This is a genomic window from Leptospira hartskeerlii (assembly GCF_002811475.1).
Classification (GTDB): Bacteria; Spirochaetota; Leptospiria; order Leptospirales; family Leptospiraceae; genus Leptospira_B; species Leptospira_B hartskeerlii.
Genome location: NZ_NPDL01000009.1, coordinates 21,171 through 78,841, shown reverse-complemented (window position 1 = coordinate 78,841; position 57,671 = coordinate 21,171). Strand labels below are relative to the sequence as shown.

The following is a 57,671-nucleotide window of genomic DNA, read 5'->3' as shown; positions in this document are numbered from 1 at the left end:
TTTCCTTTCCAAATGAAGAATTTGCAGTTTTTGATTCCGATCTCAAGTGTGTTTACTTTCGTTTATCCTCATTCAACCGGAATTTGGAGAAAGATTATTTCTTAGGAAAGAGGTATTCCGAATTCGGACCTGATTTTTTGCCCATTGAAGACGATAAGTTTTTGCGAGTTCTGGACGGAGCCTCTTTAGAAATAGAAAGCAATTTTGCGAATAGGGCCCTGCAGGTCCGGATCTCGTTTCTTAAGTTTTCGCAGGAAGATCCTGAACTTATTTTCTTGGCGTTTAACGATCTTACTAGAAGAAATCTCAATGTAAAAGAAATTTCGAATATTACGGAAAAAGAAATCTCTTTTCTTCAACAGGAACAATCCTTATATAGGGAAATTATTTCTATTTTCAATTGGCGACAAGAGATTGAGGGAAAGGGAGGGAATCAGGTATGGATGCAGCAAGCTCTTCCGAATCTGAATACTTCCTTGATGCAGGGTGCTGGAATAGGGGCATTGATCACTTCTTTAGGAGGTGTGCTTGAAACTGCCCAAAAAGAGGGAAACAATGCGATTGTCCCTATTGCTTTTATGGATCTATTGGAAGAAAATTTCAAAGTTACTAAAAGACTCATCAAAACCATGGCTGATGCTCAGATCGTTTTCGAAGAAAACCGTCTGAACACTGAAGAATTGTCTCTATCGGAAACTATGAAGATCATAGATGAGCAAGTCGACTATATGCAAGACATGCTTGAGATCAAAAAACAGCATGTAGTGATGTCTATCTTAAAAAATTTGGACTCTCAGAAAGTCCTAATTTGTAAAGAAGCTTTAAAAACGGTAGTCCGCGAGATACTTATCAACGCTATGAAATATTCTCCTGATAAAGCTGAGATTATCATTCTTTATCTTAGGGCAGATAATAATTTTATAATAAAGTTTATCAATCCTCCGAATTATAAGGAAATAGAGGGCTTAGATTGTAAAAATTCCGAAGAAATGGCGTTATTTCAGCCTTTCTATAGAATGAAGAAGGCGGTGGATGAAAGATACCATAAAGAGGAATTCGGGATCGGTTTAGGTTTGCCTATCGTCAGAAAGTTGTCGGAAGATATGAATGCAAAAGTTTATTTTACGGTCACTAAGTCCAATATCTACGAGAAGGAAGAAAGGGAAGTTTGCACTTCTTTGCAATTCCCTATGATTTAAATTTAGAATCTGCTTCCGGAATGTCCTGCTTTTGAGAGAATTTCAGAGGCAATTCTTCTTAAAGGTAATACTATTTCAGTTGCTCCTAACTGGATCGCTTCTTTAGGCATTCCGAAAACTATAGAGCTGGCTTCATCTTGAGCCACAGTATATGCTCCTGCTTTCTTCATTTCCAGCAGACCTCTTGCCCCGTCATCTCCCATTCCGGTCATTATTATGCCTACGGAGTTTCTACCGATCTGTTGTGAAACCGAACGAAAAAGAACGTCAACAGATGGCCTATGGCGATTGATCGGAGGGCCGTCCTTTAGGTCCACGTAAAATCGCGCTCCACTCATTCGGATCGTCATATGCCTGTTTCCCGGAGCGATCACTGCTCTACCTGGTGGAATTTCATCTCCTTGTTCAGCTTCCTTTACCTCTACTTGGCAGATAGAGTTCAAACGTTTTGCAAATTGTGCAGTGAATTTTTCTGGCATATGTTGCACTATCGCGATCGGAGGAGAAAGGGGAGGTAATTCGGTTAGAATAGTTTCTAATGCGTTTGTTCCTCCGGTCGAAGTTCCAATGGCGACTAACTTCCATGTCATGTCTGTAGATAATCTATGCTCTGTAGGTCCTTTGGGAATTTTTATTCTTTCCGGATTCATATTATTATGAATAACTAATTTGGAGATCTTGGATTGAGAAGCCGCTTGTACGATCCTTATGAAGTTTTCCGCGGATTCTTCAAGAAAATCGCCTACGTTCAGTTTTGGTTTTGAGATAATGTCTACTGCTCCTGAACTAAATGCCTCCATGGTGACCGAGGCTCCTTCCGTAGTGAGGGAAGAACAGATCACTATCGGGGTAGGCCTTTCTGCCATGATCTTTTTTAAAAAGGATATTCCGTCCATCCTAGGCATTTCTATATCCAGGATAATTACATCGGGCCAGATATTTTGCATTTTCTGAAGTGCGAATATCGGATCCGGTGCGGTTAAAATTTCAGAAACGTTTGGATCCTTCGTTAATATTGTGCTTATGTTTTGGCGAACGACTGCGGAGTCGTCCACTATCATGACCGAATAACGGTTACTCATATTTTTTGGTAAACGGAAGTTCGCATTAATTTAAAATTACTACGAATGCCAGATAATGATTCAGAATGTCCTATAATAAGGATTGCTCCCGATGGAAGAATAGATTCGATTTTATCTATAATCATTTGTTTTTCCTTCGATTCAAAATATATCATTACGTTTCTAAGGAAAACTATATTCGGTTTGAAATTCCCCGGTAATTTTTCCAACGTTGTAAGATTTGCAACTTCAAAACGTATCCTCGATCTGATTTCCTTTGCAAAGGTAAAATAGCCGGTAAATTCTTCTTTTCCCTTCAAGCAGTATTGTTTTAGATAATGGCTCGGTATTTGTTCAGATCCTTGCAACGGATAAAAGCCGTATCGGGCTTTTTCTATACTTTCATTACAGATATCCGTTCCTAAGATAGACCAATTATCGGATCCTAATTTGTCCTGCATGATAAGTCCTGCAGTAAATGCTTCCTCTCCAGTGGACGCAGCTGCACTCCATATCTTTACAGGAAGATTATTCTTATTTTCTAATATTTTTTCAAGAAAAGAGTAATGTTCCGGTTCTCGAAAAAATTGAGTAACATGTGTAGTGATCAAGCTGATGAAAATATTTTTCTCTTCTTGATCGTCTTCGTTCTTGATTATATCTAAATACTCGCTATACGAGTTACAATTCCTCGCTCTCAGCCGTTTGGAAAGACGGCTGATAATCAGGTTTTTTTTCCGTTCTCCCATGCGGATCCCGGTATATCTGAATATCAGGTCCGCAAATGATCGGAATTCGGGTTCGCTTAGAATTAAACTTTCAGTCATCGATCAAGATCCCGCCGGAGTCAGATCTTCGATCCCTTCTTCGGTTTTCTCGTAGAGAGAAATTACTTCGTTAAAGTCGAGCATCATTGCAGGATTCAGTAGAATAACCACTCTATCCTCAAGTTTACCTATTCCTCGGATGAAATCTGTCTTGATACTTGCTCCGAAAGCTGGAACAGGATCCACACATTCCGGAGGGATGGTTGCTACTTCGTTGACCGAGTCGACTAATATTCCCGCGATTACCTTATTTTCATCATTAGGAATTTCTAAAATGATGATGCAGGTCCGTTTTGTCGCCTCTATCTCCCTATTCTGGAATAGTTTTGCAAGATCCATGACCGAGACTACGTTGCCTCTAAGATTGATCACTCCGCTGATGAACTTAGAAGTTCTTGGAACTCTTGTAGGCTCCCGAAATTCCAAGATCTCCCTTACTTTAAGTATCTCCACTCCGAACTCGTCCTGGCCTAAACGAAAAGTAAGGTATTGGTTTGCGTTAATTTCCATTACTCTCATCTGTAAGCCTCCTTAGAATCTACCGAACTTTGACTCGTCGAAATTGTAGTTTCCATTTCTATGTTCTTTGGAGTTTCCCGAAGATTTTCCGGAATATGCCGGTTCCATTGCGGAAGAATATACTTCTTCCATTCCTTTTATCCTGAAGTGTTGAACAACTTTCTGCAGTCCTTGTGCTTGAGCAGATAATTCTTCCGCCATACTAGATAACTCTTCGGAAGCGGCAGCGTTCTGTTGAGTAACTTTGTCTAATTGGCTCATAGCAGTGTTAATCTGTCCTACACCCTGTTTTTGCTCACGGCTAGCTGCGGAAACTTCTCGGAGTAGATCGGAAATTTTTGTGATATTAGGAATGATCTCTTCAATCAAACTTCCTGCTTTTTCCGCTATATTCACGGAATTTTTCGCAAAGTGACTGATCTCTCCCGCATAACTTTGGCTTCGCTCTGCTAATTTTCGTACTTCGTTGGCTACCACTGCAAAGCCCATTCCGTGTTCACCAGCACGAGCTGCCTCGATAGCGGCGTTCAATGCAAGAAGGTTGGTTTGATATGCTATATCCTCGACGGAAGTAATCTTCTCCGCAATATCTTTCATTGCCTGAACTGCAAGACGGACCGCTTCTCCTCCTTCGTTTGCGTGGTTGACCATGCTTGATGCCATTACTTCTGTTTGTCTAGAGTTGTCCGCGTTCTGTTCTATAGTCGCAGTCATTTCCTCTAAAGAAGCACTGGTTTCTTCTACGTTAGCCGATTGTTCAGTAGCGCCTTGGCTCATACTTTGCGAGGTAGCGCTCACTTCTTCCGCTGCACTCGCAAAGGAAGAAGCTGCTTTTCCTACTTCGGAGAGACTTCTGGAAAGTTTTTCGATAGTACTGTTTACGGAATCTCTTAATTCTCCAAGTTTTCCTTTATAGTTTCCTTTTACGGATTGAGTTAGATCTCCTTGTTCCAGAGATGACTGGATATCCATAACCTCATTGATCGGGCCGACGATCGCTTCCAGAGTTGCGTTTACTCCTTCTATGATCCGTTTGAAATCGCCTTTATGTTTGCTAGCATCAGCCCTAGTATCTAATTTTCCTAATACTGCTGCTTCGGCCAATTCGTTAGCGTCCTCTATGAGCCCTTTGATATTAGCTCTTACTTGATCGATGGCTTCGTTAATGAATCTTTTTTTACCTGGAAGTTTTTCAATATCGGCATCCATATTTCCTTCGCCGAATTGTTTGAAACATTCCATTGCTTTCTTTTTAACCGCGATATGAGAGAATACCATATCGTTGATACCTTCGGACATATCTTTGAAAGCCCCCTTGAACCTAGAGCTATCTATCTTGACATCGATATCTCCAGCCTCATGTTCCTTGGACATCTTGCTCATTTCTTCGATCAGCCCTTTGATATTAGCTCTTACCTGATCGATTGTCTCGTTGATGAATTGTTTTTTACCCGGAAGTCTTTCAATATCGGCATCCATATTTCCTTCGCCGAATTGTTTGAAACATTCCATTGCTTTCTTTTTGACCGCGATATGAGCGAACACCATATCATTAATGCCTTCCGACATATCTCTGAAGGCGCCCTTGAACTTAGAACTATCTATCTTAACGTCGATATCTCCAGCCTCATGCTCCTTTGACATCTTAGTCATTTCTTCGACTAGTCGTTTAAAATTTGCCCTTACTTGATCGATAGTCTCATTGATGAATTGTTTTTTGCCCGGAAGTCTTTCGATATCGGCATCCATATTTCCTTCACCGAATTGTCTGAAACATTCCATTGCTTTCTTTTTGACTGAGATATGGGAGAATACCATATCGTTGATACCTTCAGACATGGTTTTAAAGGCACCCTTGAACTTAGAACTATCTATCTTAACGTCGATATCTCCGGCTTCATGTTCCTTGGACATCTTAGTCATTTCTTCGATCAACCCTTTGATATTAGCTCTTACTTGGTCAATAGTCTCATTGATGAATTGTTTTTTACCCGGAAGTTTTTCGATATCGGCATCCATATTTCCTTCGCCGAATTGTTTGAAACATTCCATTGCTTTCTTTTTGACCGCGATATGGGAGAATACCATATCGTTAATGCCGTTTGACATATCTTTGAAAGCTCCCTTGAACTTAGAGCTATCTATTCTAACGTCGATATCTCCGGCTTCGTGTTGCTTGGACATCGTTGTCATTTCGATCAGAAGTTCTCTTAAAGAAGATTGAAGCGTAGACAACTGCAAGAGAAGACCGTTTTGATCCAAATGGTCCATATCGATCTCACTGGATAGATCTCCCGAAGCGATTCTTTTGGTAATCTTTGAAATTAGGGAATAATCTCCTCCGAGCTCTTGACGGATCTGCTTTCCAATTCGCAAACTTAAAAGAGTAAATAACGCTAAAATCCCTGCTGAAAGAGAGATCAACACTATCGATATATTGGAGATGGTGGATCCGGTTTCCGCACTTTTCTTCTTAACGGATTCAGCTACGTATTCCGATCTATTTTTACTTGCGGAGAAGAATTTATTTGCCGCAATTTCTTCCTTTGCTTTGAACTCTCTTTCTTCCAGAGTGCTCGCATTTTCCAGCAGAATCCCGTTTGCAAAGATCTCTAAATATTCTTCCGCAGCGGATTTAGTAGAGGAGGCTAGGTCTTCTTCCTTTTTATCAGAAATTTGCTCGGAAGTTTGTTTCAATAAAGATGAAATTTCTCCCTGAGCCTTTTTGATTTTAGAAATAATTTCTGACTTTCGGATTGGATCAGTATTAGAATGATTTTCAAGAACCAGAGATCGTAGATTCGAAAAGGATGCTGACGTATTTTCCGCATTCAAAGAAGAGGCGGACCCGCTTCCATCCCTATAGATCTGATTCATCTGATAGATGGAAAGTCCATCTATGATTCCAAGTCCGACTAACCCTACGATAATGATTGCAAGTAACTTCTGTGCAATGCTCATTTTTTCCTCCAACTCCTTTCGGGAGCCAATATTAGTTCGAAGCCCTTGAGAGGGTCGATATTTGCTGATTCAATTTTGTATGTAGTATCTCTTCGCTGTTCGATCGAACGCTTAAGAGCAATGTTGTTGTATCTATGATCATTGCGACTGATCCGTCGCCTAATAGAGCAAAGCCGCTTACTCCTTGTGTCTCTGCAAAGAAGCCGCCTAACGGTTTAATAACGGAATGTATCCTTCCAAGTAGGTCGTTGACTATTAAGCCTGCTTGTAGATTTCCGGAATTTATGATCACTAAGTTTCTACGTCCCTCAATCCCTTTCGGTTCTCCAAACCAATCGTTCATGTCAACGTAAGGTATTACCTTATCGCGAACTTTGATGTAATTTTGTTCGCCTACAAGGAATTCCTGCGGATGGAATTCCATACATTCCTTCACCATATCTAAGGGGATCGCGTATTGGTTTTTGCCTATCCGTAAGAGAAATCCGTCTATGTTAGCAAGAGTTAACGGAAGAAAGATCCTAAACGTAGTACCTTTTCCTTTTTCGGAATTGATCTCTATTCTTCCTCTTAAGGATTCTACGTTCTTCTTAACAACGTCAAGTCCCACTCCTCTTCCGGAGAGTTCGGTTACACTTTCGGCTGTGGAGAAGCCGGGCTCGAATAGAAGAGAATAGATCTGTTCTTCTTTGATTGCGTCTCCTTCCTTATATAAACCTTTTTCTTTCGCTCTTTTTAAGATTGTTTCGGGATCTATTCCTTTTCCATCATCCGAGATCTCTATTAGGATCTCGCCGGACTTATGAGAGGCAGCCAAAACAATCAATGCTTCGGGAGGTTTGCCTAATCGGATCCTTTCTTCTTCCGAAGACTCTATTCCGTGATCGATTGAATTGCGAACCATATGAGTTAAAGGATCTATCAAGTTATCTATTAAGTTTTTATCAAGTTCCGTTTCTCCGCCTCTGATCTCCAATCGTATTGATTTACCAGTTTGTTTTCCTAATTCGAAAACGACTCTGGAATATCTACTGAATAAGGTTTGCACAGGCACCATTCTTAGTTTTAAACTGTTGGAACGTATTTGCTCCAAAAGCCGAGACATTCTATGAGTAAGTTCTTCTAAGAATTCATCCTTGAGGCCTATTGCGATCTGTTGGAGAGCGGAAGAGATTACCACAACTTCTCCTACCTGATCGACCACTAAATCTAATTTGTCCGCATCGACTCGGATTGTTCGTGAAGTGGAGGTCTTATTTTGGGAACCTCCATTTGAGCTTTCTTTAAAACCTTTTTCAGGCATTGGATCTTTTCGATCAGAGTTAGTAGTAGAAAGAACCGAAATAGGTTCGATTTCTACAGTCATATCCAAGCCCGCAAATTCGAAAGATTCTAAGATTTCTTCTTTAGTAAGTTCCGAAACATAAACAGTTTCAATATCTAGAAAACAGGCTGCCGGTTCCAGATCCGAAAACTTAGGGATCCTAGTTTCATCTAACTTGGTTTCCTTTAATTCTCCTTTTTCCGCAAGATATCTTAGAAACGGATAAGGATCTAAACCATTTACGAATAAGTTCTCACTGCAGGAAATACGAAGTAGCCATGCGTTGGATTCTTTCGTGGATGAAGTTTCGTGGGAAAATTTAGGTTCTGTAGACAATGAATCCGGATTATATTTAGAAAGATTGAAAATGAGATTTTCGCCTTCCTTTAATATGTCCTCACTTTCAAATTCACCTGATTCGAAAGTTTCTAAGCGTAGAAGCAAATGGTCCTTGCATTGAAGAACGATTTGTACTAGATCGCTGGAAGGTTCTATGATGCCCGAGCGAACCTTGTCTAAGGTCTCTTCCAAAAAATGCACGAAGTCTGCAATTTTTGAAAAATCGTACATCCCGGCGGTCCCTTTGATCGTATGAACCGATCGGAAGAGAGAATTTAATACTTCCTTCTCTCTATTTCCTTCCCCTATCTTAACCAAGTCACTTTCCAAGGAATCAAGCATATCCTTGGTTTCGGAGAGGAAATCTGTAAAACCCGGTTTATCTCTAGGGTCCATTTTTTATTCCTCAGTCCTGGTTTGAGAATAAGATCCCAATAGAAATTCTTTATTATAAAATCTTACTATTCTTTCTACCGGTTCGGAAGGGGATATTACGATCATGTTATTTCCCTTGGATTCCAAATCTTTTTGGATTGAAAGTAAAAACTGTAACGAAGATGTATCGAATTCTGTAATCTCAGAGAGATCCAATGTTAGATCGGAGTCTGTGTAAGGAAGAAGACGAGAACGTATTGCTGCAAGCTTACGAGCTCGTAACTCTCCCTTAATTTTGATTTTGTTCTTACGATTTGTTTCCATCGACAAAAATGAAAATCCGTTTTTACACTACTAACTTAGAAACGGAAGAGAGTAATTGATCCATACTGAACGGTTTCGTGATCCAGGCTCGAATTCCTTGTGCAACTAACTTCTCTTTCATTGCGATTTGGGATTCTGTAGTAAGCATAACGATTGGGAGAAATTGATAATTACCGGAAGATTTTACCTTTTCAACAAACTCTACTCCGTCCATTACCGGCATGTTCACGTCGCAAACGACCAGTTTTAGATCTGAGCTTAATAGTTCTAAACCTTGAGCGCCGTTCTCCGCTTCCAATACTTCATAGCCTTTGGACTCTAAGGTAACTTTAACTAATTTCCTCTGCGCAGGAGAATCATCTACGATCAATATTTTCTTGGACATGTAATATACACCTCTTTGGAAGTAGTGTTTTGATAAGCGACATTTACGATCGCTTTAAATATTCTTAATATATTTGTTTCTAACTCAGAATTTATTTTGAATAGGAATTATGAGTTAACTTCCAGAGAAATAGGACGAGAGTCATAGAGAAATCATTCAATAAATTTCATTCGATGAAGATATTTGTTTAGAAAAAATTTCCTACTAATTTGAGTTCTGTTGTAAGAACGGGTTCTACCTAAGAAGTTAGATGCGTGTCAAATAAGGCAAAATTTAATTTAAGTATTAATGATTTGTTACACGAAGTCATCTTTTATCCTGCTTGAGGTATCTTTGCATAACGGCTAATATTTTTCCTGGAGAGAACGTTAGCTAATTTAAGCTTTGTAATATATTTCCAAATATGTAACCAGATTTTATATCTGGCCTTCGTTTTTGCCCGTGTTTAACGAACATATGGTCGGGGTTGAAAACAGTTTTCGTATTTTTGTTTTTTGAAAAGAATACTGTTTTTGATGGATTCATCTTTACAAAATATCTTCCCTTGGTAACTTTCCCAAGCTGTAAAGAACGGAAGATAGGAGAAAAAGGAATGATATTAGCAGCAAGAATTTTAGCAGCTATCGTCGGCTTTTTGCATGTTTGGATCTTTATTATGGAAAGCGTGTTATGGATGCGTCCTCGTATTCACAGAAGATTCGGAGTGACGGACACAAAATTAGCGGAAGCTATGAAGGGCGTCTTTTTGAACCAGGGGTATTATAATTTATTTCTTGCGATCGGTGCATTGTATGGGGCGATTTTTTTCGAGATACATCCGGGTTATGCTCCTGCTATCTTAGCATTCTCATGTCTTTCCGTTTTCGGAGCTGGGCTTGTATTATTAGTTTCTAGACCTGCTATGGCAAGAGCTGCAATTATCCAAGGACTTCCTCCTTTGATCGCAGTTGTTCTTTATTTTATTTCCTGTAACGGATAAAATTTTAATAACAATTCGCCCGAAAATTCTCAGATAGTTCTTGGGATTCTTTCGGGCGAGGCTATTTTTATTTGGGTCACTTACTTGAGGTAGGGTTTTTCGAAATCTAACCAGGCGCTAAGACACAAAGTTGTAATCTATCTTACAAAAATGTACTTGTGAAAATTGTTTAAAATTGGACTCTTAAACTAACGCTCGCAAGTCGAAAAACAAAAAGCTCGCATCCGAAAATCCCGAACATCGTTCTTTAAATTGCTCCGAATTTAGATCTAAACTACGCTTAGGTCCGGATAGATTGAAGAACATGCAGATTCGAAATCCAATTTTCAATCCAAGGAATACCCGATGCAGATTCGTTCCGCAATCGTCCTCATATCTATTCTGCTTTTTCCAAATTTACTTTTTTCACAAGAGATCCAAAAAATAGGGTCCTTTGATTCAATCACCAGCCTAAATTCCACAGGCACTCATTCTTGGGAAATTACGGAGGAGGTATTGGATCCGGAACAATTTTCACTTTCTTATTTAAACGGAGAAGGGACCGGGATCAAAACAAATCCTTACAATGCACCTGGAGTGTACAGGGTTTCCGATGAATCAATACATAAGGTTTATATAATTAAGAAATTTATCGCGCCTGAAGCCTGGAAGGCTGCAGGGATCTCTATTCGTTTAGGAACCTTGACGGATAAGGATAGAACTTACCTGAACGGAAAAATGATCGGAGAAACCGGCGATATGAATTCTTCCGAGCCTCAGGCGTATGATAAGATCAGAATATACTCGATTCCTCCAGGGCTTATACGAAGCGGGAAGGAGAATATATTGGTTCTGGAAGTGAAAAAGTATTTTCATCCGGAAGCCGGGATAGAGCAGGACCGGACCGAGATAGGCGATACTCGATTGATCCAAGGAAATTATTATCGGGCAGAATATACCAAAATCGCGCTGTTGATGATTTATCTCACAGTAGGAGGATACTTTCTATTTCTATTTATGAGAAGAAGGACTGATACCGAAAACCTATATTTCGGACTATTTACTATCTTCTTAGTAATCTATCAATTTCTCAGAAACCAAATCAAATACGATCTTGGAATCCCATTCTTGTATATGAAAAAAACAGAATATATTATTCTGACTGCCCTTATTCCTATATTTACAAATTTTATCCGATCTTATTTCAAGTTTCAAAGAGGGAAGTTTATTAATATACTAGATGGAATTTACGGAGTTTTTATAATATTCTATCTGGTTTCAAACAATATAATTTTATATAATAAATTGAATAGCTCAGCAGTCCAATTGGGATGGGCAGCTTATATTGTTCTCATCTTTTATTATTTAATCCATAAAATCAGAACAAAAGACAGGGACGCATTGCTCATCTTGATTGGAGTTTCCGTCGTCGCTTTGTCCGCAGTTTTGGATACAATGTCCAATCGGAACCTATTTGTTTTTCCAAGAACTGTCGGTTACGCATTCTTCTTCTTTATTATCAGTATTGCCACTATTCTTGCTAATAAATTCGTACGTTTGAACGAGCAAGTGGAAGAACTAAATGAACATTTGGAGCTTAAGGTAGAAGAAAGGACTCAAGAGTTAAATGAATCTCTTGCGAATGTAAGCAAACTGAAGACCCAGCAAGATGGAGATTATTTTTTAACTTCTTTACTGATCCGTCCTTTATTTACGAATAATACTGCCAGCCCTTCTTTGAAGATAGATTTCTTTTCAAAACAGAAAAAAGGCATTTTATTCAAAGAGAAATATTACGAGATAGGCGGGGATATTAGTATTTCTGGAAATATTTCAATCCAAGGAGAGAAATACACAGTCTTTGTAAACGGGGACGCAATGGGAAAATCCATCCAAGGAGCGGGAGGAGCGCTTGTGATGGGAACCGTTTTCCAATCATTATTAACTAGGACTAATCGTAATGCAGGATATTCGAAAGCTCCCGAATCATGGTTGAAAGAATCCTTTTTAGAACTTCAGGGTATTTTTGAATCATTCGACGGATCTATGTATATTTCAGTAGTGATCGGTTTGTTGAATGAAAAAAAGGGAGCTCTTTATTATATCAATGCAGAACATCCTTGGCCTATCTTATATAGAGATGGATCCGCAGGATTTTTGGAGAATGAACTTACGCTTCGTAAAATAGGTATACCAGGAAATGAGGAGAACTTCTTTGTTAAGTTTTTCCAATTAAAGAAGTATGATGTTCTGATACTAGGATCAGACGGTAAAGATGATGTTTTGATCGGAAATGATGAAAGAGGGAGGATCGTAAACGAGGACGAAACAAAGTTTTTAAGAACGGTAGAAGAATCCGAGGGAGATCTAAAACGGATATACGAAAAAACTCTGGAATTCGGGGAATTAACTGACGATTTCACTCTTTTGAAATTAGAATATTTAGTAGAACCTGAGTTGAAGAATGAAATATCTTTGAATGATGTATTAGAAGAGGCTAAGGCTCTTTACAAGAAAAAGTCCTATTCTTCCCTTATCGATTATTTGAATGAATACAAAACCATTTTTTCCGATAAGGAAGAATTCTTTATCATACTTGGAAAATCCTATTTGAAACTAAAAGATTTTTCTTCCGCAGCTAGATCTTTTGAAAGAGCTGCAAATTTGAATCCAAGCAGATTGGAGTCCCAGTATTATGCATCTTATTCGAGTAAATTGAATAAGGATTTTCAAAAGGCAGAATATTTTGGAAAGATCGCCTACTCATTGGACAAAAATTATCTAAATAATCTGATCAACTTAGCGGATATTTATAAAAACTTAAATCAATCAAAGGAAGCTAAGAAGTTTGCAGAAAAAGCGCAAGTCATAGATCCGAACCATCCAATCCTTCTAAAACTCACGGATGTTTTTTAGAAAAATTTACGATATACCAATTAATCCACTCGTTCTTAGAAGCGAACTTCAATCCGGTAACGGATCTTAATGCGGAAATAATCAACTTTCTATTCCGAGATCTTGAATCCTCTTGCAGCAATCGAATTAAGACCGGAACACTTGCAGGATCTTTTTTGGCCCCTAGTTGAGAAACGGCAACTTGGTGAAGATTTATATTTTCACTTTCTGCGTATTTTTCTAAAATTTTACGGGATTCTTCCCCTGGAATAGAAGTGATTGCTGCTAGCGTGATTGGCGCCAAATCCGGAAAATCTTCCGTTTTTTTATCTAAAAGTGACAATGATCTAGGGGAAGCGATCATTCCTAAACTTTCAGAAGCGATCTTTGCCAATTTTTGGTCTTTAGACTTACAAGCCTCTTCCACGTATGGAAGTGCTTCTTCAGAACCTATTGCACCTAACGCCCAAACTGCTCCGTATCTTGCCTCGGTTTGGTCTTCTTTTAAGATTTTAATAAGTACCGGTATACTTTTTTTATCACCCAAATATCCTAAGGATTGAGCAATGATCTCTCTATCCGGAATATTCGGATCTACTAATGTATTCTCTATCTCTTCTCTTGCTTTTGAAAATTTGATACGACCTAAAACATGCGCTGCAGGGGCCTTTGCTATAGCTTTACCTTTCACCAAAACTTCTAAAATGTGAGTGGAAAATCCGGTGTTAGTAACTCCAATTAGAACATCCGCCGCTCTGTATCGGATCTCCCTATCTTGGTTTTCTAGAATAGGAAGGACCAAAGGCAAAATTTTCGGATCTTTGATCTCTATAAGAGAAATAGAAGAATTTTCTCTTCCCTTGTCAAAATCCGATTGTAACGCTTTTACCAGAAGTGGAACGGACTTTTTACTTCGGATCTTTCCAAGTGCCAAATAAGAAGCCGCCAAAGTGGGGCCAGGCTCGGAATGAGAAGCAAGATCTATAAGATAATCTTCCGCTTCAATAACATTCAGTTTTCCTAATGCCATTGCAAAAGTTTTAGCCTTCTCCGGATCTTTGTTTGATTTGGCGGAGATTAAGATATTTTTTCCGGATTGTTTTGCATTGATCCGAACCAAAGTGTCAACAGCCAATAGTCGAATATTTGCATCTTCTTGGTTTAAAAGATCAGCAACACGGTTTCCTGCCCGAGGATCTTCCATTCTTGCAATGGATTCTAGCACAGTTCCTATATCGATCCCTGATTTAGGATCTAAAAAAACCATTATTTCAGGAAGAGAAGATTTATCTTTCCAGATCCCTAATGCTAAGATAGCGGGGCCTCTTGTGATCTCTTCCGAAGATCTCATCCATTCTCGAGCGATAGGGATGAACTTTTTTTCGTTTCTGGATGCTAATTCTAAAATAGCTTGAGACCTCATTCTTGGGTTTTGGCTTTTGAGATCCGATATTACTTGTTCTAAGCTTGGTAATTCTTCTTCTTGAACTTCGGGCAAAAGATCCGGTCGAGGAGGGCCAAAACATCCTAAAGTCAAGCCAAAAGCGGCAGCTCCCAGTCCCCAACCAAAACAAATTATAAAAACAGAATATACTCTAAACTTCATAAACATTATCTAGGCACCGATTCGGAAACTTGCCTTAACTGTTGTAATTCCTTCTGCCAGCTTGCAATATCGGAATTCGCCTGTGGGATCTGAGAAGAATCCATTCTACCTTGTTGGATTGCATACTGTACCAACTGAATTCTGGATTCTAATTCTGAAATTTTATAAGAGAAGTAAGCCTTCTGTTCTTCAGGAGTTACATTCGGGTCACTTGGACGAGTTGGAACAGATCCAGGTTGCGCATATCTGCCTTCATTTCTAGATAAAGCAAACTTGGATTCCGCAGAAGTTACCTTATCCAATTGTTCTCTTGCTTTTTTCTCGTCTTCTGAAGTGAGTGGAGGGCGGAATTCGCTCGGGATATAAATATTGCGAGGATATCTTGCTGCAAAATCGATCCATTCTTCTCTGATCTTTTCTCTCTCTTCTTCCGTTTTCTTTTCTCTAAAAGCTGCAGGCCAAAGTCTTTTAGCTGGGCCTTCTATGTCCGGATCTTCTTCAAAAGGATGGGGGGCATCCGGAAATTCCAGGGTGCCGCTTCCATATTTTCGATCAACTACCTCGGAAGCTTCTTCTCCTAAACTGGGAGAATTCGTTTTTCTATCCGGCCAAAATATAAATAGAATACAAAGAATAAAAATAACTGCACCTGAGATCCAGGGCCAATAAGAACGAAAGAATTGCATTATGATAAAAAGAAAATTGAAATTAGAAGATTGTATTTAGATGTTTCCCGCCCGAGTGAGCGGGAAACACTTCGAAATATTAAACGAAAATTCCGATGACCCAAGAAATAAACTGACCGAACAAAGTGTCTGTCAGGAATTTTTTCAAGTCAACCGGATTACGATTTAAAGAATCATAGTACCAAGCGGTGTATTCGCTTACTTGCGGAATAGAATAACCGTATTTGGAATTGATCGCTTTGATCAGCTCGTTCGCGAAAACCGAGTGGCCGTACATATTCGGATGTACTCCGTCCAAGCCAAAAATACCAGGTTGGCCAGGAAGAGGCCAGTTAGCTTTTGCATAACCTGGGCTATAACCGGAAGGACTTTTGATCAATCGACCATTCTCTTTCAAATCGTCAAAAAGAACTTTAAGATCTGCTAATGCAAATCCCATCGCCACAGCTTGAGCTTTCACTTCGTTGTTTATGGAAGTTAAGAAATTCGTAATGGTGGCAACCTCATTCTTATCTAAAACTTGAGAAGGATCAGAAACCGAAGATCGGAAGAATGCTTTCAAACCGGAATAGTTTACTCTTCCCTGAGGATCATTATAGTTTTCTAAAAACGCGATAGAAGTTACGTTCGGAACGGTAAACAGAACTCCACCTTTGATGGAACCGATCGCAGCCATTTTAGACATGGTAGAACGGATATCCCGCAAAAATCTTGCTTGGTCCAAACAATCTGTGGAAGTGCTTAATGCAGTACAAAGGACATGGTTCGCAGCTGCGGTTCCGAACAAGAAACTAGGTTTCACTGCCTGCATTACTTGCATTTGGGTTCCGGAACTTCTTAAACCGAATTGGTGGAATTTATCCGGAGATTGGCAATCTGGAACTTGCACCCAGCGATAAGTATACCAGTACCAAGTTTCCCAATACCATTGTTTGGCCCAAGTAGTTGCATTAATATTCTCACACTGACCGGAGGTTTGTAAAACCGTAGTGTAATCCGCGCCGGTGATCCCTGCATGTGTTGGAAGTCCAACAGTAGATCCGTTTCCACCAATGATGGAAGCAGCGATGCAGAATACCCCGCAATCACCTTTAAGCACATCTTCGAAATTTAAGTACGGTCCTTTGAGAACGTTATACGAAACGTTGGAACCAGCTTGTTTTGAGACTAAAACAGGATAAGCCCAGTTTTGAGTTTTCTCTTCTACCGTTGCGCCATAAAAACCCTGGCTTAAGGAGTCACCAATTACTCCGGGTCTGGAAAACATTTGCGCTTGGCTTTGTGCCGAAAGCGTGGAAGCTCCCATGATTAGGAAAGTCCCGCTTAGGATTTTCCAAAAGTTTCGAATGTTCATTTTTAAATTAACTCCACTCTCTATTGAAGGAGATTTCTATATTCTCTTCGAGCCAAAGCATGGATGCTGGAATTTCGAAGTCACTCCAATTATATTTCGCTTATAAAATAATTTTTCCTATATTGAACATTTGTAATATTACAATATGGAATTTTAAAATGAACACTGTTAGAACAGAACGTTTGATATATAATTAAATTTTTATAATATACTTTTTTATCCCTCGAATGAGTGGATATGTCACGGGGGGTGACTTAGAAAACAGTGTTCGTTTGTTACTTGATGGATTGGTTTGTGCGCGGTCGTCTATTTTGAATTGAGTAAGTGATTTGGGCCAAATTCGTTCCCTAAGTGTTACTGGAACATCCGCTTTATTCAATTAAATGGAAATAAATTATTAATCGAGTATGACTTAATCAGGGCTTGAGAGAAAATCTTGGGTTGGTTTTTTTCTTTTTAAAAGTCTTATACTTACGACAAAGGTTGGGTAGAGAAAAAATGGAACGCAGGAGAGCGCCTCGGTATTCTTCCGAAGAATTATGTAAATTTGAAGTGCATGCCAATATAGAAGATCTGGCGTTTAATGGATTTGTATTTGATATTTCCGAAGTAGGAGTAGGGTTGATCGGTCCGATAAATGACGAACATAAAATCGCTTTAGGGTCTCATCTAAAGGGTTACATTCAGAGTCCTGACCGAAGTAATCGGATACTTTTCGAAGGTACTATAGTTAGAAAGGACTTTATTACCTATGAAGATCAAGATTACCTTATTTTGGGCATTAATTTTTCGGTTAGAATTCCTATGCCAGGCTATATTACTAAATTGGCAATATCGATAGATAAAGCTTTCTTCTAGGAAAACGGCTTGCCTGGGGAGTTGATTTTTCTCAATCTTCTTCCCGTGATTCTTTTTTACTATCTTTCTTCTATTTTGGGCTTACTCGCGGGTAATATGTTCAATTATACCGCCATTATTCTTTCCCAAAGCATTTCCAATTCGGATACTTTTTCTGGGTGGGTCTTCTTCTTTATATGTTTTCCTCTTCTGTTTTTAAGTTTCACCGCAGGTAGATTATTAGATAAATATTCCAGGAAATGGCTTCTTGCAGCAGCTCAAATTTCTATGGCCTGTGGTTCCGGATTTGCTGCTTTGGCATTGCATTTGGAATGGATCTCTCCTGGAAAACCGTATCTTCTTCTAGTATCCTCAGTCCTTTCCGGGATAGGACTCTCTTTTGTGATGCCTGGGAGATTTGCGATACTAGGAGATCTATTAGAACATTCTAAAATAGGAAAACATAGTGTTTGGCTAAACACTCTTGTTCTTTTTGGCTATGGTCTTGCTCCTTTAGTAGCCGGATATTTTAAGGAATATTTTTCCTTTAAATATGTTTTTATGAGCATAGGCTCCGCTTATGTTCTGAGCGTTTTCTTTTTGGTATTGATCCCGGTACAGATGAGGGAAAGAAGCCAAACTTCTTCCGGTCCAGGGATCTCTGAGTTAGTTGAGTATTTAAAAAATTCTCCGTTAGTATCTCAGTTCTTATTACTAATGGGCGCCGTGGTTCTGTTAGTCGGTCCAGTTCAGGTCCTTCTTCCTAAATACGCCAAGGAAATTTTAGGTCTAAGCGAAGGGCAAAGAGGAGCCATACTTTCCGCTTTAGGGGTTGGGCTTGTAATCGGGGGAGGAGTTACATTTCTTCTTCATGGTTTAAAGAAGAAGGGGCATATTCTTTTCGGATCCGCTCTCTTCAGTTGTTTTTTGTTCTCACTTATTCCGTTTCTTGCGGAAAGTTTGGTGCTAACTTCCATTTGTTTTTTCGTGTTTGGGTTTATGACCGGAGTGATCATCACTCTGATCCCGGCGGGGATCCAGCAAAATACTGAAAATCATATCAGAGGAAGGATACTTTCTCTCTATAGCCTGGTCTTTCTTTTGGTGCCTGCATTTTCCGGAATTTTATCCGGATTTTTCTCCGATCGGATCGGAATTCCTTCTACATTCGTTTGGTCAGGTTTTTTGGAAATGGGCGTATTAATCTACCTCAGTTGGAGAATGGACCAAGTACGGAATCATTATTAAACGGTTGCCAAATCGCCCAGGGATCAGGAATTTATATATTATGTTTCAAGGCGTATTTACTGCCATTATTACCCCATTCCGGAACGGGAAAATAGACTATGATTCCTATTTTTCTCTTTTGGATAAACAGATCCAAGCGAGGGTAAGCGGTGTGGTGCCATGCGGTACCACTGGCGAATCTCCTACACTTTCTCATGAAGAACACGCGGAACTGATCCGCGAAACCGTGAAACATGTCAAAAAGCGGGTTTTGGTCGTGGCAGGAACCGGTTCCAATTCTACTAGAGAGGCGGTGGAACTGACCGAGGCAGCTTGCAAAGACGGAGTGGACGGGATACTACAAGTCAATCCGTATTATAATAAACCAACTCAAGAAGGTTTGTACCTTCATTTTAAAGAGATCGCGGATCATTCTTCTGTGCCTGTGATGTTGTACAATATTCCGGGTAGGACTTCCGTGAATTTATTGCCGGAAACTGTTCTTCGTCTTTCGGAACATCCAAAGATCAGATCCATGAAAGAAGCCACTGGAGATCTAGGACAAATGTCCAAATTGATCTCTCTTGTCGGAGACAAGATGACTGTTCTTTCCGGAGATGATAATCTGACCCTTCCTCTTCTTTCCTTAGGCGGAAAAGGTGTAGTTTCCGTTATCTCGAATCTATTCCCGGAAAGTTTAGTGAAGTTAGTTGAGTCCTTTCAAAAAGGGGACTTGAGCTCTGCGCAAAAGATCCATTATGATTTCGTAGAATTATTCGCGTTAGCATTTATAGAAACCAATCCTATTCCGATCAAAGCGGTAATGAGTTGGAATGGATTCTGTTCCGGTGAGATCCGTCTTCCTATGACATCTTTGAGTGCGGGCGCTGGAGCGGATCGTTTGAAAAAAACGGTTTCCGATCTGTTAGCAAAAGGTTATAAATAAGGAATTCGATTTGGCCCGCAAGAATCGTGTCGCAGTCATTGGTGCTTCTGGAAGAATGGGGAAGGCTATTATCCAAGTCCTTTCCCAATCTAAAGTTTCGGAACTTTCCGCTGCGGTAGTAAGTAAGGGTTCCGTTTATCTAGGTTTGGATTCCGGTTTACATTCCGGGCTCAAACAAAATGAAATTTTGTTTTCGGACGATCTTTCTAAATCCATTTCAGATTCGGATACTGTGATCGATTTTTCTATTAGAGAAATTTTGTCGGACGTTCTGTCTGCCTGTAAAGAATTCAAAAAACCTGTTGTGGTAGGAACGACAGGCATTACGGAAACTCATAAGGAATTATTAAAAGAAACTTCTAAAATGATCCCGATCGTGTATTCTCCAAATATGTCCATCGGGGTGAATCTTCTATTTAAACTGACTGAGATCGCCGCAAGAGTCATGGGAGATCTGGCCGATATCGAGATCCAAGACATCCATCATCGTCATAAAAAAGATGCTCCTTCCGGAACCGCAGAAAAACTGAAGGCCATACTTTTAGAAACTCTCTCCAGAACGGAGTCAAATGTTATACACGGCCGCCACGGAATTCTTCCGGAAAGAGATCCTAAAGAAATAGCGATCCATACTCTCAGAGCGGGAGAAGTGATCGGAGATCATACAGTCTATTTTTTCACTCCCGAAGAAAGAGTGGAAATTTCCCATAAGGCACAGGATAGAAAAACATTCGCAGTCGGTTCTGTAAAAGCCGCCGAATTTTTGATCGGAAGAGAAAAAGGCCTCTACGATATGTTTTCCGTATTAGGGTTATAAAGGTTCTTGGAATGGATTTTTTAAAAAACATCAGTTTATTCCAAAGTGATAAGTTCGGGATCGTTATGGTCCTGGATATTCTGATCGTTAGTTTTTTAATCTATCAATTCTATTCTACCATCCGTAGGACAAGAGGGGTCCAGCTTCTCTTGGGGATCGGCCTTATTTGGGTGCTTGGGATCTTTGCCCAAACATTGAATTTTGAACTTCTGGATTGGATCATAGACAATATCCGTCCTGCACTTGTGTTTGCGATCATCGTTCTACTCCAGCCGGAACTTCGTAAGATCACTGGCGATATGGCGAGGCTTCGATTGTTCCGTCCTTTTCTTTTAAAGACTGTAACTGATCTGGATGAGATCGTAGAGGCCGCCAAGATCATGGCCAAAAATAAGACGGGATCTTTGATTGCGATCGTCAGAGAGCATAGTCTCAAAGACATCGCGGAGCAAGCGGTTCAGTTGGATGCTATTCTCTCTACGAGTCTTCTTCTTACCATATTCAAAAAGAATACCGCGCTTCATGATGGAGCAGTCATCATAGAGCAGAACCGGATCGCATGTGCAGGTGCTTTTTTACCGATGGCCCAAAATTTAGACGATGCACGTATGGGCGCTAGACACAGAGCGGCGCTCGGGATCGCGGAAGAATCCGACGCTGTAGTAGTGGTCACTTCGGAAGAAACAGGAGAAATTTCGGTCTGTCACGATGGGGAAATGATCCATCCGGTCAAACCGATCGAATTAAAAAATCTTTTAAATACTATCCTTCAGGAAAAGAAAGCAGGACCAGTAAATCCAAACTCCGACAAAAAGACCGAGTCTGAAGAAATAGGGGAGTCGAATGATTAAGGCTCTCTTAAACAACTGGCAGGCAAAATTAGGCTCCGTCATTCTTGCCACATTATTCTATATTAATTTACAAAATTCTAAAATTCTTGTAAGAGAAGTAAATATCAAGATAGAATACCCTAAACTTAGCGGTGGTCTCATTATCGCTAAAGGATCGGACACTACTTTTCCTGTTAAGGTGGAAGGTGTAAGAGATTATGTGAATTTCTACACTCCTTCCTTAAAGGCATATATTTCTCCTGCTGATCTTCATCCAGGAGAGAATATAGTAAATGTGGTCCGCTTTGGGGGCACAACTCCAGGTTTAAGAATTTCTAAAATCCCCGGAAAAGAAAAAGTTAAAATCATTATAGAATCAAACGTAAGTAGGACTCTTATAATAGAGCCTAAGCTTGTGGGAGATCCTCCTAAGGATTATATCAAATCTTCCCATTTCGTTTCTCCTACGAGCCTAGTTGTTGTAGGAAATCCTTCCGAGTTCGATAAGGTGGGAAGGTTAGTCAGTTTACCTTCTATCTCTTTGAAAGATAAGACTAAGACATTCACTCAAAAATTCAAGGTTCCGGATCTTCCTGCAGGTTTAAGATATAGAGACAATATAAAAGAAGTTTCAGTAACAGTGAATATCGTAGCTGATTCTTCCACTCCTGGAGAAAGTATAGTCTTAGGTGTTCCTGTAAAATGCCAGAACTTGGATAAAAATCTGGAAGCAGAGTTTTCAGAGCAGGAAGTTTCCGTAAAATTACAGTCCAAAACTCCATTAAGAAGTATCCAGATCATCAAAGGTCTAAATGCAAGTGTGGTATGTTCTCATAAATACGATCCTAAAACCAAAAAGATCCTTCCGGATAGTAAACCTGTGGTCGCAAAAATCCGTTTGGAAAAAGCACCTAGTTTAAAATCGGTAGAGATCCAGGGAGTTTTCCCAGATCGAATTTCCATCCTGTACAGAGTCCGTCCAGATATAGGTTCAGGTGGAACTGGAAGCGAGGATGGGGGAGATGGAAACTCGGATCCGGGCTCGGAAGAACCTCTGCCGGAGCCTGAGGAAGAATGAAGATCACCGTAGGGAATGATATCGTAGAAAATTCCAGGATCAGAGACTTACTCAATAAACACGGAGATCGATTTCTGAAAAGAGTATTTTCCGAAACTGAGATCGCGTATTGTTCGGGCAGAAAAGATCCAGTCCCTCATCTCAGCGGAAGATTTTGTGTAAAAGAAGCATTCATTAAGGCGATAGAACCCGGTCACAAAGTGATCCTTGATATGAGAGAAATCGAACTTTTCGGGAAAGATTTTGGAAAAAAAGAATTGGTACTTCACGGAAAATCCAAAGAATTGTTCATCGAGAAAGGCTATAGCGGTGTTTCCGTATCCATCAGCCATGCGGAAAATTATTCTACTGCAGTTGTCGTTCTCTATAAGGAGTGAGCTAAATGGTCACCGAGTCTTTTAAACAAACTCTCAAATTGTACGACGAGGGTCTCGCACTGTACAAGAATAGAAAGTTCAAGGAAGCTTGGGAACTATTCAAAAAAGCAGTAGAGATCACTCCGAACGACGGGCCTTCTAAAAAATATATAGGACGCTGCGAAGCATTTATCGCGAATCCTCCACCTGAAGATTGGGATGGGGTTTTCGAGATGAAAACGAAATAATCTGGTATCATGTCAAAAAAATCCGCAACCGCATCCAAACCAAGCCGCACAGTAACCGAATTCGGGACTATCTCCACTGTTTTAGGAAGAGGCACTCATTTCTCAGGTATTCTAAACTTCAAAAAACCTTTGGAGATCTCAGGTGAATTCCAAGGGGAAATAGAATCCGAAGGATTTCTATTAGTTAGCGAAGGAGCCAAGGTCAGAGCCAATATCAAGGCAGGAACTGTAATCGTTGGGGGAGAGATCACAGGAAACGTGATCGCTACCCAAAGATTGGAAATGCTTCCTAGCGGAAAGGTAAACGGAAACATCAAGACTGCCAAGCTGCAGATTGCTGATGGAGTGATCTTCGAAGGCAACTGTGAGATGATCCTTCCTAATAAGGATTGACCCTTCGGTCCGACCTGAAAAATTGGTATCTGCCAGCCCGAAACGACCTATGGACGGCGGAAAAGCGTCTAAAATCGCATTAGCCATCTTATTAGGAACCTTGGCCGGAGCCGTAGTCGGAGTAATCATCGACAACGTTTTTGGGGTCCATATCCTCTCCGTCTACCTCTTACAAGAACCGGTTCGGCTGGAACTTTACGTAATTAAAGTCGAAGCACAAGTTACCCCTGCAAGTCTCTTGGGACTTGTGGCGACATTGTTCTTCGTACTAAAAAAGGGGTAAACAACTCATGTCAGTAATTTCCATGAAAAACCTTCTGGAAACCGGAGTTCACTTCGGTCACCAGACAAGAAAATGGAATCCGAAAATGGCTCCCTATGTCTTCACAGCAAGAAACGGGATCCATATCATCGACCTTCAAAAAACCGTTCAAAAAGCGAAAGAAGCTTATGACGCGTTGAAGAAGATTACTTCCGAAGGAAAAAAAGTCCTATTCGTTGGAACTAAAAAACAAGCGAGAGGAGCGATCGAAAGAGAAGCACTCCGTTGTAGCATGTTCTTCATCAATAACCGCTGGCCGGGCGGACTTTTAACTAACTGGAATACAGTTAAAAAATCCATCGCTCGTTTGAAAAAACTAGAGGGAATGGAAACAGACAATACCTTCGAAAAAGAAGTAAAAACTAAAAAAGAAGTTTTATCTCTTCGTAGAGAGCTAGACAAACTCCGCAAAACTCTGGGCGGGATCAAGGACATGACTAGCATTCCTGAAATTCTTTTCGTGATCGATCCTAAGAAAGAAGAGATCGCAGTTAAAGAGGCCCGTAAACTTGGTCTAAAAATTTTCGCAGTAGTTGATACTAACTGTGATCCTGAATTGATCGACTATCCAATCCCAGGTAATGACGACGCGATCCGCGCGATCTCCTTATTCCTCGAAACCATGTCTAATGCGGTGATCGAAGGAACAGGTGGAGTTGTAGAACAACCTCGCTTCAGCGAAGATCTTGATTCAGAAGCACTTGCTTTGGAATACCAAGGTGAATACGACGAAAGTGGTAAGTTCATCATGGACGAGGATCCAGTCGGAGCTAAAAAAGAAGATCCTGCTGCTACTGCAGCGGCGGCTCCTGCTACTGAAGCTACTCCAGCTCCAGAAGCTTCCTCTACAATTGAAATCGATAAAGCCGAGTAAGAGGGAAGATCATGTCAGCATCTACTACCGACCTTATTAAGGAACTAAGAGACCGCACCGGTGCGGGATTGATGGATTGTAAAAAAGCTCTTCAAGAGAATAGTAACGATCTAGATAAATCTGCAGATTGGTTGCGTGAGAAAGGGATCGCAAAAGCTTCTAAAAAAGCAGGACGCGTGACCAAAGAAGGAAGAAACATTTCCTATATCCACGGAGACGGAAAGATCGGAGTTCTACTCGAGCTCAACTCTGAGACTGACTTCGTTGCACGTAACGAGGCTTTCGAAGCTTTAGGAAAAGAGATCTGTCTGCAAATCGCAGCCATGGCTCCACTATACGTAAGCGAAGAACAAGTTCCTGCAGAAGATATCGAGCGTGAAACTAAGGTTTTGGAAGCTCAATTAAAAGAAGAAGGTAAAAAACCGGAGCAGATCGAAAAGATCATTCCGGGAAAAATCAAAAAGTATTACTCTGAAGTATGCCTTTTGAACCAAGCCTTCATCAAGGATAACACTAAGACCGTTGACGATCTGGTTAAGGAATCCATCGCGAAATTCGGTGAGAATATCATCGTAGCTCGTTTTGCTCGTTTCCAGGTAGGCGGCGCTTAAACCTTGGCGGAAGAAACTTCTAAGTATAAGCGGATCTTAATAAAACTCTCCGGTGAGGCACTTGCCGGAGAGGGAGAGTTTGGGATTGATAGTAATAAAGCCCATTCTCTTGCAGAAGAGATCAAAGAAGTTCATTCTTTAGGAGTAGAGATTGCTCTGGTAGTCGGAGGGGGAAACCTGATCCGAGGAGCAAATCTCGCTAAGGTCGGAATGGACCAAGCCACCGCAGATTATATGGGGATGCTTGCTACCATCCAAAACGCATTGGCTCTTCAAGATGCTTGCGAGAAAAAAGGACTCTATACTAGAGTTCAATCAGCAATCGATATTCATTCAATCGCAGAAAGTTATATCCGCCGCAGAGCGGTCCGTCACTTGGAAAAGAAAAGGATCGTGATCTTTGCAGGTGGAATAGGTAACCCTTATTTTACTACGGATACTGCAGCAAGTTTAAGAGCTGTAGAAGTAGGATGCGAAGTAATCCTAAAAGCCACCAAGGTGGACGGGGTTTACGAAGCGGATCCTAAAAAAGATCCTAGTGCTAAAAGATATACTCATATCTCCTTTATGGAATCCATCAAACGTAGATTGAAAGTTATGGATTCTACTGCCCTCAGCCTCTGTATGGAAAACAATATGTCAATAATCGTATTTGACATTTTTAAGCGGGGCAATTTAAAAGATTTGGTTCTCGGGGACAAAAAAATAGGTACCCTGATTTCTAACTCGGAGGATATTCGGATCGATGGCGAATGAAGAAGTAATCAACGCAATGAAGTCCAAAATGGATAAAACCGTAGAACTCCTGAAAAAGGATTTCGCGGGAGTCCGGACGGGCAGGGCGAACCCTGCATTGATCGAAGATCTTAGAGTGGAATACTACGGAACTCCTACTCCAATCAATCAGTTGGGAAATATCTCCGCTCCTGAGCCTAGACTTTTGGTAGTTTCTCCTTATGATAAGGGAACTATGAAAGATATCGAGAAGGCAATCCAAGCTTCCGGACTAGGACTACAACCTACTAATGACGGGGTTGTAATTCGTATCATCATTCCAGAACTTACGGGCGAAAGACGTAAAGAATTGGCAAAAGTGGTAAAATCCAAATCGGAAGAGAAAAAGGTCGCTGTCAGAAACATCCGTCGTGATGCGATGGAAGATCTTAAAAAACATTCCGAAGGAATTTCCCAAGACGAATTGAAAACTCTGCAAGACCAGGTGCAAAAAATTACGGATTCTTATATTGATAAGGTTTCCGCAATTACCGCTGAAAAAGAGAAAGAAATCACTACGGTCTAAGCTTGGCTTCTTCCAAAAAAAAAATCCCCCGTCACGTGGCGGTCATCATGGACGGGAACGGAAGATGGGCGACATCTAAAGGACTTTCCAGATCCGAAGGACATAGGGCAGGAGCGGACGCAATAGATCGTCTCATGGACTCCAGTCTTTCTTTAGGTTTAGAAGTAGTCTCCCTATACGCATTCTCCACAGAAAACTGGAAACGTCCGATTACTGAGATCAGATCCATATTTAATCTGTTGGTAGAATTTATAGATTCTCGTTTGGATAAGATCAACGCCAGAGGGATCAGAATATTACATTCAGGTTCTAGGAAAAAGCTCAGCTCTTTGGTTTTATCTAAAATCGATCACGCCGCAGAGATCACCCGCAAAAACCGCAAATTAACAGTGAACTTCTGTTTAAATTACGGGTCTCAAGAAGAGATTTTAAATGCGTTTTCCAGATTAGTGGAAGAAAGAAAGAAGAAGTCCATCTCGATCCAAAAACCGATCAGCACGAAAGAACTCGAAAAATATTTGTATACGTACCCCCTTCCGGCAGTAGATTTATTGATTAGAACCGCTGGGGAGAGGAGATTATCCAATTTCCTTCTATGGCAATCCGCTTATGCGGAGCTTTTTTTTACTGAAAATCTTTGGCCTGATTTCGGAGACAAGGATCTGAGAGAAGCGCTAGATTGGTTCGGAAGAAGGACCCGAAAATTCGGAGGTTTAGAGAATGGGTGAAACTACAAAAAGGATCCTTTCGGCGGCTGTGCTCGTAGCCCTATACCTGTTCATGATCTTTTACAGGGATTTTTATTATCTACAGACTTTGGCGATACTTATAGTTGCAGGAACGATCGGTCTGACTGAATTTTATAGACTTTCCGACAGGGGCCAGGACGGAAGGCCTTTCAAAGGAACCGGGATATTCTTCTTTATTATAATATTATTAATTTATTATTTTAGATTTGTTGCTTCCCAAAATAAGTTCGAGCCTCCTATCTTCTTCCAGACACATTTCAAACTGTTTGTGCCTACTTTCGATGCGGTAACATTCTCCTTCGTATTACTTTTCCTGTTCAGTTTCCTTCTCCAAATCTTGAGAAGACCGCTAGATGGAGCAATCTTCTCGGTTAGTTCCACGATCTTAGGAGTGGTTTACGCAGCTCTTCCACTCGGACATTTACTTCTTCTTTTAGGAATGAATGAAGGGATCTACTATGTGTTCCTAGTTTCCGTTGCGACATTCCTCACCGATGTGGGAGGATATTTCGGTGGGCGTTGGTTTGGTAGAAATCCTGCAGGACTTGCGATCTCTCCTAAAAAAACCTGGGAAGGTTATGTTTCCGGGATCTTAGTTGCGATCGGTTCCGTATTCTTATTAAACTTTCTTTGGGAAAGAAGTACAGGTGTTGCGCCTTTAGTTTCTGGTGCGGAAGTATTTTTAGTTTCTTTGATTTTATCTTTGGTGGGGATCGTAGGGGACCTATTGGAGTCCGCCATGAAAAGGGACGCTAAGGTAAAAGACTCAGGGAATTTGATCCCAGGTCATGGTGGGATTTTGGATAGAGCCGACGCTTTACTTTTAACAGTTCCTATCCTTTATTTTTATCTGCAGATCAAGGTCGCCCTTGGATTTCCGGTCTAACTAACAATATGAAAAGAGGCGTCTCTATACTGGGTGCCTCCGGATCGGTAGGAGAGTCTACTCTCAAAATACTCCGCCAATTTCCGGAAGAGTTTCGGTTAGTTTCTTTTAGCGTACATTCCAATTTACAAAAAGCGGAATTGATCGCGAAGGAATTCCAACCGAATATTCTTTGTATTAGCTCCGACGCTGCAGACAGATCGATACTTGGAGATAAGATCGGAAATACAAAAGTATTGTACGGCCCCAAATGTTTAGAAGAGATCGTTTCAGCCCCCGAGATAGAAACAGTTGTCACCGCAGTTGTTGGTGCAAGCGGTATACGTCCTACTGTCGCAGCAATCCGTGCAGGTAAAAAAATAGGGATCGCAAATAAGGAAACCCTGGTAAGTTGCGGACCTTATATCAGAAGTTTATTACAAAATTCTAAATCATCTTTAGTTCCTGTAGACTCGGAACATAACGCATTATTCCAACTTTTAGAAAATATGAAGAAGGACTCACTCGAAAGAATAGTCCTGACCGCTTCCGGTGGACCTTTTCGTAAACTCCCAATAGAAGATCTTCCTAAGGTAACGATTGAGCAGGCATTAAAACATCCTACTTGGAATATGGGGCCTAAGATCACGATCGATTCTGCGGGAATGATCAATAAAGGTTTAGAAGTCATAGAGGCTCATTTCCTTTTCGGGTTCTCTTATGACAAGATAGGTGTCGTTATCCATCCTCAAAGTGTAGCTCACGGTCTTGTGGAAACAAAGGACGGGGCAAGTTTTGTGTATGCTTCCTATCCGGACATGATCTTTCCTGTCGCACATTCATTATATTATCCTAAAATAGTTCCTAAAGTTTTGAGAACTCATCCTGCTACTTCTTGGGGAACTCTGGAATTTTTAGAACCGGACATGGAAAGATATCCGGGTTTAGCTTTGGCATACGAGGCTGGGAGGGCAGGAGGAACCGCTCCTTCTATCTTTAATGCTTCTAACGAAGTAGCTGTGGAATTATTCTTACAAGGTAAAATTCTTTTTACAGAGATACCTTCTCTCATTCGAAATGTTTTGGAAAAGATCCCAAATTCATTCCCGAATGATCTGGAAGGATATGAAGAAGCCGATAGAAAGGCCAGAGAATTGGCCTTCTATTTCTCTAAAGATAAGGTAGTGCATTTATGTTAGCAGATATTTTTGGCATCGTATTCATGTTAGCCCTTTGTATTTTTATCCATGAGCTGGGCCATTTGATCATGGGTTGGGTCGTAGGTGTTAAGGCCAGGATCTTCTCCATCGGTTATGGAAAAGGGATTTGGAAAAAGAAAATCGGCGAGACCACTTTTCAAGTCACTGGAATTCCGTTAGGCGGTTATGTTCTGTTTAAGGGCGACGAAGGAGGGGCATTAAAAGGAGAGAAGGGAGAATTTTTATCTACTCCTCCTCTAAAAAGAATGATCCCTGTTTTCGGCGGGCCGCTATTCAATTTAATCCTCGGGTTTTTTATTATCTTCGGTTTGTATGCGATCGGTTATTCTCCCGCAGGAACTAAAATTTATATAGAACCTGCCGTGTATGAATATTCTTCGGGCTACCAAGCAGGCTTAAGAAGCGGAGACAAGATCGTATCCGTAAACGGAACCAAAACAGAATCCAAATATGAATTATTATCCGAACTAGGACTTGCTCGAGGAAAAGATATCCAACTCAAAGTCGAAAGAGAAGGCAAGGAGTTGGAGTTCCATTTTGCAGATCCTCAGATAGGAGTGGACTTCGCAGGAGAAAGACTCGTGCAAGTGGACTTCGGATACGGGACCACTCTAAGTCACTGGTTCTTGAAAAAACTTTCTTTTTTGGATCCGAATGGAGAAGCAGCGGAATATAGAAAACAAAGAGAAAGAAAGGCTGCATTAGATCCGAAACTTTCTCCGAGAGAACTCGCTCTGCAAGAAGCAAGGTTGAACAAAGAAGCGATCGAATCTAGAGCTTTAGATTATCTGAATGATGGGGACAGGATCTTGTCCGTAAACGGGATAGAAGTTCATACTGTTCCAGAATTACAGCGCACTCTCGGAAAATTCCAAAACGAAAAAGTGAAATTGGAAGTAGATCGTAAAACGTATCCACTTCTCAATCCTTGGACCCGTGAAAAAGCGGAAGTGGAAATGACACCTCTCGGTGCATTCGTTGTCGAATTAAAGGATGTTCGAGACAGAAAATATCCAGAGATCCCAATTAGCACAATCAGTCTCAGAAGTCATGATCCTGAAATTAAACTCAAACTTTTAAGTTTAAAGATGGATGGTAAGTCTTTTGCAGATCTGGAAGATTTTAAAAAGACAGTCCAGGCTCAAATCGGTAAAAGAGTTCAGTTGGAAGTGCAGGGTCAGGTCTGGGATGCAACGCTCGGATTCTACCAAATCGGTCTTTTAGGTTTCACCGCTAAGATGCATGTGAAAGAGGAAAGTATGGACCGAAAACTTTCCTTCGGAGAGGCATTTTTACAATCCGGTAAAGACGTTGGAAAAATGATCAGCGATAACCTGAGGGGACTCGGGATGATCTTTTCCGGAAGATTGAAGGTAAAAGATAGTGTTTCCGGTCCTGTCGGACTTGCCAAAGTTTCCGTGCAATTTTTAGAAGACGGTTTTTACTCTTACTTCCAGTTCGTGGCATTTATTTCGATCGCTTTAATGATAATGAATTTACTTCCGATTCCTGTGGCCGACGGTGGACATATCGTTTTTTTCACATACGAGGCGATCGCCGGTAGACCTTTGCCGATGGCTGTTCAAGAACAGGTTTTGAGATTAGGATTTTTCTTCCTTTTATCCTTAGGCCTCTATGTGACTTATCACGATTTCTTAAGATAATCGAGAGTCATGAGAGCATCCAAATATTTAGTACCTACAGAAAAAGAAAATCCTTCGGACGCGGTAGTCGCTTCCCACAGGCTGATGATACGCGCAGGTCTGGTCCGAAAATCAGGCTCCGGATTTTACTTTTTCCTACCATTAGGGTTACGTATCCTTAAAAAAATAGAGAACATAGTCCGTGAAGAAATGGACGCAACCGGTGCATTGGAATTCGAACTTCCGATCATGACTCCATCCGAATTTTGGGAACAATCAGGAAGATGGAGCGTAATGGGTCCTGAGATGCTCAGAGTCAAAGATCGTCATGACCAATGGTATGCACTTGGTCCCACTCATGAGGAATCTTTTTCTTATTTAATAAAACCTCTACTGAAATCATACAAGGATCTGCCGATCAATGTGTATCAGATCCATACCAAATTCCGAGACGAGATCCGTCCTAGATTCGGGGTGATCCGTTCCAGAGAGTTTATTATGAAAGATGCATATTCTTTCCATCTGGATGATACTTCTCTCGATGCTACTTATCAGGATATGAGAACTGCTTATCGCAAAATTTTCCAGCGATGCGGTTTGAAAACTATTCCAGTCCAAGCTGATTCGGGAACAATGGGCGGTTCCGCTTCCGAAGAATTTATGGTGGTTTCTCCTATCGGGGAAGAGACACTTCTTCTTTGCGGTTCTTGCGGTTATAATTCAAACAGCGAAAAAACTCCATTTATTGCAAAGGTCGAAGATTCTCCAAAGGGTCCTAAGGACAAAAAGGAAGTGGGGACGCCAGGCAAAAAGTCTATAGAAGATGTTGCTTCTTTCTTAAATGTTCGCCCTCAGGATACGATTAAGGCAGTCGCTTTCCAAAATGGAAAAGAAAAACTGTTGGTATTCCTACGTGGGGACTTAGAGCTGAATGAACACAAACTTAAGTCTTATTTAAAATGGTCCGACCTGGACATGCTCCCGGAAGCAGAATTAAGAAATTCTAATTTAGTTCCTGGATTTATCGGTCCTTCCGATGTCGGGGCCGGGTTTAAGGTAATTTTAGATTCTTCTATCCAAAAAGACGGAGCTTATGTGGTCGGTGGGGGAAAAGAGGATTTCCATATCCAAGGATATGTTCCTTCTTCCGAGATCAAGATCCAATACGAAACTGCTGATGTTGCTCTTGCAAGAGAAGGGGATCCTTGTCCTACTTGCGCAAAAACATTAAAAGCGGAGAAGGGAATAGAAGTAGGTCATATCTTCAAGCTCGGAGATAAATATACTAAATCTTTCCAGATCCAGGTGTTGGACCAACAAGGTAAGGCAAAAACTCTTACCATGGGATGTTACGGTATCGGTGTAAACCGTACTATGGCCACTGTTATTGAACAATGTAACGATGATAAAGGGATCTACTGGCCAATCAGTATTGCTCCTTTTGAGATCGGTCTTGTAACTCTCACTAAGGGAGAAGAGCAGGATGCAAAAGCATTAGAATTTTACGAAAATCTAAAGAACGAAGGTTTCGAGGTATTCTGGGATGAAAGAGACCTCGGGCCTGGATTTAAGTTCAAGGATTCTGAACTGATCGGTTTCCCGATCCGTATCACAGTTGGGAAAAAGTTTTTCGAATCAGGAGAAATTTCCATCTATAATCGTAAGTATGATAAGGATGAAACTTTCAAATTCACAGACTTCGATGATCTGAATACCAGAGTGGAAAACCTACGTCAGGAATTATACCAGGAGTTGTTGGGAGATTAATCCCTTCAAAAACTGTCATGGCTAAAGAACGCAGCTTCACTGAAAAAGAAGGATACTTCGGAGATTTTGGAGGAAGATATTCCCCTGAGATCCTAACCGAAGCGTTGATCGAGTTGGAAGAAACTTACAATAAACTCCGTAAGGATAAAAAGTTCCAAAAGGATCTGGAGTTTTATAGAAGGAATTATATCGGAAGACCTTCTCCTCTGACCTACGCAGAGAAGCTGACCAAGGCCTGGGGCGGAGCTAAAATCTGGCTAAAACGCGAGGATCTGAATCATACCGGCGCTCATAAGATCAATAATACGATCGGCCAAGCGCTTATTGCAAAGGCAATGGGCAAACGTAGGATCATTGCGGAAACCGGAGCAGGTCAACATGGCGTGGCAACTGCAACAGTTGGCGCATTATTCGAATTTGAAACCGCTATTTTCATGGGGGAAGAAGATCTTCGCCGCCAAAAGCTGAATGCGATCCGTATGCAGATGCTCGGCGCAAAAGTAATCGGAGTTTCTTCCGGAACTGCAACTTTAAAAGACGCTACTTCGGAAGCGATGAGAGATTGGGCATTAAATGTTTCTAATACTCATTATATAGTAGGTTCTGTGATCGGGCCTCATCCTTTTCCTACAATCGTCCGCGATTTCCAAAAAGTAGTGGGAGAAGAGTCCAAGAAGCAGTTTAAAAAAGAGAACGATAAGCTTCCTGATGCTGTGGTTGCATGTGTAGGCGGCGGTTCCAACGCTATGGGAATGTATTACGCATTTCTAAATGATAAAAAAGTAAAACTCTATGGAGTGGAAGCAGGGGGAAGGGGGACTTCTCCTGGAGAACATTCTGCCACAATGCTTTTCGGTAAGACCGGATTTTTACACGGGACCAAAACCTTAGTCATCCAGGACGATGGAGGTCAAGTAGTTCCTGCACATTCCGTTTCTGCCGGATTGGATTATCCAGGCGTGGGACCCGAACATGCTCATTTACATTCTACCGGAAGAGTAAAATACGAAACTGTTTCGGACCAGGGTGCCTTAGACGCATTCATGGAAGTTTGTAGGGTAGAAGGTATCATCCCTGCATTAGAAACTGCTCATGCTTTTCGATTTGCAAAGGATCTTGCGAAGGAACTAGGAAAGAAAAAAGATATTCTTATCTGTCTTTCAGGAAGAGGAGACAAGGACGTGGCAGAAGTAGCAAGACTTGTTGGTCTTTCTCAAGGAGATTTGATTTGAGCGCGATTAAGAGCGTTTTTTCAGATTCTAAAAGCGCATTCATTCCTTATATTTCTTTAGGAGATCCGAACTACGATCTCTGCGTAGATTGGGCGGATGCTTTGATCAGAGGTGGCGCCGATATTTTGGAACTTGGGATCCCATTCTCAGATCCTGTCGCTGACGGACCTGTGATCCAAAAAGCATTTAAACGTGCGCTTGCAAACCCGTTCTCTATGGATACAATTTTGGAAACAACGGAGAAGATACATTCTTTACATCCTCATATTCCTCTGGTGTATCTAACGTATTTTAATCCTATCTTTCATTACGGTTTTGAAAAGTTTGCAGAGAAGGCAAAAATCGCAGGTATCCAAGGTATGATCATCCCCGATCTTCCTTATGATACCCCTGAGACAGACGAATTATTCAAATCTCTGAAAAGAAGAGGAGTAGATCTGATCCATTTGGTAACTCCAGCTACTCCCCTAAATAGAATGAAAGCGATTAGAGACTTTGCTTCCGGATTTATCTACTACGTGACTTCTTACGGAGTAACCGGCGAAAGAAAATCCATCTCGTCCGATCTGGAAGACAGGATCAAAACCACTAAGGAAGTTTTTTCCCTTCCTGTGAGCGCAGGATTTGGGATCTCGGCTCCTGATCAGGCGAAAGAAATTTCCGGGTACGCGGACGGGATCATTATAGGTTCCGCAGTGCAAAGGATCATAGAAGAGAATGGTTCTAATCCGACTCTTTGCAGAAGAAAACTGGAAGAATACGCACAATCGATTTCCGGTTCTTTGAGAGGAAAAAACCGCTAAAATTCTTTTTCCTAGTCGATATTTTCTTTCCTGAACTGGGAAGAAAATTGACGAAACCGTCCCGGTAGAGAGAATCTTCCGGATCGGAGGAAAGAATGAGCGAGTCCAAACCAGCCCAGAAATTTACCGTAGTGGATATTATTTTCGGGGTAACAACGTCCCTCGGAATTCTGGCACATTTTTATTACGCGTTTTTTTCCGAAGCTGAGTATTCACTTCAACTTCTATTATTGGGCGCACTTCTTCTATTTTCTTCCTCTTACTTCTTCTATAAAACGATTACCAAGGTTTCCAAAAATCCTCAGTTAGTAGGAAGTCTTTGGTTAGCAATTATAGTATCCTTAGTTTGGTTCGATCTATACGTTGCGTTCACTCCTGTTTCCGAGTTAGAAGAAAGTTCCATCTCTTGGAGATTTAACGTTCTTCGTAATCAAACCGATGCAAGGGTGGAGAAGGAATCGGACAAAGGAGACTTGGAGCAGATCCAATTAAAGCCTCCTGAAAAAGCAAGAAGGGACATCAATATTATCGGGATCACCACTAAAACCTTGGACCAACTAGGCGGTGTATGGCCACTTCCTTGGAAATATTACGCAAAGATAATAGATAAATTCGCTACTTCTACCAACCATCTAATGTTCGACGTTTTCTTCCTGGATTATAAGCCGGGGCAAACAGATGAGATGGCTAAAGCTCTTTCCGGAAATCCAAGGGTTATGTTCGACTACCCTATGGAAACCAGTTTGGAATCCAAGAGCACAATTATCAATTTAGAGAAAAGAACTGAAATTCTTCGCAAGTTCAAATTGGAGAATGTAAAGGACGAGCAAACCGGCCTTTCTTGGTTAAAATTCCCTCAGGCTCCAATCGAACCGATCGGCGAAAAATCTTCCGGTTTAGGTTTTGCGAATATTAAAAAAGATGAATCCGGTCTGAACCGTAAAATGCCTATCGTTGCCAAGATCTTAGGTTCTGGTGCCGGTAGAGAAGACGAGTATTATCCTTCTATCGATCTTGTAATCGCTTGTAATTACTACGGAGTGGATGTTAAAAAAGATGTAGAAGTGGCCATGGGCGAATATGTGAAGATCAAAAATATTCCCCAAAAGAATATAAGCTATTTCGACCGTAAGACCTTAAAAATGGTCACAGAAGATGTCATGGCTAAGCCGAATGATACTCGTGAGATTACCATTCCGATAGACGAGTATGGTCAAATGGAGATCAACTTCCCTGGAGGATTATATTCTTATAATACTACCGAGTTCTTCGAAGTATCGGAAGGCTGGGATAACGAGACCGCTACCCAGGTGAATAATAATATCTTCTTAGTAGCTATGTTTTATGCTACGGGAAGAGGTGCCGCAAAAGATACTCACTTGTCTCCTTTTGGAGATATGTCCGGGATCGAACACCACGCTCATGCGATCAATACGATTCTGAACCAGGATTTTCTTTGGGACATGCCATTGGCGGGCAACTTCCTAATTTTCTTCTCCATGGCGTTTGTCGTGGGATTGATCCTGCCTAGAATGAAAACCTCTTGGGGATTTTTGTTCATCATCGGTATTGCACTTTTATACAGTGTTGTCACATTATATGATTTCTCTGAATTCAATATAGTTCACGTATTCCCATCCGTGATCGTAGAGCAGTTCTTCATATTCGTGGGGATCATCGTTTATAAGATCTTAACGGAAGAAGAGAACGTAAAATATATCCGCACAACATTCTCCAAATTCGTTTCCAAAGACGTTGTGGACGAACTTCTCAAAAATCCGGAAAATCTAAACTTGGGAGGATCCAAGAAGGACATTACCATTTTCTTCTCGGATATCCGCGGATTTACCACCATGTCTGAAAAAATGGGTCCGGAAGAACTGGTCCAATTCCTGAATCAGTATCTTTCGGAAATGACCGAGATCATTATCGAGTTCAAGGGAACGATTGATAAATACATGGGGGATGCGATCATGGCTTTCTGGGGGGCTCCGGTTCCTCTAGAAGACCATGCTTATTATGCCTGTGCGGCTTCTCTCGCTCAGATGAGACGACTCGCAGTCTTGAAGGAAGAATGGAAAGCAAGAGATCTTCCTGTGATGGACATCGGTATCGGATTAAATTCCGGACCGGCCGTCGTTGGAAATATGGGGAGTTCTCACCGGATGGACTATACTTGTATGGGAGATACCATTAACTTGGGATCTCGTCTGGAAGGATCCAACAAGGAATATGCCACAAATATTATTATTTCGGAATATACATACGAAAAGGTCAAGGACCGCATAATTGCCAGAGAATTAGATCTAGTCAAGGTAAAGGGTAAAACCAAGCCTGTCCGGATCTATGAACTGATCGACTTAGTGAACGAAGAAGACCTAAAACTTCTGAGAAAACCTTTGCATTCGGTAGAGCAGTCCTGATGACCGTTAAAGACGGAATACATGCAACAGGAATATTCGTTATTGAACGGGATCCGCCTTCCGGTGGATCTCAGAAAATTGCCTCTCGAGGAACTGCCTAAACTCTGTTCCGAGATCCGAAATTATATCATTGATACTCTCTCCGGGATCGGAGGGCATTTCGCAAGTAACCTGGGAGTTGTTGAACTCACAGTCGCTTTACATTACGTTTTTGATACTCCTAAAGACAGACTGATCTGGGATGTAGGACATCAAACATATCCCCATAAGATCCTTACCGGAAGAAAAGAAAAACTTTCTACGGTTCGTAAATTCAAAGGACTTTCAGGTTTTCCGAAAAGAGAGGAGTCTGTTTACGATCTATATAATACAGGCCACGCTGGCACTTCTATTTCGCAAGCATTGGGAGAAGCTGTAGCTAGGGATCTGACCGGAAAAAATTACTCAGTCGCAGCAATTATCGGGGACGCATCCATCGCTACTGGAATGGCTTTGGAAGCGATGAACCACGCTGGACATCTTAAAAAAGATCTACTCGTGGTATTAAACGACAACTATATGTCTATCTCCAAGAATGTCGGGTCCATCTCCAACTACTTGAATAATATCATCAGCTCTCATTTCTATCTGAACTGGAAAAGGATATTTTATACTTTTCTAAAATGGTTCCCTATTGTTGGACCTGCTATGGAGAGCTTTTTCAAAAGGGTAGAAAAAGGATTTAAAGACGTTTTCACTCCTGGCGGACTTTTCGAGGACCTAGGTTTTATTTACATTGGACCTGAAGACGGTCATGATGTGGTTCGTCTAGTTACTATGCTGAGAAAGATCAAGACTATGAAAGGGCCTGTTCTTTTCCATACGATCACTCAAAAAGGAAAAGGATATGTTCCAGCGGAGAAGGACCCGATCAAATACCATGGAGTAACGCCATTTCGCAAGGAAGATGGCGCCATGGAATCAGGAGATTCTTCTAAAATTTCTTACTCTAAGATAGTAGGTAAGGTGCTTTCGGATCTTACGGAAAAAAATCCGCGAGTTGCAGCTGTCACTCCTGCAATGATAGAAGGTTCCGGACTCGGAGAATATGTTTCTAAATTCCCGGACCATGTATACGACGTGGGGATCGCAGAACAGCACTCTGTCGCTTTTGCTGGAGCAATGACTAACGGGGATGTGATCCCTTATATGTGTATTTATTCCACCTTCTTGACAAGAGGGATGGACCAATTGGTAGAAGATGTTTCTCTAATGAATCTTCCCGTTCGATTCGTAATCGATAGAGCAGGCTGTGTCGGACCGGATGGAGAGACTCACCAAGGATTATTCGATCTAAGCTACCTTCTATCCTTGCCGAATATGGATGTGTTTGTGCCTTCTTCGGGACAGGACCTGGTGGATTCACTTAGGTTTATGGAGCATTACGACAAGTCTCCGATTGCGATCCGATTCCCTAAGGCAAATGTGGAACTTTCCGGTTTAGATTTCAGCGCGGAGAAGGACCTAAAACCTGGAAGTTTTAGAGTGCTGCAAAGAGGGACCGACATCGCTCTTCTCTCCATCGGTTCCATGTTGGAAGAAGCCCAAAAAGCTACGAGTCTATTGGAACAGGAAGGTTATTCAGTCACATTGATCGACCTGGTCTGGCTCCGACCTTTGGGTAAAGAGGCTCTGGACGAGGAACTTTCTCATGTACGTCATTTTGCAATCCTGGATGAAAGTTATTTAGATGGTGGAGCTTCCGGCTATTTACTGAACCGGATCTCCCCTGAGTATTTAGGACGTTTTATCAAAACATTCGCATTCCCTTCCGAGGTAATCCACCACGGGGAAAGAAAGGAAATTTTCACTGAGTACGGATTGGACGCTCAGAGTATCTCCAAGTTTCTGCGGGAAAATGTAAAGAAGGAAGTCCTACACGGAAAACGGAATTAAGCTATTTCGAGAGGCGTCCGAAAATAAAAATAAAAACGGGTAGATAATTGGAAAACCTGACGCCTGAAGACAAGCTAGAAGCATCTAAATTTTTTTATAGAACCGGCGATTTGGATCGTGCGGAATTCCTACTGAAGTCCTCTTTAGAAGATACCGAAAGTCATGAGACCTATTTTTTTCTGGGTCTGATCGAAAACCAAAGAAGCAATTGGAAAAAAGGTCTGTACTATTTCTACCGTTCAGTAGAAGTGAATCCTGAATACGGGAATCCTTGCAACGAGATAGGGATACTTCTTCTTCGTATGGGAAGAGAAAGAGAATCCGTTTTCTGGCTGAAAAAATCTCTTCGCTGCACTTTAAACGACGCACCCCATATTTCACTTTTTAACCTGGCTACTCTTTACAAGATCTGGAATCGTCCGGAAAGATCATTGCAATATCTGCATAAGGCAATCGTAATGAAGCCTGATTTCGAAGAAGCAAAACGTTTGAGAGAAGAACTCAACTCGGCGATCTAAGAATGTCTAACGAACCAATCATTATTCGCCCTGCAAGACTGGAAGATGCGACCTCTGCTGTTCCTTTGATCTATAGTTCCGGGCCTGCTGCCTGGGACTATGTGTTCAATGAGGGAAAAATTTCCGCTCAGGATTTTCTGATCCAATCCTTCCAGGGAACTAAGAATACATTCAGTTATAAAAATCATTATTTGGCTGAAAAGAAGGGCGAAGTTGTAGGAAGTATCGTTATATTCCGTTCCGAAAACTTCTTCTTTCAAAATGCTGCGACAGCAGGAAATATTTTTCGTATTTACAAGTTCAGTGCTCCTAAGGTTGCAGTTCGCGGACTGAGCATGGAAGGAATGATCCAACCTCCTAAATCAGGCCGATTATATCTGGGCCATATCGCTGTTCCTCAATCACAAAGAAGACAAGGAATCGCGGAGAAGTTGATTAGATTTGCAATTTCGACTTACCCAGGTTACGATAAAATTTCCTTGGATGTTTCCCAAGAGAATCCAAATGCTCAAGGCCTCTATAAAAAATTAGGTTTTGAGGTCGTTGAGGCCAGGAATTTCTCCGGGCCAAAAGGTTTAGTGCCTAACCATTATTATATGGAAGCGAATCGCTCCTCCTTCTAAAATCCATTTTATACTTTCCCGATCTATAAACTGGAACGACAAATCGCCGGATTTATAATATACTTTTCTGACGTACTCATTAAAGGGAGAAAAGAATGGAATTTGCTCCGGAGATGTTGGAATACGCAAATCTGATTTCCTCTAAGGGACTCACAGGTTTTACCCAAGGAAGTATCCAGGAAAGAAGAGACGGTTATTCCGCAATCGGAGAACTTTTGGGAGAAGGTCCGCTCATGAGAGAGGTTCAGGATATCTCGATCCCTTCCAAAATCGGAAATGTATTCGTAAAAAATTATATTCCAAAAACGGGACCTAAATCCAAAATTCTATACTTTCATGGCGGGGGATGGGTAGTCGGAAGATTAAAAGATTTCGATCCATTTGCGCGTAAACTCGCAGAGATCACTTCGAGCATCGTATCTTTAGTCGATTATAGATTGGCTCCCGAGTTTCCATTTCCTCTGCCGTTAGAAGATGCATATACCTCATTGGAATGGATCTCTTCTCAAAATGAGAATGTCTGGAAAAATCTTCCATTAGTGGTGGCAGGCGATAGTGCCGGAGGGAACTTAGCTGCTTCTACCATTATGAGAGCTAAAGAAACATCCGGTCCTAAGATCGATCTACAAATTCTGATCTATCCCGTTACCGAAGCTATTTGCGATACTGATTCTTATAAAGAATTCGAATTAGGTCCTGGTCTTACTAAAAAAGATATGGAATGGTTTATTTCTCAATATCTGCCAAATCCAAATACAAGATCGGATCCAAAAGTTTCTCCATTATACCAATCCGATTGGAAGGAACTTCCTCCCGCGATTGTGTTTATAGCAGACATTGATCCTCTACGAGACGATGGAAAATTATATGCAGAAAAATTAAAGGAAGCAGGAGTTTCTGTTTTATTCAAAGAATTCCAAGGGTATACTCACGGATTTTTTACAAAGGTGAATCTTCTTAAAGCTCCTGAAGAAGGTTTAAGAATGATTTCAGATGAAATGGATCGGATCTTCAAACAAAAAGAGTGTATTTTAGAAAAATGAAAAGTGTTAGATTAGTGGAATTCGGATCCGCTTTACAATGGGAAGAAAAACAAGATCCAGAACCGAAAGATTCAGAAGTATTATTGGAAGTGATCTCTTGCGGAGTATGTCATTCGGATCTCCATTTAAGAGACGGATATTATAAGATAGGTGGAGAAGAAAAACTATTCGTAAAAGACAGAGGTGTCAAACTCCCTATTACTCCAGGCCATGAGGTTGTAGGTAAGGTCTTAAAAGTCGGATCTAAAGTTTCTTCCGTTTCTGTGGGAGAAACCAAATTAGTATACCCTTGGATTGGATGTGGTTCTTGTAAAGAATGTGCATCCGGAAATCCTCAACTTTGCTCCTCTCCTAGGTCGCTCGGGATTTATCAGGACGGCGGTTATTCGGATCGGATCTTAGTTCCGGATGAAAAATGGCTTTTGGATATTTATGATCTTTCTCCTGAATACGCATGTTCTTATGCATGTGCTGGGCTTACTGCATATGGTGCTTTGAAAAAATCTCTTCCACTCAAGAAAACGGATTCTTTGGTGATCATTGGAGCAGGTGGGCTTGGAATGTTCGCTTCTCAATTGGTTCCACTTCTTACAGAGGCAAAAGTGATCTTTTTAGATCTGGATGAGTCTCGTTTGGAAAAACTAAAAGAACTTGGATTTTATACAGTTCCTTCTTCTCATTCTGATCCGGGGGCCGAGGTCAAAAAAATTTCAGGTGCTTTGGGAGTATCTGCAGTGATCGATTTTGTAAATAATAGCTCCACTTCTTCCTTGGGATTTTCTCTTTTGAAAAAGAATGGGACATTGATAGGAGTAGGACTTTTCGGGGGAGAGTTGAAAATTCCGACTCCAATTCTTTCTTTAAGAAGTTTAACTGTTCGAGGAAGTTATACGGGTTCTCCGGGAGAATTGAAGGAGCTCCTACAGCTAGTCTCTAAAAATAAAATACTTCCCGTTCCGGTTCAGATTAGAAATTTGAAAGATGCTAATTCTGCTTTGAACGATCTATCTTCCGGAAAAGTGTTAGGAAGATTGGTGTTGTCCGGAAAATCGAACTGATCTATTTTTGGAATTCTTTAGGAAGAGAAACATTTGGATGTTCTCCGGTTTCCAAGATCGGGATTTCTTTGTTTTGGACGATTAGTTTTAGTCCTTGTGGAGATTCGGACAAATATTCGCTTAGTATAGAAGAAACGTTTCTTGCGATCTTATATTTTAGAAAAAGATGATCCTTTTTCCTGGCGAATAATTCTCCTTCCGAGTCTGCTGCGATCTGCAATGATGAGAGCGGCAATTCTTCGCCTGAATCGCTTAAAAAATAAAATTCTCCATCCTTCTCCCAGACCCTGATAAGATTTAATGGATAACCGAATAATTCTAAATATCCGTTTTCTGAAAATTCTCCGTACTGATTGTCTATATAGATCCCGTCTTCCGCTTCTTTCAGATTCTTGCGGAAATATTCCAAAATATCTTTTTGTTCAATCTTTGCTTCGCGGAAGATCCAGTCTCCGTTAGGCAAAACCTTGATCTCGCTATTTAGACGCCTTGCCATTATTCTTCTTCCCTTTCTCTATAACGGAATGCAACTCCTTCCAAAACTTTTGCATCCTTCCCGATCTCGGCCATACTAGTTGTATAACCTTCTGTAGTGCCGGTTTGGAAAATTGTAGGAGGAACGGGGACCAGTCCCACATTTGCGAGGTACATTCCGTCCATACCTCTATCAAAAAGTTCTTTCTTAATCTTTTCATAATAGAACTTTTCTATCCTGCCGTCTCCAAAGTTCCTAACGATGATCCTTCCGTAAGTTTTGTAATTCCTACGCTTGGGTGGATGTTTCAGGATCTCTATTTGCTCCCAGCCTGGCTTATGGGAAACGAGTACAGTTTCTTTCTGGGTCCCTTCCTGGATGAATTCCACGGAAAAGCAGGAAACCAAGGTTAGGCAAGATAGCGTCAGGATTCCCTTCCAAACCTGAATATTGATTCCGGTCCTCGAGCCAGTTAAAATGGAGAGAATGGCCATTCCTCCCCATTCAAGGAGCGCACATTCCGGGGACAAGCGGTTTTTTTGCATAGCCAAAAGAGGGTTTTTCAGACTTGGTTTTTTTTTATATACTCTCCCCGGATACCCGGTAAATTCTCGCGAAATTCGGAACCTCGTTTAAGCTGGTTCCTCCGGGCTACCAAAAACTCGTATGGAAGACATAGATCTAAAAAAACGCGCGAGAGAAAACGTTTTAAAAATAGGGTATTGTACTCTAGACGAGCTGGAAGAGAAGGTGAAAGCCTTCCGGGTGATGAACCAGAACGCCGCCAAGAAAAGATACCTTATTACTAGAGAACCTATCGCCGATTCTTCCGGAAAAATTCTGGTTCCGAAAGCGGCAGAGATAGATATCTCTACAGCAAAATTACTTCGTCGTCATTTTAAGCCGACCAGTGAATTCAAAACTTTCCAACCTGACGAAGGTATCGTGATCATCTCCGATATGACTTCCGCAGAAGGAGTTTCCTTCACTATGGACATCGTGACCCAGATCATGAACTTGGGTGGTGGTGCATACGAAGGATTTATAGATCGTGTGGATAGTTTTGGAGATTTTATCAATCTTCTCAAAAAGTCATTATTTCCTAGGCTGATCATCATTGGTTATATGCCACAGGATAAGATCCAAGGCGAGTTATTGAACTTCGTTCGAGTGAAACGAGTGGATAATTATCTGAGAGCCATGGAGCTTACCCACACTGCATTTAAACCTCAGGCTTATTTTCCGAAAATCCGTCAGATTGAAATTTCCCAAGAAGATCCTAAATCTTGGGGGCGTTTTGTCGTAGAGATCGTAAGAGAATACACTCGCCCTTATCTGTTGGAAGACGTTTAATTCTACTCTGAGTACGACTCAACTTCATATTTCTAATATTTAACTTGTAACTTTTGTTGTTTCAAGTAGTCTAAGGATATAAATCTAACGCGGACCGAAATAGGTTTAAGGATCCAAATGAGTAATATTTCCGAAACAGTACTCGTGACCGGGGCTTCCGGCCACCTAGGAAAAATTGTCCTAGAAGAATTATTAAAAAGAGGCCATAACAAGATTATCGCTACGACTCGTAAGCCTGAAAGTTTAGAGGGCTTTGCAAAAAGAGGAGTCACAGTAAGAAAGGCGAGTTTTGACGATCCTGCAAGTTTAGTTTCCGCTTTCCAAGGAGCGGATCGGATCTTGATCGTGAGCACGGACAATATAGGAAATAGGATCCCGGAACATAGCGCCGCAGTCGATGCAGCAGTAAAGGCAGGTGCAAAACGAGTTCTTTATACTTCTTTGACAAAGGCAGACGAAGTTCCGGTCACATTCGCCTTCGAGCATGAAGGAACCGAGGAAAAGATCAAACAAAGCGGTCTCGCATATACGATTCTTCGTAATAATCTCTATTCTGATTATCTAATACCTAAATTACAGCATGCAGTTGCGAGCGGTTCACTTTATGGTTCCGGAGGGAATGGGGCTTGTGCTTATGTTTCTAGAACGGATTGTGCAAAGGCTGCCGCGGCTGCTTTACTTTCTTCCGAATCCGGAAATAAAATTTTAGAGATCAGCGGACCCAAGGCTTGGACTTATCCTGAGCTTGCAAAATTTACCTCCGAATTGACCGGTAAACCGATTTCTTATGTGGATCTCCCCGCGGAAGAACTTTCTAAAGCTTTAGTCGGGGCGGGAGTTCCGAAACCAATGGCCGATGCTCTCGCTTCTTTCGATGTTTCTATTAGAGAAGGTTATTTGAAAGACGTGAATACATGGGCAAAAGATCTTATCGGAGATGTGCTTCAGGATGTAACTACGCTACTGAAGGAAAACAAATCAGCTCTGGCTTCTTAAACTCGATAGAATTCCATATTTTCGCGTAAAGGATCCGGAAGGCTTCCTAACGCGTTAATATACTTTTTGTATCTGTTTTCAAGCTCGGTAAACTTACGAGTTCGAATATTCACGAACCTGTTATTGATCTCACCGAAAGCAGGCATTTTGGAAACCTTCTCACGTATCGTTCTTGCGAAAGGAATGTGACGATAGAAAATTCCTCGGACTACTCGGTTTAATCTTTGCACACCTTCTGCTTCGTATTTGATCCAAAGCTGATAATCGTTTGCAAAAATATCCCTTTCGTTGCGGAAACGTTTGAATTCCGCAGCTAACTTTTCTTTAATCTCTATGGAAAGATCTTTGTTCTTTTTATAGAACTGAACATAGTCCATATAATCGGCGGTAATGGACGGATTTCCTACGTTATTCCATTCTGGCCCTAAGATCGTTTTACAAAGCTCCCAGCGGAATGCTGCAAACGCGTCGATCAAAAGAGATTTCAGATCTCCTTGCACAAAAATCGGAAGAACGATCCTACCTCTACTTTCTTTAGAGCCGGAACCTCTGTGGATGGAAAGCTCCTGCCACATCATGATCTTACTGCCGATAGATGGAACGATTACGAAGTCAGGAACGATCGCTCTTTGAACGAACTCTTTATTAATCCCCATCTCAGGGTTATTATAGATCACCTCTCTGTTGAATACCGAGAAGTCTACTGCCATGATATCGTGGATCGTATCCGTAAGCATTTTTTTAGTAACGTATGCTTTTCCGAGAGGGATCTGAGAATGATACTTGGTCAGGATCGGTAAGTATGTAGCCAAGGAACCTGTCGTGAGTCGAACGTTTGCCTCATACATTGCACCGAATTCGAATTTTAATCTAGCTTCGGGATTGTCTATATCCGGAGGAAGGTCCGATTCTTTTTTGAAAACAGCATTTCGGTTGTCCATCTTGACTTTGTCGAAGAAGTTCTGACCAAGTTCATCCAAAGAAGTAGGGCATTCTCTTTTATAAATTTTTTCCAACCATTCTGTTCCATAATGGATCGGAATGTCTGAAACAGAAGTGATCGCGTCCTTGAATGTGGACATGAATACTAATTGAGAATCGTCAAGCATCGTTTCATCGAAGAAACCGTATTTCAACATCAGGTCTACAGGTTTCGGAACATTCTTCCCTGAGTTGACGTATTTTTGGAAACATGCTGCGTAAATATCGAAGTAGGTTTTTGTAATGGACCTTCTTAATTTACGAGTATCGTTGTCGGAATCCAATGGGTTCTTTAAGGATTTGAGTTTTACCATCATCGCGGAAAACTCTTTGATAGCGTCTCCCCCCATGCCGGAGAATTGGATGATCGTAGATGCTGAGTTCGCTAATTCTTTTCGAATTGCAGTCGCATCCGCAGACCCGTCGACAGAAATCCCGCTTCCATTGGATGCCGCTTTTGCAGTCGGGTTAGACGCCTCGAATTTTTTAGCAAGACTGGCGGTTTTTTCTATAAACGGTTTAATATTAGGAGAAGGGCTCGGAATCGCCGAACCGAAAAGTGCCTGATGACCAGCGAGTGCTCTTTCTATCTTTTGAGAAACGACTTGTAAAATAGGGACAACAAATTCTGGAGGAGCGGTTGCGTAACCGCTTGCAGCCATGTCCAGGATCAGGAAGTATTTTTCTGTAAGGCTTTCTACACCGCCTAAAAGCAGAGAGAAGTTTTCATCTAATTCTTCTAATATACTTTTGGCGTTTTCAGTAATATTGTTCTGCACTCTGCCGAGTTTGTCGCAGACATAGGAAACCATGCTTGGATCAGGAGCAAATAATTGCGCAAGAAGATTTGGATCCGCTAAGATTACCTTACGAACAAAATTGAATTCTCCGTCTTGGAATTCTATTTCTTCCGGATAATATTTAACCAAAAGTTGTGAATGATCTTCTTCTACATAATTTGCTGTTGGTCTTTCCGGAAGAATTCCGCCATTATCGAAATAATGTTTTAAATTTTCACGAGCAAGTCTTAAGACCGGATCTACAATTTCAGAACTTGGATCTGCGATCGGTTGTCCAGGTTTGATATCCGGAAAAACGCTAGGATTAAATTGATAATACAGAAGAGAAAGATTATCGTTTGTCTTTCCCATATCGGAGGCGATCTTTCTAAGTTGGTTCACCTTTTTGAAAGACTCCGTGATCTCTCTCAAAAGAGAACGACCCACCATAATCCCCAAGGAACTTCTGGCGGCGAGGGAGCGACCCACAGTTGACTGGGACATAACATATGTGGAGAGCACGCAGTCTTGTTCTGCAACAATCGTAAAAGGATAACGTCCGCTTCCGAAAAGTGCGGATGCGCCAGGAGTCAAATTTGCTCCTGAAATTTTGAATAACTCCAATTTTCTGGAACTGGGGCCATCTACCAAATAACGCAATGCTCCGCTATGTAATACGTTGAGGGAATTCGCGGCGCTTCCCTCCGGAAATAGAACCGTTCCGGCTTTTATTGTTACTTTTTGATTTGGTACGCTTGTATCTAATGCCATACGATCGCTGTTGGGGCAAATTAAGAAGAAAACTATCCTTCCCTAAGAATGGAAACTCTTTTTTAAAGGATTCTCTAAAAAGGACCTTATGGATAAGGCAAAAGATTTCCAAGACTAAGGCGCTCATAGTCCTGCTTGACTCCTTAACTTTCCTGGAAAAAACCTCTTTAGAAAATGAAAAAAAGTAAAATTCTCTCCAATGCGAAATCTATCGGGATGCTTACCAACCAGAGCGCATATGGTTGGAAAGGCGACTATCATTTCAAGATCATCCAGAAAGAATACGGACTCAAAAAACTATTTTTGCCTGAGCATGGACTTTTTGCAGAGCTGCAAGATCAGGTTTCTGGAAAAGGACTCATCTATGATTTAGGAGAAACTCAGATCTTAAATTTGTACGGAGATAATGAGGAAAGTCTCGCTCCTGCGGAAGAAGTTTTATCCGACCTGGACACATTGATCATAGATATTAGAGATGTAGGCGCTCGTTATTATACATTTTTGACCACTGCATTGTATGCAATGCAGGCGGCGGATCGACTCGCCAAAAGAGGAAAACCAAGACCTCGTATTTTAATATCGAATGCAAAAAATCCGGCAGGCGCTAAGTTAGAAGGCTCACCGTTAGAACAAAAATTTTCTTCATTTGTAGGGGTAGAAGGGACGCTGCACCGACATGGTCTCTCCGCTGCGGGCCTTTTAGAATATTATAAGGATAAATTTAATCTGGATCTGGAACTTTATCGATTGGATCTGTATCCAAAAAAGAGTTCTGAGTTTTTATGGGTTCCTCCTTCTCCCAATATTCCTGCTCAAACAACTTGTTATGTATACACAGGACTTTGCCTTTTAGAAGGAACAAATCTTTCGGAAGGAAGAGGGACCACTAGACCATTTGAAACATTCGGTGCGCCTTATATCAACGAGCTAGACAGATTGTTTCTCGAAAAACTACAAGAAAAACAAAAGGGAATTTTTAGGTTAAGACCTTTGAAGTTTATTCCAACCTTCCATAAACATGCCGGCAAAGTTTGTGGAGGTTACCAAATCTTATTAGATAAACCTAAAAAGTTTCATAGTTTATTGTTCGGATTATTACTCATCCGTACATTGAGAGAATTTTATCCGGACAAGTTTGAATTCCTACAAGGACCTTACGAATTTAGGTCCGATCTACCAGCGATCCAACTTTTAGTAGGAGATCAATTCCTTCTGGATTATCTGGATGGAAAAAGATCATACTCAGAGATTGAAGATTATATGGAAGATAGGGAAAAGAAATGGAAGAAGGTCACTAAGAATTACGATTGAAAGTAAATTTGTCGCTTCGATGTAGGAACTCCTACACATAGTTATTGAGATCGCCCCCGCCCAGGTTCGGGTGGGGGGAGTGGCTCGTGGGAGAGCCCGACCGCTATATCATAAAATTCAAATCTCTACAATTAAATTTTACTCCCTACTTTTGTTGGAATTCCAACAAAACTGAATCTCTTAGATTGGCAGCCTCGAAAACTCCGCCTTCAATTTTTGCAAATCACCAAGCAGATCGTTAGGCGCAGGACGAATATTCTTGGCCAGTTGCAAAGCATTTTCGATCAGATCCAAGATCAGTTTTTTCTCGGTTGTCGCTCTAATCTTAGGCATATGACTCCAATCCTTTTTGAATAAGGAAGCTTTTTCATCCACGATGGCGACTATCTTATTTAATGCTTGGATCTCTTCGTTCATGGTATCTCAAAAATTAGGAATTTCTAAAGAAATGTTTTCGCCTTTTCGGAGAATTTCCGCGTGAAAGGATCTTTTTTTTCCGCCTTGGAAAACACCGGTAATATTATTTAAAACTGATTTTTCCTGAGTTTTACATTCAGGAGGAAGATTAGAAAGAAGTTCGGGTGAAATTTCGTACCTGAAAAAATTCGTACTTCCAGGTGATAAATTTTTAGATGCCAAAGACCAGGAGTCTTCCAAACAATTCAAATCCCCACTTTTTATAAAAATTCGGATTTTATCTTCCGAATTCGGAAAAGATAGACTTTCAGTTCCTTTATTCTTTAAAAAAAGAAAGAAGGTCGGAAAGTCCTTTGAATTCTCCTTACTAGAAGTAAGTCGATAACTCACAAAATGGGAAGAAATTTCCTTCGATTCCGTTTGGCCTGAAAAGGCGAGAGGATTCAAAAGTTTGGCTACCACTGAAAATATAAATAGCAATAGTATAACGTCAAAAAACAGGATCAATTTGGAACGGTTGTTTGATTTGCCCGCATCCTTGCTTTTACGCAGAAAATCCTGGAATTCTTCCGGAGAGCGGGAATGATAGCCTTTACTCATTTTAGATATTCCTTGGCCCTTTTTCCATAAATTACTTTTTCCTAGAAAAGATTGCAAGCATTCCTCCGTAAATGATTAGGTTGCTTTACTTTTAAGAATCGTGCATACTTTGATCCGGAGCAATATCATGGAAATCGTAAAAGGAAAAGAAGCCACCATTCTTTTCGATGGCAAGAAATGTATTCATTCACGAAATTGTGTATTGAGTAGACCTGACGTATTCGTTCCGAATGTGGAAGGAGAATGGATCTTTCCCGACAAAGCAAGTGTAGAAGAGATCAAATCTTTAGCCTTGAATTGTCCGTCCGGTGCGATCCGTTTTGAGTCGAACGATCCTTCTTTTAAAGAAACTTCTCCCCCTGTAAACGTTTTACGGGTCAGGGAGAATGGACCTCTTGCGATTCATGCAGATATTGAGTTAGAGGGTGTGGAGAAGCAATATAGGCTTACACTTTGTAGATGCGGAGCTTCTACTCATAAACCATTTTGCGACACGACTCATTTGAGTATTGGATTTACCGCTACCGGAGAACCTGCTATCCAGGAATCTGAAGCATTGCCTGTTCGAAATGGAATTCTAAAAATTGATCCTACTAAGAACGGTCCTTTGAAGGTGGTTGGAAATTTAGAAATTTGTTCCGGAACAGGAAAAGTTACAAATAGAACCACCGAAACTTACCTTTGCCGTTGCGGTGGTTCTTCGAATAAACCATATTGCGATGGGACTCATCGCAAAATCAAATTTAAGTCTGAATGACTTACTCTGCGAATCTATCGTTTAGGGTCGCGCATAAGTGAGTCGCTTCTGCATCCGCACCGTATTCACAATAGCTAAGATACATGAAAGGGTTCACACTTAAGCTTGTATCGAAAACGGTCGGATCTTGATAAGTTGCACTCACAGTGAGTATATTCCCTGTTTGGGAATTTCTTCTAATTGCGCCGAATGCTCCCGGATATTTTTGTTTGATCAAAACAAAAACTGCTTGAACACAAGGGTTTTCCACTCCTCCTCCTACTAGCGGACTAAATGCATTACCCATTGCTAATAGATGTGCAGTCAGATCTCCGCTTTGGTAAAGTTCCAGATCTGCTACTGAGGATGTATCAATTTGAGCCTGACTATAAACAGTTGCTTTGACCGGTCCTCCAAAACCTAAGGGTGCATTTATGACGACCCAAGCATCTCCAGCAAATGGGTCACCTGCCCCTAAACCATTCGTAAGAAATGTTTGGCTTTCCGTAAGAAAAGTAGTAATCGGGTAGAATCGTGTATTTGTCATCCTTGCAGTGAATTCATCCGGTGAGTCCACATCAGGTAACGCATTCCAATTCTGGTCGTCTATCGCTTGTATCCAACTCGCGAATAAAGCGGATGTCCTTTCGCAGGCTTCTCCAGTTCCTCCTCCTACTGCATCCGTGACCGCTTTCGCCCTTACGAAGTCTGCTCTTTGCTTAGCCGCGTATTCCGCATGTGTGCTGCCTTCTAAAGTAGCTTGGTTGCATCCTATACTTGGAACTCCGTTGAGAGTTACTTCGTATCTGTTTACATCGCTCTTATAGGTGGCTTCCGCACAATGATCGCTTAACGCTTGCACGATCGCGAGCCCCATAAAACCGTTGGCATCGTTCTTGCTACTTCCTTGGCATGCAAAGAAGAATAGAAGAAGGGCGAGTGATATTCTTTTCATCGAGCCCATAAATTTTTCTCCTGGCTTTGTGTCGATTCGCCTTGGATATTATAGCGATCGTTATAATTATGAAATCTTTATTCAAGTTTCATATAACTATTGTTATGTGGCGAATTTTCTCGGGAGAAGTAATTAACAAAGATGTAATTTGATGGAATATTTTCTCACGCGAAGCCGCAAAGAGAGGAAGGGGTGTCACAAAGAATGGAATAAATATCTTTCTATCTTAGCGCTTTGGTGTGGAAACTTTTCTACTAAAAACCGTAAGACTCGATCAGTGTTCTGATCTTCTTACGGATCCTGCCCGCTGTAGGATATCCTTTGCATAATTCTGCACAATATAATAGAACACTTTGAGAAAGTCTGACTGATTCTACGATGTCTTCTCCTTTGGATAAGAAAAATGTTAGAATTCCTACGAGTAGATCACCTGTTCCCATGACAGCCAATTTGGGTTCTTGGAATTCCCAAAAGTATGAATTCCCTTCAGGAGTGAATAGAATAGAAACAGGTCCTTTTAGAAGTAAATAAGTTCCCTTCTCCTTTGCCCAAATATTTGCATCTTCTAATGCGGAATATTGGCTTTGGTATTTTTTTCCTGTAATAAAAGACCATTCTCCTAAATGAGGAGTGAGTATTGTGCGCGGGCCCAAATGTTTTTCATCCAAATATTTTAATGCACCTGCGTCAAAGATCAGAATTGTTTCTTTAGAAAAAGAAAATTGAGGAAGATCGGAAGAAGCAAGCCCAGGTCCAACACATACCACGCTTGCTTTTTTTAAAAAGGGGTAGTCCGAAATTTTTTTAGAACTTTCTAACGCGGAAACCATGAAGGAAGGATCTTTTTTGAGAACTTTTGTTAGAGTATTTGCAGAAGGAGTGAGGATTTGGGAAATTCCACCTCCTAATTCTTGAAAAGCGAGTGCGGAGGAAAGAATAGCTCCTGACATCCCTTCTGATCCGCCTATAAATACTGCAGAACCGTTTTTGTATTTATGTGAATCTTTTTCTCTCGAAAGTTTAGAGGCTAATTCTTCTTTGTTTACTCTTGCTAAAAGATATTTAGAAGTCTGGAATTGCTGCCTCAAGAAGCCGATCGGATGGAACGATTTTCTGTCTTTGGATAATGGGTAGAATACATTCTTGATCTTAGGAGATCCTATATCCGCTAAAATATCAGCAGCAAACGGGATTTTTTCGTCAGGAGAATAACCGGAGACAGCATCTATACTTAATATCAGCAAAGAATCCTTTAATCTTTCTTTAGCAGAGCGGATTTCCGCGACTGCTTTCGAAATTTCCCCGGACAATGGGCCTTTGAATCCGGTTCCTAAAAGTGAATCGACTAAGACTTCTCGTGAATTTATATGATTCTCTTTGAATTTTTCCAAAGGAAAGTTTGGGATTTTCAGTTGTTCCGTTAGATTTTTATAATATTTTGTTTCTTCGGAGAAATTCCCTTCTTTGGAATAGATCTCTACAGGTAGACCTTCTGCTTTTAAAAATTGTGCTAAGGCGTAGCCGTCTCCTCCGTTGTTTCCTGAGCCGCAGAGTATGGTGATCTTCTTTGCAGATCTGAAAACTTCTTCCCAGGTTTGGAAGATGGAGATCGCGGCAAATCCCATGAGCAAGGTCCCTGAAATTTTTCTTTCTCGGATGGTTTGCTCGTCTAGGAGTTTTGCTTCTTCTTCGTTGAATAAAACCTGGAAATTAGGGGATTGGCTCATTCTATTTCCATTTATGGATCTCTAAATAACCGGATCTGATCTTCATTGAATAGATTTCGTCATTCGTATCCATCCAAGTCTCTCTCCAAAGTCCGCGAGGTGGAGGATAGTTGAGGCGGATATTATTTACATGGTTTCCGTCCTCGTCGTGAACCTGGAGTCTGATGGAATTTCCTTCTTCCACTTCCGTTTCCCAAATAAAAAAGTTATCATTGTTTAGGACCCAGTATAATGTTTCAGAAGGATCCTGGATCTCTTTGACCGGAGTAATTCTTTTGTCTTTGAATTCGTATTTTAGGATCTTTCTATTTTTGAATCTTCCTGATTTAGTTTCATAAAAACTAAAAGAGCCGAGTGCATATTCTCCATCAGGATGCGAAATGAATGAATCCACATACCAGGTGTAAGCCTCTCCTTGGTTCAAAGAATCTTTGAAGTCGGAACCTTCTACCTTTTGTTTTAATTTTCCTGATTCATCAAAAATGCTAAGTCTCATTACTCCGTTCTGTCTATGGAAAACGAATAGTAGATCGTTATTTCCTGCTTCCATTCTTTCTACATAACCGAACGGAATAGATCCTCCTACACCATCAGCGTAGATTGTTTGTGAAAGTTTTCCGGAGTCGTTTATTTTTAAGATCACAGAAGGAACTGCTTCCTCCGCTTCCGTGCGAAATTCTCCGGATTTTTTAGCGTAAATATTTTCAGCTACTTTGTCCGCTTTGACATCTTCTCTGGAAACTCTGGACTGAACATAGATATCATCTCCGTCTGAAACAGTGACGAGTCCTATTCTTCCTAATTTAATATTATAAGTTTTGATCTTGTCTTGTTTTTCTTTGGAGCTACCGATCACAAACTTCAGATCTCCGTCCGAGTTGAATGCTTTGATCAGAGATTGTTCGAAGTCAGGAACGTAAATCACCCCTGAAACAACAGCCACCTGGTTCGGAACGTTTGTTGGAACCCGATTGACTATGCTCACCTGTAATTCTTTTAAATCTTTTCCTAATTTAACTCTTCCGTATAGATAGGGATTATAATCATCCACTCGGAATTTGGAACAAGCTCCTATCACTAGGATAGAAGATAGGAAAAGGGGAAGGTATTTGCGGACAGATGAAGTCCAAATTTTAGAAGTAAAAGAATTTTGCATGGTTCTAGTAAAAACCCGAGCCTATTTTTGCTTTGCCCGGGACATTTCGTTACCATCCTTCTTTTTAGTATCAGAAAACAAGCAATTTCGCTCGTAACAAGAGGATGGCGCGGAACTGGACGTATTTTTTACTTTACACTAGGGTTAGCCAAAAATATTTTGAATAGGTATCGGGAACCACCCAATGAATGTATGGGAAAATCCTAAAAATTTCGGAGATAATCCGTTTTTGTAGGTTGTTTTTTCCTCTTTTTTGAGGCAAAACGAAGCGGTTCAGAGACTCTCTGTAAGGCCGGCATTGACAGTCAGTAAAGAAGTTATCGAAACGATCTTAGATCGAATCCTTCTCACTCCCGTCAAGCTGTATGCACTCATGGTTAGCCAAAGGCCAAACCATACGCTGATCGAGGTAGAGCTGGATCACCTCGAACACCCGTACGGTTCCGTCAGCCTTCTGGAATGTGAGCAAGTTTCCAGAAAACTGAATGAAGAGTTGGAGCAGATCTCATCCGATCTGAACTATACTCTCAAGGTTTCTTCCGCTGGTGCGGAAAGAAAACTGGTGATTCCCGAGGATCTAGACAGATTCCGTGGAATACCGGTACGACTCGTCTTTAAGTCAGAAGGGTCGGGCGATAAAGAAGGAATCTTTAAGATTCTGGATAGGAAAGAAGACAGGATCTTTTTAGAACCGTTTTCCAAAAGGAAGACAAAAGGTTCTAAAAAAAAGGAAGTCATTCTGGAATTGAAGGATATACTGAAAGGAAATTTGTACGTAAGTATTTGATTATGGCAGTTAAGAAGAAAGAAGTCGAAGTCAATCTGTTGGAAGCGATCCAACAATTTTGTGCCGACAAGTCCCTAGATAGGGAAGCCGTGATGGGAGTCATTCGTGATTCTTTGATTACCGCGTACAAGAAGAAGTCGGGCATCGAAACTCTGGAAGAAGAGGAAAGTCCGATCAAAGTAGAATTCGCCTCCTCTGGAGACGGAGAAAATGTCGTTATAATTGTATCTCGCAAAGTTGTAGAGTCTTCACCTGCAAACGGTTTGGAAATTTCCTTAGAAGACGCTAAGGCTGTTTATCCTAACGCAACTGTTGGAGAGGTCCTGGATTTTAGAGAAAAGCCGATGGAGCTTTCCAGGATTATTTCATCTCAAGCAAAACAAATGGTATTCCAACGTTTGAGAGATATGGAAAAAGAACTTCTGTATCAGGAATACAAAGCAAAAGAAGGCGAACTGACTCACGGTTATTTCCAACGTTGGAAGAAAGACGCTATGTCCATCGATCTTGGTAAGGTCGAGGGTATTATGCCAAAACGTGAGCAAAACCCCGGAGAAAAATATCATAGCGGGGATCGTTTAAAAGCAATCATACAAAAAGTGGAACTTCGTCCGAGAGAGCCGATCCCGGTGATTACTCTCTCTAGAGCCTCAGCGGACTTTGTTCGTAAACTTTTCGAAATGGAAATCCCGGAGATCTACGACGGACTCGTAGAGATCGTTAACGTGGCTCGTCAACCTTCCATTCGTACCAAAGTGGTTGTTTATGCTACCAGAGGAGATATCGATCCTGTGGGAGCCTGCGTTGGTATGAAAGGGGTCCGTATCCAGTCCATCGTTAGGGAATTAGGAAACGAAAGAATAGATATCGTTCAATACTCTTCGGACCCGACGGAATTTATCGCGAACGCGATCTCTCCGGCAAAACCTTACGATGTAAAGGCGGATTCCGTGGGTAGAGAAGCAATGGTAATCGTTCCAGAAGAACAATTATCTCTTGCAATCGGGATCAACGGTTCCAATGTAAAGTTGGCCTCACAGTTAACCGGATTTAGGATCGATATCAAAACAATAGCCCAGTATAACGAAGAGTTCTCTTCTCCAGAAGCGAGAGAGAGATTGGATAAATTATTCAGTCCTCCGGCTGCTGTTGTCGAAGAAGACGAAGACGATGGAGCAACCGCTCTAGAAGATTTACCTGGACTTTCTACCCGCTTGATTGGCCTATTAAGGAGCGCAGGGATCAATAACGTTGAGACATTGATCGAGATCAGCCAGGACGATTTGGCAAAACTATCCGGTATAGGACAGACTACTGCCGCACAAATCCTTAGGATATTGGCGGAATCAGTAGAGTGGGTGGAGGAGAGCTAATCTCTCGATTTTGAGAGATTGGGTTCAACCCGTTTTCAGTACATCGCGTACTTGACCAGGACATTATATGGAAGAAAAGAATAAATCAATCAAGGAAAAGCTCCAGGGCTCTGCTTCTGCTGACGCAAGTAAGAAGAAGAAGCTGGTTATCAAAAAGAAGCCGGACGAAAAAACGCCTTCTACCTCTGCAAAGAAAGAAGCCCCAATAGATCCAGCTCCAAATAAACCGGCTGCTGCAGCTTCCTCCTCTCCAAGCACTCCTAAAAGTTCTACTCCTCCTAAAAAAGAACCTCTCTTTCCGGAACCAAGTACTCGCCAAGAGCCTCCGGTTCCAAGATCTGCTCCTCCTGAACATATTTTGGGAGAAGGAAGACCTCCATTCCAGAGAGAAGACAATAATATTATAGTATCTCGTCCAAATCAAAGACCGACTTACTCCAACCAAAACAGGGAAGGAGGAGAGTCAGGTGGCGGTAATTACCGTGGAAATCGTTCCGACGGAAATCAAAGCGGCCAAGGTGGTGGCGGATATCGTGGAGGCCAGGGTGGTCAGGGCGGTGGTTACCAAGGCGGTCAAGGTGGTGGCGGATATCGCGGAGGCCAGGGTGGTCAAGGCGGTGGTTACCAAAACCGTGAAGGCGGCGGTGGTGGATATCGTGGAGGCCAGGGTGGTCAAGGCGGAGGTTACCAAAACCGTGAAGGCGGCGGTGGTGGATATCGTGG

At 41.2% G+C, this 57,671-nt stretch carries 54 protein-coding genes and 1 pseudogene (1 of these 55 only partly in view); 37 read left to right on the top strand and 18 right to left on the bottom strand.

Going from position 1 to position 57,671, the window contains the following annotated elements; translation table 11 throughout:
• Positions 1–1,199, top strand: the 3' portion of a protein-coding gene (locus tag CH352_RS16045; RefSeq protein ID WP_100707870.1) for a sensor histidine kinase. It extends 91 nt beyond the left edge of the window; the window shows 1,199 of its 1,290 coding nt (coding positions 92–1,290); the start codon falls outside the window, past its left edge; its stop codon occupies positions 1,197–1,199.
• A 2-nt stretch (positions 1,200–1,201) separates the two neighbouring features.
• On the opposite strand, the gene CH352_RS16040 is transcribed toward CH352_RS16045, so the two are convergent.
• The 7 genes from CH352_RS16040 to CH352_RS16010 are packed head-to-tail and all read right to left on the bottom strand — an operon-like array spanning position 1,202 to position 9,314.
• Positions 1,202–2,281 (bottom strand): protein-glutamate methylesterase/protein-glutamine glutaminase, encoded by a 1,080-nt coding sequence (locus tag CH352_RS16040; RefSeq protein ID WP_100707869.1) that lies wholly within the window; start codon positions 2,279–2,281, stop codon positions 1,202–1,204.
• Positions 2,278–3,087, bottom strand: a complete 810-nt coding sequence (locus CH352_RS16035; RefSeq protein ID WP_100707868.1) for a CheR family methyltransferase — start codon at positions 3,085–3,087, stop codon at positions 2,278–2,280. Before CH352_RS16035 ends, CH352_RS16040 begins: the two co-directional genes overlap by 4 nt.
• Before the next feature lie 3 nt (positions 3,088–3,090).
• Positions 3,091–3,606 (bottom strand): chemotaxis protein CheW, encoded by a 516-nt coding sequence (locus CH352_RS16030; protein WP_100707867.1) that lies wholly within the window; start codon positions 3,604–3,606, stop codon positions 3,091–3,093.
• A 12-nt stretch (positions 3,607–3,618) separates the two neighbouring features.
• A complete protein-coding gene (locus CH352_RS16025; RefSeq protein WP_208861348.1) occupies positions 3,619–6,567 on the bottom strand; it encodes a methyl-accepting chemotaxis protein in 2,949 nt (982 codons plus the stop codon).
• A 31-nt stretch (positions 6,568–6,598) separates the two neighbouring features.
• Positions 6,599–8,626: a chemotaxis protein CheA gene (locus CH352_RS16020; RefSeq protein WP_100707866.1), complete on the bottom strand. Its 2,028-nt coding sequence runs from the start codon at positions 8,624–8,626 to the stop codon at positions 6,599–6,601.
• Between the two features lie 3 nt (positions 8,627–8,629).
• Positions 8,630–8,929, bottom strand: coding sequence for an STAS domain-containing protein (locus CH352_RS16015; RefSeq protein ID WP_100707865.1), 300 nt, complete (start codon positions 8,927–8,929; stop codon positions 8,630–8,632).
• Positions 8,930–8,951: 22 nt separating this feature from the next.
• Entirely contained in the window at positions 8,952–9,314 is a 363-nt protein-coding gene (locus CH352_RS16010) for a response regulator (protein ID WP_100707864.1), read from the bottom strand.
• Between the two features lie 592 nt (positions 9,315–9,906).
• On the opposite strand from CH352_RS16010, the gene CH352_RS16005 reads away from it, so the two are divergent.
• The gene (locus CH352_RS16005; RefSeq protein ID WP_100733518.1) at positions 9,907–10,293 is read left to right on the top strand and encodes a DUF1304 domain-containing protein; all 387 of its coding nucleotides are present in this window, start codon (positions 9,907–9,909) and stop codon (positions 10,291–10,293) included.
• Between the two features lie 345 nt (positions 10,294–10,638).
• Positions 10,639–13,188: a SpoIIE family protein phosphatase gene (locus CH352_RS16000; protein ID WP_100707863.1), complete on the top strand. Its 2,550-nt coding sequence runs from the start codon at positions 10,639–10,641 to the stop codon at positions 13,186–13,188.
• Here CH352_RS16000 and CH352_RS15995 read toward each other — a convergent pair.
• The 3 genes from CH352_RS15995 to CH352_RS15985 form a co-directional block, all read right to left on the bottom strand.
• Positions 13,172–14,779, bottom strand: a complete 1,608-nt coding sequence (locus CH352_RS15995) for a HEAT repeat domain-containing protein (protein ID WP_423789720.1) — start codon at positions 14,777–14,779, stop codon at positions 13,172–13,174. The two genes, CH352_RS16000 and CH352_RS15995, sit on opposite strands and share 17 nt — an antisense overlap.
• Positions 14,779–15,459 (bottom strand): hypothetical protein, encoded by a 681-nt coding sequence (locus CH352_RS15990; RefSeq protein ID WP_100707861.1) that lies wholly within the window; start codon positions 15,457–15,459, stop codon positions 14,779–14,781. Before CH352_RS15990 ends, CH352_RS15995 begins: the two co-directional genes overlap by 1 nt.
• Positions 15,460–15,538: 79 nt before the next feature.
• Positions 15,539–16,813: a hypothetical protein gene (locus CH352_RS15985; protein WP_100707860.1), complete on the bottom strand. Its 1,275-nt coding sequence runs from the start codon at positions 16,811–16,813 to the stop codon at positions 15,539–15,541.
• A gap of 423 nt (positions 16,814–17,236) precedes the next feature.
• Here CH352_RS15985 and CH352_RS15980 point away from each other — a divergent pair, with 423 nt between their 5' ends.
• From CH352_RS15980 to CH352_RS15850, 27 genes are all read left to right on the top strand, one after another.
• Positions 17,237–17,671 carry a PilZ domain-containing protein gene (locus CH352_RS15980; protein ID WP_243396421.1) on the top strand — a complete coding sequence of 145 codons (435 nt, stop codon included), beginning with the start codon at positions 17,237–17,239 and terminating at the stop codon, positions 17,669–17,671.
• Positions 17,672–17,716: 45 nt separating this feature from the next.
• Entirely contained in the window at positions 17,717–18,898 is a 1,182-nt protein-coding gene (locus CH352_RS15975; RefSeq protein ID WP_100707972.1) for an MFS transporter, read from the top strand.
• 40 nt (positions 18,899–18,938) lie between these two features.
• Positions 18,939–19,823 (top strand): 4-hydroxy-tetrahydrodipicolinate synthase, encoded by an 885-nt coding sequence (gene dapA / locus CH352_RS15970; RefSeq protein WP_100707859.1) that lies wholly within the window; start codon positions 18,939–18,941, stop codon positions 19,821–19,823.
• Positions 19,824–19,833: 10 nt separating this feature from the next.
• On the top strand, positions 19,834–20,640 hold the full coding sequence (gene dapB, locus CH352_RS15965) for a 4-hydroxy-tetrahydrodipicolinate reductase (protein ID WP_100707858.1): 807 nt from the start codon (positions 19,834–19,836) through the stop codon (positions 20,638–20,640).
• Positions 20,641–20,651: 11 nt separating this feature from the next.
• Positions 20,652–21,491: a diadenylate cyclase CdaA gene (cdaA, locus tag CH352_RS15960; RefSeq protein WP_100707857.1), complete on the top strand. Its 840-nt coding sequence runs from the start codon at positions 20,652–20,654 to the stop codon at positions 21,489–21,491.
• A complete protein-coding gene (locus tag CH352_RS15955; protein ID WP_100707856.1) occupies positions 21,484–22,548 on the top strand; it encodes a YbbR-like domain-containing protein in 1,065 nt (354 codons plus the stop codon). Before cdaA ends, CH352_RS15955 begins: the two co-directional genes overlap by 8 nt.
• The gene (gene acpS / locus CH352_RS15950) at positions 22,545–22,925 is read left to right on the top strand and encodes a holo-ACP synthase (protein ID WP_100707855.1); all 381 of its coding nucleotides are present in this window, start codon (positions 22,545–22,547) and stop codon (positions 22,923–22,925) included. Before CH352_RS15955 ends, acpS begins: the two co-directional genes overlap by 4 nt.
• A 5-nt stretch (positions 22,926–22,930) precedes the next feature.
• Positions 22,931–23,152: a tetratricopeptide repeat protein gene (locus CH352_RS15945; protein WP_008592471.1), complete on the top strand. Its 222-nt coding sequence runs from the start codon at positions 22,931–22,933 to the stop codon at positions 23,150–23,152.
• A gap of 9 nt (positions 23,153–23,161) precedes the next feature.
• A complete protein-coding gene (locus CH352_RS15940) occupies positions 23,162–23,545 on the top strand; it encodes a bactofilin family protein (RefSeq protein ID WP_100707854.1) in 384 nt (127 codons plus the stop codon).
• 22 nt (positions 23,546–23,567) lie between these two features.
• Positions 23,568–23,828 (top strand): hypothetical protein, encoded by a 261-nt coding sequence (locus CH352_RS15935; RefSeq protein ID WP_207766717.1) that lies wholly within the window; start codon positions 23,568–23,570, stop codon positions 23,826–23,828.
• A 7-nt stretch (positions 23,829–23,835) separates the two neighbouring features.
• On the top strand, positions 23,836–24,741 hold the full coding sequence (rpsB, locus tag CH352_RS15930) for a 30S ribosomal protein S2 (protein ID WP_100707852.1): 906 nt from the start codon (positions 23,836–23,838) through the stop codon (positions 24,739–24,741).
• Between the two features lie 11 nt (positions 24,742–24,752).
• Positions 24,753–25,352, top strand: a complete 600-nt coding sequence (gene tsf / locus CH352_RS15925) for a translation elongation factor Ts (RefSeq protein ID WP_100707851.1) — start codon at positions 24,753–24,755, stop codon at positions 25,350–25,352.
• Between the two features lie 3 nt (positions 25,353–25,355).
• Positions 25,356–26,108 carry a UMP kinase gene (pyrH, locus tag CH352_RS15920; RefSeq protein WP_008592152.1) on the top strand — a complete coding sequence of 251 codons (753 nt, stop codon included), beginning with the start codon at positions 25,356–25,358 and terminating at the stop codon, positions 26,106–26,108.
• A complete protein-coding gene (frr, locus tag CH352_RS15915; protein WP_100707850.1) occupies positions 26,098–26,652 on the top strand; it encodes a ribosome recycling factor in 555 nt (184 codons plus the stop codon). Before pyrH ends, frr begins: the two co-directional genes overlap by 11 nt.
• Positions 26,653–26,654: 2 nt before the next feature.
• The gene (locus CH352_RS15910; protein WP_100707849.1) at positions 26,655–27,380 is read left to right on the top strand and encodes an isoprenyl transferase; all 726 of its coding nucleotides are present in this window, start codon (positions 26,655–26,657) and stop codon (positions 27,378–27,380) included.
• A complete protein-coding gene (locus CH352_RS15905; protein WP_100707848.1) occupies positions 27,373–28,287 on the top strand; it encodes a phosphatidate cytidylyltransferase in 915 nt (304 codons plus the stop codon). Before CH352_RS15910 ends, CH352_RS15905 begins: the two co-directional genes overlap by 8 nt.
• A gap of 8 nt (positions 28,288–28,295) precedes the next feature.
• Positions 28,296–29,465 carry a 1-deoxy-D-xylulose-5-phosphate reductoisomerase gene (gene dxr / locus CH352_RS15900; RefSeq protein ID WP_100707847.1) on the top strand — a complete coding sequence of 390 codons (1,170 nt, stop codon included), beginning with the start codon at positions 28,296–28,298 and terminating at the stop codon, positions 29,463–29,465.
• A complete protein-coding gene (locus CH352_RS15895; protein WP_100707846.1) occupies positions 29,459–31,150 on the top strand; it encodes a site-2 protease family protein in 1,692 nt (563 codons plus the stop codon). Before dxr ends, CH352_RS15895 begins: the two co-directional genes overlap by 7 nt.
• 9 nt (positions 31,151–31,159) lie before the next feature.
• Positions 31,160–32,896: a proline--tRNA ligase gene (locus CH352_RS15890; protein ID WP_100707845.1), complete on the top strand. Its 1,737-nt coding sequence runs from the start codon at positions 31,160–31,162 to the stop codon at positions 32,894–32,896.
• 17 nt (positions 32,897–32,913) lie between these two features.
• Positions 32,914–34,128 (top strand): tryptophan synthase subunit beta, encoded by a 1,215-nt coding sequence (gene trpB / locus CH352_RS15885; RefSeq protein ID WP_100707844.1) that lies wholly within the window; start codon positions 32,914–32,916, stop codon positions 34,126–34,128.
• Positions 34,125–34,931, top strand: a complete 807-nt coding sequence (gene trpA / locus CH352_RS15880; protein ID WP_100707843.1) for a tryptophan synthase subunit alpha — start codon at positions 34,125–34,127, stop codon at positions 34,929–34,931. The genes trpB and trpA overlap by 4 nt, the downstream gene beginning before the upstream one ends.
• Positions 34,932–35,026: 95 nt before the next feature.
• Positions 35,027–37,354: an adenylate/guanylate cyclase domain-containing protein gene (locus tag CH352_RS15875; protein WP_100707842.1), complete on the top strand. Its 2,328-nt coding sequence runs from the start codon at positions 35,027–35,029 to the stop codon at positions 37,352–37,354.
• Positions 37,355–37,375: 21 nt separating this feature from the next.
• A complete protein-coding gene (gene dxs / locus CH352_RS15870; protein ID WP_100707841.1) occupies positions 37,376–39,289 on the top strand; it encodes a 1-deoxy-D-xylulose-5-phosphate synthase in 1,914 nt (637 codons plus the stop codon).
• Between the two features lie 47 nt (positions 39,290–39,336).
• Positions 39,337–39,807 carry a tetratricopeptide repeat protein gene (locus tag CH352_RS15865; RefSeq protein ID WP_086446712.1) on the top strand — a complete coding sequence of 157 codons (471 nt, stop codon included), beginning with the start codon at positions 39,337–39,339 and terminating at the stop codon, positions 39,805–39,807.
• Between the two features lie 2 nt (positions 39,808–39,809).
• Positions 39,810–40,430, top strand: a complete 621-nt coding sequence (locus CH352_RS15860) for a GNAT family N-acetyltransferase (protein ID WP_100707840.1) — start codon at positions 39,810–39,812, stop codon at positions 40,428–40,430.
• Between the two features lie 95 nt (positions 40,431–40,525).
• Positions 40,526–41,473 (top strand): alpha/beta hydrolase, encoded by a 948-nt coding sequence (locus CH352_RS15855; RefSeq protein ID WP_100707839.1) that lies wholly within the window; start codon positions 40,526–40,528, stop codon positions 41,471–41,473.
• On the top strand, positions 41,470–42,531 hold the full coding sequence (locus CH352_RS15850) for an alcohol dehydrogenase (protein ID WP_100707838.1): 1,062 nt from the start codon (positions 41,470–41,472) through the stop codon (positions 42,529–42,531). The genes CH352_RS15855 and CH352_RS15850 overlap by 4 nt, the downstream gene beginning before the upstream one ends.
• Position 42,532: 1 nt before the next feature.
• On the opposite strand, the gene CH352_RS15845 is transcribed toward CH352_RS15850, so the two are convergent.
• Both CH352_RS15845 and CH352_RS15840 read right to left on the bottom strand, forming a co-directional pair.
• Positions 42,533–43,027 carry a hypothetical protein gene (locus CH352_RS15845; protein ID WP_100707837.1) on the bottom strand — a complete coding sequence of 165 codons (495 nt, stop codon included), beginning with the start codon at positions 43,025–43,027 and terminating at the stop codon, positions 42,533–42,535.
• Complete coding sequence (locus CH352_RS15840) at positions 43,027–43,500, bottom strand: hypothetical protein (RefSeq protein WP_243396416.1); 474 nt, start codon at positions 43,498–43,500, stop codon at positions 43,027–43,029. Before CH352_RS15840 ends, CH352_RS15845 begins: the two co-directional genes overlap by 1 nt.
• Before the next feature lie 172 nt (positions 43,501–43,672).
• Here CH352_RS15840 and CH352_RS15835 point away from each other — a divergent pair, with 172 nt between their 5' ends.
• Both CH352_RS15835 and CH352_RS15830 read left to right on the top strand, forming a co-directional pair.
• A complete protein-coding gene (locus tag CH352_RS15835) occupies positions 43,673–44,359 on the top strand; it encodes a hypothetical protein (RefSeq protein ID WP_100707835.1) in 687 nt (228 codons plus the stop codon).
• Between the two features lie 117 nt (positions 44,360–44,476).
• Entirely contained in the window at positions 44,477–45,355 is an 879-nt protein-coding gene (locus CH352_RS15830; protein WP_100707834.1) for an SDR family oxidoreductase, read from the top strand.
• Here CH352_RS15830 and CH352_RS15825 read toward each other — a convergent pair.
• On the bottom strand, positions 45,352–47,886 hold the full coding sequence (locus CH352_RS15825) for a cyclic nucleotide-binding domain-containing protein (RefSeq protein WP_100707833.1): 2,535 nt from the start codon (positions 47,884–47,886) through the stop codon (positions 45,352–45,354). The two genes, CH352_RS15830 and CH352_RS15825, sit on opposite strands and share 4 nt — an antisense overlap.
• Before the next feature lie 174 nt (positions 47,887–48,060).
• Between CH352_RS15825 and CH352_RS15820 the strand changes: the two genes are divergently transcribed.
• The gene (locus CH352_RS15820) at positions 48,061–49,197 is read left to right on the top strand and encodes a DUF1343 domain-containing protein (protein WP_100707832.1); all 1,137 of its coding nucleotides are present in this window, start codon (positions 48,061–48,063) and stop codon (positions 49,195–49,197) included.
• Positions 49,198–49,377: 180 nt separating this feature from the next.
• On the opposite strand, the gene CH352_RS15815 is transcribed toward CH352_RS15820, so the two are convergent.
• Positions 49,378–49,614, bottom strand: coding sequence for a hypothetical protein (locus tag CH352_RS15815; protein WP_100707831.1), 237 nt, complete (start codon positions 49,612–49,614; stop codon positions 49,378–49,380).
• A gap of 6 nt (positions 49,615–49,620) precedes the next feature.
• Positions 49,621–50,214, bottom strand: a complete 594-nt coding sequence (locus CH352_RS15810; protein WP_100707971.1) for a hypothetical protein — start codon at positions 50,212–50,214, stop codon at positions 49,621–49,623.
• Between the two features lie 127 nt (positions 50,215–50,341).
• Between CH352_RS15810 and CH352_RS15805 the strand changes: the two genes are divergently transcribed.
• The gene (locus CH352_RS15805) at positions 50,342–50,971 is read left to right on the top strand and encodes a CDGSH iron-sulfur domain-containing protein (RefSeq protein WP_100707830.1); all 630 of its coding nucleotides are present in this window, start codon (positions 50,342–50,344) and stop codon (positions 50,969–50,971) included.
• A gap of 1 nt (position 50,972) precedes the next feature.
• On the opposite strand, the gene CH352_RS15800 is transcribed toward CH352_RS15805, so the two are convergent.
• From CH352_RS15800 to CH352_RS15790, 3 genes are all read right to left on the bottom strand, one after another.
• A complete protein-coding gene (locus CH352_RS15800; RefSeq protein ID WP_100707829.1) occupies positions 50,973–51,914 on the bottom strand; it encodes a hypothetical protein in 942 nt (313 codons plus the stop codon).
• A gap of 245 nt (positions 51,915–52,159) precedes the next feature.
• Positions 52,160–53,632: a bifunctional ADP-dependent NAD(P)H-hydrate dehydratase/NAD(P)H-hydrate epimerase gene (locus CH352_RS15795; RefSeq protein ID WP_100707828.1), complete on the bottom strand. Its 1,473-nt coding sequence runs from the start codon at positions 53,630–53,632 to the stop codon at positions 52,160–52,162.
• A gap of 1 nt (position 53,633) precedes the next feature.
• The gene (locus CH352_RS15790) at positions 53,634–54,788 is read right to left on the bottom strand and encodes an LIC_12708 family protein (protein ID WP_100707827.1); all 1,155 of its coding nucleotides are present in this window, start codon (positions 54,786–54,788) and stop codon (positions 53,634–53,636) included.
• Between the two features lie 361 nt (positions 54,789–55,149).
• On the opposite strand from CH352_RS15790, the gene rimP reads away from it, so the two are divergent.
• The 3 genes and pseudogenes from rimP to CH352_RS15775 form a co-directional block, all read left to right on the top strand.
• Positions 55,150–55,575: a ribosome maturation factor RimP gene (gene rimP / locus CH352_RS15785; RefSeq protein ID WP_243396439.1), complete on the top strand. Its 426-nt coding sequence runs from the start codon at positions 55,150–55,152 to the stop codon at positions 55,573–55,575.
• A gap of 2 nt (positions 55,576–55,577) precedes the next feature.
• Entirely contained in the window at positions 55,578–56,948 is a 1,371-nt protein-coding gene (gene nusA / locus CH352_RS15780; RefSeq protein WP_100707826.1) for a transcription termination factor NusA, read from the top strand.
• A gap of 67 nt (positions 56,949–57,015) precedes the next feature.
• A pseudogene (locus CH352_RS15775) lies at positions 57,016–57,671 on the top strand (translation initiation factor IF-2); the annotation flags it as partial.

Excerpts from the sequence above, each read along its gene's own strand:
- CH352_RS15905 (WP_100707848.1), top strand. The coding sequence starts at position 27,373 with ATGGGTGAAACTACAAAAAGGATCCTTTCGGCGGCTGTGCTCGTAGCC.
- dapA (WP_100707859.1), top strand. The coding sequence starts at position 18,939 with ATGTTTCAAGGCGTATTTACTGCCATTATTACCCCATTCCGGAACGGG.
- CH352_RS15815 (WP_100707831.1), bottom strand. The coding sequence starts at position 49,614 with ATGAACGAAGAGATCCAAGCATTAAATAAGATAGTCGCCATCGTGGAT.
- CH352_RS15810 (WP_100707971.1), bottom strand. The coding sequence starts at position 50,214 with ATGAGTAAAGGCTATCATTCCCGCTCTCCGGAAGAATTCCAGGATTTT.
- CH352_RS15985 (WP_100707860.1), bottom strand. The coding sequence starts at position 16,813 with ATGAACATTCGAAACTTTTGGAAAATCCTAAGCGGGACTTTCCTAATC.
- CH352_RS15825 (WP_100707833.1), bottom strand. The coding sequence starts at position 47,886 with ATGGCATTAGATACAAGCGTACCAAATCAAAAAGTAACAATAAAAGCC.
- CH352_RS15795 (WP_100707828.1), bottom strand. The coding sequence starts at position 53,632 with ATGAGCCAATCCCCTAATTTCCAGGTTTTATTCAACGAAGAAGAAGCA.
- CH352_RS15835 (WP_100707835.1), top strand. The coding sequence starts at position 43,673 with ATGGAAGACATAGATCTAAAAAAACGCGCGAGAGAAAACGTTTTAAAA.
- CH352_RS15890 (WP_100707845.1), top strand. The coding sequence starts at position 31,160 with ATGAGAGCATCCAAATATTTAGTACCTACAGAAAAAGAAAATCCTTCG.
- CH352_RS16015 (WP_100707865.1), bottom strand. The coding sequence starts at position 8,929 with ATGGAAACAAATCGTAAGAACAAAATCAAAATTAAGGGAGAGTTACGA.
- CH352_RS16030 (WP_100707867.1), bottom strand. The coding sequence starts at position 3,606 with ATGAGAGTAATGGAAATTAACGCAAACCAATACCTTACTTTTCGTTTA.
- cdaA (WP_100707857.1), top strand. The coding sequence starts at position 20,652 with ATGGATTTTTTAAAAAACATCAGTTTATTCCAAAGTGATAAGTTCGGG.
- CH352_RS16040 (WP_100707869.1), bottom strand. The coding sequence starts at position 2,281 with ATGAGTAACCGTTATTCGGTCATGATAGTGGACGACTCCGCAGTCGTT.
- CH352_RS15840 (WP_243396416.1), bottom strand. The coding sequence starts at position 43,500 with ATGGCCATTCTCTCCATTTTAACTGGCTCGAGGACCGGAATCAATATT.
- frr (WP_100707850.1), top strand. The coding sequence starts at position 26,098 with ATGGCGAATGAAGAAGTAATCAACGCAATGAAGTCCAAAATGGATAAA.
- CH352_RS15895 (WP_100707846.1), top strand. The coding sequence starts at position 29,459 with ATGTTAGCAGATATTTTTGGCATCGTATTCATGTTAGCCCTTTGTATT.
- CH352_RS16020 (WP_100707866.1), bottom strand. The coding sequence starts at position 8,626 with ATGGACCCTAGAGATAAACCGGGTTTTACAGATTTCCTCTCCGAAACC.
- CH352_RS15800 (WP_100707829.1), bottom strand. The coding sequence starts at position 51,914 with ATGGGCTCGATGAAAAGAATATCACTCGCCCTTCTTCTATTCTTCTTT.
- CH352_RS15955 (WP_100707856.1), top strand. The coding sequence starts at position 21,484 with ATGATTAAGGCTCTCTTAAACAACTGGCAGGCAAAATTAGGCTCCGTC.
- CH352_RS15855 (WP_100707839.1), top strand. The coding sequence starts at position 40,526 with ATGGAATTTGCTCCGGAGATGTTGGAATACGCAAATCTGATTTCCTCT.
- CH352_RS15790 (WP_100707827.1), bottom strand. The coding sequence starts at position 54,788 with ATGCAAAATTCTTTTACTTCTAAAATTTGGACTTCATCTGTCCGCAAA.
- CH352_RS15860 (WP_100707840.1), top strand. The coding sequence starts at position 39,810 with ATGTCTAACGAACCAATCATTATTCGCCCTGCAAGACTGGAAGATGCG.
- trpB (WP_100707844.1), top strand. The coding sequence starts at position 32,914 with ATGGCTAAAGAACGCAGCTTCACTGAAAAAGAAGGATACTTCGGAGAT.
- CH352_RS16035 (WP_100707868.1), bottom strand. The coding sequence starts at position 3,087 with ATGACTGAAAGTTTAATTCTAAGCGAACCCGAATTCCGATCATTTGCG.
- CH352_RS15805 (WP_100707830.1), top strand. The coding sequence starts at position 50,342 with ATGGAAATCGTAAAAGGAAAAGAAGCCACCATTCTTTTCGATGGCAAG.
- tsf (WP_100707851.1), top strand. The coding sequence starts at position 24,753 with ATGTCAGCATCTACTACCGACCTTATTAAGGAACTAAGAGACCGCACC.
- CH352_RS16025 (WP_208861348.1), bottom strand. The coding sequence starts at position 6,567 with ATGAGCATTGCACAGAAGTTACTTGCAATCATTATCGTAGGGTTAGTC.
- nusA (WP_100707826.1), top strand. The coding sequence starts at position 55,578 with ATGGCAGTTAAGAAGAAAGAAGTCGAAGTCAATCTGTTGGAAGCGATC.
- CH352_RS15875 (WP_100707842.1), top strand. The coding sequence starts at position 35,027 with ATGAGCGAGTCCAAACCAGCCCAGAAATTTACCGTAGTGGATATTATT.
- CH352_RS15845 (WP_100707837.1), bottom strand. The coding sequence starts at position 43,027 with ATGGCAAGGCGTCTAAATAGCGAGATCAAGGTTTTGCCTAACGGAGAC.
- CH352_RS15990 (WP_100707861.1), bottom strand. The coding sequence starts at position 15,459 with ATGCAATTCTTTCGTTCTTATTGGCCCTGGATCTCAGGTGCAGTTATT.
- CH352_RS15940 (WP_100707854.1), top strand. The coding sequence starts at position 23,162 with ATGTCAAAAAAATCCGCAACCGCATCCAAACCAAGCCGCACAGTAACC.
- dxs (WP_100707841.1), top strand. The coding sequence starts at position 37,376 with ATGCAACAGGAATATTCGTTATTGAACGGGATCCGCCTTCCGGTGGAT.
- CH352_RS15945 (WP_008592471.1), top strand. The coding sequence starts at position 22,931 with ATGGTCACCGAGTCTTTTAAACAAACTCTCAAATTGTACGACGAGGGT.
- rpsB (WP_100707852.1), top strand. The coding sequence starts at position 23,836 with ATGTCAGTAATTTCCATGAAAAACCTTCTGGAAACCGGAGTTCACTTC.
- CH352_RS15995 (WP_423789720.1), bottom strand. The coding sequence starts at position 14,779 with ATGTTTATGAAGTTTAGAGTATATTCTGTTTTTATAATTTGTTTTGGT.
- CH352_RS15850 (WP_100707838.1), top strand. The coding sequence starts at position 41,470 with ATGAAAAGTGTTAGATTAGTGGAATTCGGATCCGCTTTACAATGGGAA.
- dxr (WP_100707847.1), top strand. The coding sequence starts at position 28,296 with ATGAAAAGAGGCGTCTCTATACTGGGTGCCTCCGGATCGGTAGGAGAG.
- CH352_RS15830 (WP_100707834.1), top strand. The coding sequence starts at position 44,477 with ATGAGTAATATTTCCGAAACAGTACTCGTGACCGGGGCTTCCGGCCAC.
- CH352_RS16010 (WP_100707864.1), bottom strand. The coding sequence starts at position 9,314 with ATGTCCAAGAAAATATTGATCGTAGATGATTCTCCTGCGCAGAGGAAA.
- CH352_RS16000 (WP_100707863.1), top strand. The coding sequence starts at position 10,639 with ATGCAGATTCGTTCCGCAATCGTCCTCATATCTATTCTGCTTTTTCCA.
- CH352_RS16005 (WP_100733518.1), top strand. The coding sequence starts at position 9,907 with ATGATATTAGCAGCAAGAATTTTAGCAGCTATCGTCGGCTTTTTGCAT.
- acpS (WP_100707855.1), top strand. The coding sequence starts at position 22,545 with ATGAAGATCACCGTAGGGAATGATATCGTAGAAAATTCCAGGATCAGA.
- CH352_RS15820 (WP_100707832.1), top strand. The coding sequence starts at position 48,061 with ATGAAAAAAAGTAAAATTCTCTCCAATGCGAAATCTATCGGGATGCTT.